The 56569-nt window shown below is 72.0% G+C and carries 52 protein-coding genes and 1 riboswitch (1 of these 53 cut by a window edge); of the genes, 30 read left to right on the top strand and 22 right to left on the bottom strand.

All coding sequences use genetic code 11. The annotated features are described in order from the left end of the window. The 3 genes from ACWDA7_RS22695 to ACWDA7_RS22685 all read right to left on the bottom strand — a co-directional run. Positions 1–25, bottom strand: the beginning of a protein-coding gene (locus ACWDA7_RS22695; protein WP_450606048.1) for a hypothetical protein. It extends 188 nt beyond the left edge of the window; only the first 25 of its 213 coding nucleotides appear in the window; the start codon lies at positions 23–25; its stop codon lies beyond the left edge, outside the window. Between the two features lie 275 nt (positions 26–300). Beyond that, complete coding sequence (locus ACWDA7_RS22690) at positions 301–417, bottom strand: SGM_5486 family transporter-associated protein (RefSeq protein ID WP_311698178.1); 117 nt, start codon at positions 415–417, stop codon at positions 301–303. 67 nt (positions 418–484) lie between these two features. After that, on the bottom strand, positions 485–1834 hold the full coding sequence (locus tag ACWDA7_RS22685; protein ID WP_450606050.1) for a CynX/NimT family MFS transporter: 1350 nt from the start codon (positions 1832–1834) through the stop codon (positions 485–487). A gap of 91 nt (positions 1835–1925) precedes the next feature. Between ACWDA7_RS22685 and ACWDA7_RS22680 the strand changes: the two genes are divergently transcribed. Next, positions 1926–2615, top strand: a complete 690-nt coding sequence (locus ACWDA7_RS22680; protein WP_450606047.1) for a FadR/GntR family transcriptional regulator — start codon at positions 1926–1928, stop codon at positions 2613–2615. A gap of 7 nt (positions 2616–2622) precedes the next feature. On the opposite strand, the gene ACWDA7_RS22675 is transcribed toward ACWDA7_RS22680, so the two are convergent. From ACWDA7_RS22675 to fabG, 3 genes are all read right to left on the bottom strand, one after another. Then, the gene (locus ACWDA7_RS22675) at positions 2623–2994 is read right to left on the bottom strand and encodes a hypothetical protein (protein WP_432926182.1); all 372 of its coding nucleotides are present in this window, start codon (positions 2992–2994) and stop codon (positions 2623–2625) included. Positions 2995–3203: 209 nt separating this feature from the next. Continuing rightward, the gene (fabI, locus tag ACWDA7_RS22670) at positions 3204–3971 is read right to left on the bottom strand and encodes an enoyl-ACP reductase FabI (protein WP_359398892.1); all 768 of its coding nucleotides are present in this window, start codon (positions 3969–3971) and stop codon (positions 3204–3206) included. Between the two features lie 5 nt (positions 3972–3976). Then, positions 3977–4681 (bottom strand): 3-oxoacyl-[acyl-carrier-protein] reductase, encoded by a 705-nt coding sequence (gene fabG / locus ACWDA7_RS22665; RefSeq protein ID WP_359398890.1) that lies wholly within the window; start codon positions 4679–4681, stop codon positions 3977–3979. A 267-nt stretch (positions 4682–4948) separates the two neighbouring features. Here fabG and ACWDA7_RS22660 point away from each other — a divergent pair, with 267 nt between their 5' ends. From ACWDA7_RS22660 to tyrS, 3 genes are read left to right on the top strand one after another with little or no spacing between them, the layout of a single operon-like run. Beyond that, entirely contained in the window at positions 4949–6472 is a 1524-nt protein-coding gene (locus ACWDA7_RS22660) for a TldD/PmbA family protein (RefSeq protein WP_450606046.1), read from the top strand. Continuing rightward, a complete protein-coding gene (locus ACWDA7_RS22655) occupies positions 6469–7863 on the top strand; it encodes a metallopeptidase TldD-related protein (protein ID WP_450606045.1) in 1395 nt (464 codons plus the stop codon). The genes ACWDA7_RS22660 and ACWDA7_RS22655 overlap by 4 nt, the downstream gene beginning before the upstream one ends. A gap of 57 nt (positions 7864–7920) precedes the next feature. Next, positions 7921–9189 (top strand): tyrosine--tRNA ligase, encoded by a 1269-nt coding sequence (gene tyrS / locus ACWDA7_RS22650; protein WP_450606044.1) that lies wholly within the window; start codon positions 7921–7923, stop codon positions 9187–9189. Between the two features lie 64 nt (positions 9190–9253). Here the strand turns inward: tyrS and ACWDA7_RS22645 are convergent, their stop codons facing one another. Further along, entirely contained in the window at positions 9254–9532 is a 279-nt protein-coding gene (locus ACWDA7_RS22645) for a GlsB/YeaQ/YmgE family stress response membrane protein (RefSeq protein WP_450606043.1), read from the bottom strand. Between the two features lie 241 nt (positions 9533–9773). On the opposite strand from ACWDA7_RS22645, the gene ACWDA7_RS22640 reads away from it, so the two are divergent. Both ACWDA7_RS22640 and ACWDA7_RS22635 read left to right on the top strand, forming a co-directional pair. Further along, complete coding sequence (locus tag ACWDA7_RS22640) at positions 9774–10205, top strand: DUF3099 domain-containing protein (protein ID WP_450606042.1); 432 nt, start codon at positions 9774–9776, stop codon at positions 10203–10205. A 238-nt stretch (positions 10206–10443) separates the two neighbouring features. Then, a complete protein-coding gene (locus tag ACWDA7_RS22635; RefSeq protein ID WP_450606041.1) occupies positions 10444–10656 on the top strand; it encodes a hypothetical protein in 213 nt (70 codons plus the stop codon). Position 10657: 1 nt separating this feature from the next. Here the strand turns inward: ACWDA7_RS22635 and moaA are convergent, their stop codons facing one another. From moaA to ACWDA7_RS22620, 3 genes are all read right to left on the bottom strand, one after another. Beyond that, positions 10658–11647 carry a GTP 3',8-cyclase MoaA gene (gene moaA / locus ACWDA7_RS22630; protein ID WP_450606040.1) on the bottom strand — a complete coding sequence of 330 codons (990 nt, stop codon included), beginning with the start codon at positions 11645–11647 and terminating at the stop codon, positions 10658–10660. Positions 11648–11794: 147 nt separating this feature from the next. Beyond that, positions 11795–13414 carry a solute symporter family protein gene (locus tag ACWDA7_RS22625; RefSeq protein ID WP_450606039.1) on the bottom strand — a complete coding sequence of 540 codons (1620 nt, stop codon included), beginning with the start codon at positions 13412–13414 and terminating at the stop codon, positions 11795–11797. Beyond that, positions 13411–13767, bottom strand: coding sequence for a DUF485 domain-containing protein (locus tag ACWDA7_RS22620; RefSeq protein ID WP_450606038.1), 357 nt, complete (start codon positions 13765–13767; stop codon positions 13411–13413). The genes ACWDA7_RS22625 and ACWDA7_RS22620 overlap by 4 nt, the downstream gene beginning before the upstream one ends. A gap of 289 nt (positions 13768–14056) precedes the next feature. Here ACWDA7_RS22620 and ACWDA7_RS22615 point away from each other — a divergent pair, with 289 nt between their 5' ends. The 3 genes from ACWDA7_RS22615 (at position 14057) to ACWDA7_RS22605 (ending at position 18662) form a co-directional block, all read left to right on the top strand. Then, positions 14057–15586, top strand: a complete 1530-nt coding sequence (locus ACWDA7_RS22615) for a S8 family serine peptidase (RefSeq protein WP_450606037.1) — start codon at positions 14057–14059, stop codon at positions 15584–15586. Between the two features lie 67 nt (positions 15587–15653). Continuing rightward, positions 15654–17174, top strand: coding sequence for a S8 family peptidase (locus tag ACWDA7_RS22610; RefSeq protein ID WP_450606036.1), 1521 nt, complete (start codon positions 15654–15656; stop codon positions 17172–17174). An 87-nt stretch (positions 17175–17261) separates the two neighbouring features. Then, on the top strand, positions 17262–18662 hold the full coding sequence (locus ACWDA7_RS22605) for a CoA transferase (protein WP_450606035.1): 1401 nt from the start codon (positions 17262–17264) through the stop codon (positions 18660–18662). A 539-nt stretch (positions 18663–19201) separates the two neighbouring features. Here ACWDA7_RS22605 and ACWDA7_RS22600 read toward each other — a convergent pair. From ACWDA7_RS22600 to ACWDA7_RS22590, 3 genes are all read right to left on the bottom strand, one after another. After that, on the bottom strand, positions 19202–20248 hold the full coding sequence (locus tag ACWDA7_RS22600; protein WP_450606034.1) for a zinc-dependent alcohol dehydrogenase family protein: 1047 nt from the start codon (positions 20246–20248) through the stop codon (positions 19202–19204). A 130-nt stretch (positions 20249–20378) separates the two neighbouring features. Then, a complete protein-coding gene (locus tag ACWDA7_RS22595) occupies positions 20379–21257 on the bottom strand; it encodes a sterol desaturase family protein (protein WP_450606033.1) in 879 nt (292 codons plus the stop codon). Positions 21258–21423: 166 nt separating this feature from the next. Continuing rightward, positions 21424–22134 (bottom strand): VIT1/CCC1 transporter family protein, encoded by a 711-nt coding sequence (locus ACWDA7_RS22590; protein WP_450606032.1) that lies wholly within the window; start codon positions 22132–22134, stop codon positions 21424–21426. A gap of 482 nt (positions 22135–22616) precedes the next feature. On the opposite strand from ACWDA7_RS22590, the gene ACWDA7_RS22585 reads away from it, so the two are divergent. The 4 genes from ACWDA7_RS22585 to ACWDA7_RS22570 all read left to right on the top strand — a co-directional run bounded on the left by ACWDA7_RS22585 (position 22617) and on the right by ACWDA7_RS22570 (position 25785). Then, a complete protein-coding gene (locus ACWDA7_RS22585; protein WP_450606031.1) occupies positions 22617–23627 on the top strand; it encodes a DEDDh family exonuclease in 1011 nt (336 codons plus the stop codon). 78 nt (positions 23628–23705) lie between these two features. Then, the gene (locus ACWDA7_RS22580) at positions 23706–23939 is read left to right on the top strand and encodes a hypothetical protein (protein WP_359398859.1); all 234 of its coding nucleotides are present in this window, start codon (positions 23706–23708) and stop codon (positions 23937–23939) included. A 47-nt stretch (positions 23940–23986) separates the two neighbouring features. After that, entirely contained in the window at positions 23987–24775 is a 789-nt protein-coding gene (locus tag ACWDA7_RS22575) for an SURF1 family cytochrome oxidase biogenesis protein (protein ID WP_450606030.1), read from the top strand. Between the two features lie 254 nt (positions 24776–25029). After that, complete coding sequence (locus ACWDA7_RS22570; protein WP_450606029.1) at positions 25030–25785, top strand: SDR family oxidoreductase; 756 nt, start codon at positions 25030–25032, stop codon at positions 25783–25785. A 38-nt stretch (positions 25786–25823) separates the two neighbouring features. Here ACWDA7_RS22570 and amaP read toward each other — a convergent pair whose 3' ends face one another. The 5 genes from amaP to ACWDA7_RS22545 all read right to left on the bottom strand — a co-directional run bounded on the left by amaP (position 25824) and on the right by ACWDA7_RS22545 (position 30545). Further along, complete coding sequence (gene amaP / locus ACWDA7_RS22565) at positions 25824–26393, bottom strand: alkaline shock response membrane anchor protein AmaP (protein ID WP_450606028.1); 570 nt, start codon at positions 26391–26393, stop codon at positions 25824–25826. Positions 26394–26408: 15 nt separating this feature from the next. Continuing rightward, complete coding sequence (locus ACWDA7_RS22560) at positions 26409–27074, bottom strand: DUF6286 domain-containing protein (RefSeq protein WP_450606027.1); 666 nt, start codon at positions 27072–27074, stop codon at positions 26409–26411. Positions 27075–27431: 357 nt separating this feature from the next. Then, the gene (locus tag ACWDA7_RS22555; protein ID WP_359398849.1) at positions 27432–28223 is read right to left on the bottom strand and encodes an enoyl-CoA hydratase/isomerase family protein; all 792 of its coding nucleotides are present in this window, start codon (positions 28221–28223) and stop codon (positions 27432–27434) included. Between the two features lie 132 nt (positions 28224–28355). Further along, entirely contained in the window at positions 28356–28577 is a 222-nt protein-coding gene (locus ACWDA7_RS22550) for a helix-turn-helix domain-containing protein (protein ID WP_009337982.1), read from the bottom strand. Between the two features lie 369 nt (positions 28578–28946). After that, positions 28947–30545: an ABC-F family ATP-binding cassette domain-containing protein gene (locus tag ACWDA7_RS22545; RefSeq protein ID WP_450606026.1), complete on the bottom strand. Its 1599-nt coding sequence runs from the start codon at positions 30543–30545 to the stop codon at positions 28947–28949. 419 nt (positions 30546–30964) lie between these two features. Here ACWDA7_RS22545 and ACWDA7_RS22540 point away from each other — a divergent pair, with 419 nt between their 5' ends. Continuing rightward, complete coding sequence (locus ACWDA7_RS22540; RefSeq protein WP_432926226.1) at positions 30965–31378, top strand: VOC family protein; 414 nt, start codon at positions 30965–30967, stop codon at positions 31376–31378. 7 nt (positions 31379–31385) lie between these two features. Here the strand turns inward: ACWDA7_RS22540 and ACWDA7_RS22535 are convergent, their stop codons facing one another. From ACWDA7_RS22535 to ACWDA7_RS22525, 3 genes are all read right to left on the bottom strand, one after another. Continuing rightward, a complete protein-coding gene (locus ACWDA7_RS22535; RefSeq protein WP_450606025.1) occupies positions 31386–32840 on the bottom strand; it encodes a hypothetical protein in 1455 nt (484 codons plus the stop codon). Positions 32841–33042: 202 nt separating this feature from the next. Beyond that, a complete protein-coding gene (locus tag ACWDA7_RS22530; RefSeq protein WP_450606024.1) occupies positions 33043–34167 on the bottom strand; it encodes an alpha/beta hydrolase family protein in 1125 nt (374 codons plus the stop codon). A 111-nt stretch (positions 34168–34278) separates the two neighbouring features. Further along, positions 34279–35004 (bottom strand): class II aldolase/adducin family protein, encoded by a 726-nt coding sequence (locus ACWDA7_RS22525; RefSeq protein WP_450606023.1) that lies wholly within the window; start codon positions 35002–35004, stop codon positions 34279–34281. A 230-nt stretch (positions 35005–35234) separates the two neighbouring features. Here ACWDA7_RS22525 and ACWDA7_RS22520 point away from each other — a divergent pair, with 230 nt between their 5' ends. The 10 genes from ACWDA7_RS22520 to cobI all read left to right on the top strand — a co-directional run bounded on the left by ACWDA7_RS22520 (position 35235) and on the right by cobI (position 49248). Further along, the gene (locus ACWDA7_RS22520) at positions 35235–36494 is read left to right on the top strand and encodes an anion permease (RefSeq protein WP_450606022.1); all 1260 of its coding nucleotides are present in this window, start codon (positions 35235–35237) and stop codon (positions 36492–36494) included. Positions 36495–36516: 22 nt separating this feature from the next. Continuing rightward, positions 36517–36732 carry a hypothetical protein gene (locus ACWDA7_RS22515; RefSeq protein ID WP_450606021.1) on the top strand — a complete coding sequence of 72 codons (216 nt, stop codon included), beginning with the start codon at positions 36517–36519 and terminating at the stop codon, positions 36730–36732. Between the two features lie 495 nt (positions 36733–37227). Next, entirely contained in the window at positions 37228–37647 is a 420-nt protein-coding gene (locus tag ACWDA7_RS22510; RefSeq protein WP_450606020.1) for a hypothetical protein, read from the top strand. 559 nt (positions 37648–38206) lie between these two features. Beyond that, positions 38207–38344, top strand: a riboswitch (cobalamin riboswitch). Between the two features lie 101 nt (positions 38345–38445). After that, positions 38446–39402, top strand: a complete 957-nt coding sequence (locus ACWDA7_RS22505; RefSeq protein WP_450606019.1) for a cobalamin biosynthesis protein — start codon at positions 38446–38448, stop codon at positions 39400–39402. Beyond that, entirely contained in the window at positions 39399–40907 is a 1509-nt protein-coding gene (locus ACWDA7_RS22500) for a cobyric acid synthase (protein WP_450606018.1), read from the top strand. The genes ACWDA7_RS22505 and ACWDA7_RS22500 overlap by 4 nt, the downstream gene beginning before the upstream one ends. Beyond that, positions 40904–44557: a cobaltochelatase subunit CobN gene (cobN, locus tag ACWDA7_RS22495; RefSeq protein ID WP_450606017.1), complete on the top strand. Its 3654-nt coding sequence runs from the start codon at positions 40904–40906 to the stop codon at positions 44555–44557. The genes ACWDA7_RS22500 and cobN overlap by 4 nt, the downstream gene beginning before the upstream one ends. Beyond that, on the top strand, positions 44554–46560 hold the full coding sequence (locus tag ACWDA7_RS22490) for a putative cobaltochelatase (protein WP_450606016.1): 2007 nt from the start codon (positions 44554–44556) through the stop codon (positions 46558–46560). Before cobN ends, ACWDA7_RS22490 begins: the two co-directional genes overlap by 4 nt. Next, on the top strand, positions 46560–47159 hold the full coding sequence (gene cobO, locus ACWDA7_RS22485; RefSeq protein ID WP_359398822.1) for a cob(I)yrinic acid a,c-diamide adenosyltransferase: 600 nt from the start codon (positions 46560–46562) through the stop codon (positions 47157–47159). The genes ACWDA7_RS22490 and cobO overlap by 1 nt, the downstream gene beginning before the upstream one ends. Further along, positions 47153–48502 (top strand): cobyrinate a,c-diamide synthase, encoded by a 1350-nt coding sequence (locus ACWDA7_RS22480; protein WP_450606015.1) that lies wholly within the window; start codon positions 47153–47155, stop codon positions 48500–48502. Before cobO ends, ACWDA7_RS22480 begins: the two co-directional genes overlap by 7 nt. Continuing rightward, positions 48499–49248 (top strand): precorrin-2 C(20)-methyltransferase, encoded by a 750-nt coding sequence (gene cobI, locus ACWDA7_RS22475; protein WP_450606014.1) that lies wholly within the window; start codon positions 48499–48501, stop codon positions 49246–49248. Before ACWDA7_RS22480 ends, cobI begins: the two co-directional genes overlap by 4 nt. 11 nt (positions 49249–49259) lie before the next feature. Here the strand turns inward: cobI and ACWDA7_RS22470 are convergent, their stop codons facing one another. Then, positions 49260–50105 (bottom strand): ZIP family metal transporter, encoded by an 846-nt coding sequence (locus ACWDA7_RS22470; protein ID WP_450606013.1) that lies wholly within the window; start codon positions 50103–50105, stop codon positions 49260–49262. Positions 50106–50207: 102 nt separating this feature from the next. Between ACWDA7_RS22470 and cobM the strand changes: the two genes are divergently transcribed. The 6 genes from cobM to cobC all read left to right on the top strand — a co-directional run. Next, entirely contained in the window at positions 50208–51026 is an 819-nt protein-coding gene (gene cobM, locus ACWDA7_RS22465) for a precorrin-4 C(11)-methyltransferase (RefSeq protein WP_450606012.1), read from the top strand. Further along, the gene (cbiE, locus tag ACWDA7_RS22460; protein ID WP_450606011.1) at positions 51023–52264 is read left to right on the top strand and encodes a precorrin-6y C5,15-methyltransferase (decarboxylating) subunit CbiE; all 1242 of its coding nucleotides are present in this window, start codon (positions 51023–51025) and stop codon (positions 52262–52264) included. The genes cobM and cbiE overlap by 4 nt, the downstream gene beginning before the upstream one ends. Continuing rightward, positions 52261–53955: a precorrin-3B C(17)-methyltransferase gene (gene cobJ, locus ACWDA7_RS22455; protein ID WP_450606010.1), complete on the top strand. Its 1695-nt coding sequence runs from the start codon at positions 52261–52263 to the stop codon at positions 53953–53955. Before cbiE ends, cobJ begins: the two co-directional genes overlap by 4 nt. After that, entirely contained in the window at positions 53952–54536 is a 585-nt protein-coding gene (locus tag ACWDA7_RS22450; protein WP_450606009.1) for a precorrin-8X methylmutase, read from the top strand. The genes cobJ and ACWDA7_RS22450 overlap by 4 nt, the downstream gene beginning before the upstream one ends. Then, positions 54533–55468, top strand: a complete 936-nt coding sequence (locus tag ACWDA7_RS22445) for a sirohydrochlorin chelatase (protein WP_450606008.1) — start codon at positions 54533–54535, stop codon at positions 55466–55468. Before ACWDA7_RS22450 ends, ACWDA7_RS22445 begins: the two co-directional genes overlap by 4 nt. Beyond that, on the top strand, positions 55458–56569 hold a 1112-nt coding region (gene cobC / locus ACWDA7_RS22440), incomplete at its 3' end, for an Rv2231c family pyridoxal phosphate-dependent protein CobC (RefSeq protein WP_450606007.1). The genes ACWDA7_RS22445 and cobC, both read left to right, overlap by 11 nt.

Genomic DNA, 56569 nt, shown 5'->3' with positions numbered 1-56569 from the left:
GCCGGGTGTGCGTATGGGCCGACATGCCTGCCTCCGCTGGTCCTCGAGGTGGTCCGCGGGCCGCCCCTCGCGGCCACACTTCGAAGGTAGGGAATGGCGGGCATCCAACCCATCCGGTGATCCACCCACTTGACCCTGACCCTGGCCCCCTAGGGGATGGTGGGGCCAGCCCCACCATCGACGCCGGGCGCCGATCTCACGGCCGCACCGGGCACGCGGCTGCTCGGCCGCACGGCAGGAGACAGCCGTCACGTGAGCGGGAGAAGGGAGAGTCAGGACCTCAGGGTGACCGGCGGTCCGTCACGGGGAGGCGATCGTCGCGATGATGGCGATGATCACGAAGATGGCGAAGAACGCGCCGAAGACGAGCAGCATCTTCTTCTGGCCGTTCTGCGGGTTCGGGTCGAGCACGGGCATGCCGCAAGTTTCGCACCCCTGCTTCGTCCGGCTTCGGGCGGGGTCCGCGACACCCCGGCGCGGCGTGCTACCCGCGGGCCGCCTCGTCCTCCACGGTCCGGTCGCGGCCCGCGAGGACGCCCATCACCGTCTGCGGCACCATCAGCGCGGCCATGAGCGCGAGCGGCGCGCCCCAGCCGCCGCTGTCCTGGTACAGCACGCCGACCAGCAGCGGTCCCGGGATCGACAGCAGATACCCGGTGCTCTGCGCGAACGCCGACAGCTTGACCACACCCGCGCCCGTCCGCGCCCGCATCCCCACCATGGTGAGTGCCAGTGGGAAGGCACAGTTGGCGATGCCGAGCAGCAGCGCCCAGGCCCACGCGCCGGCCGCGGGGGCCCAGTACAGACCCGCGTAGCCGCCGAGACCGCAGATACCGAGCGCGACCGCGATCGGGCCCTGGTGCGGCAGCCGGGTCGCCAGCCGGGGAATGACGAAGGCGAGCGGAACGCCCATGACCATCGTGACGGCCAGGAGCAGGCCGGCGGTACCGGCGGACACCCCCGCGTCACGGAAGATCTGCGCCATCCAGCCCATCGTGATGTAGGCGGCCGTGGCCTGGAGCCCGAAGAAGACGGCCAGCGCCCATGCGGTACGGCTCCTGGTGATCCGCAGCCTGTCGGGCTCTTCCGGGCTGGAGGCGGCGCGGGCGCCGTCCGCGGAACCGGCACCACGCGCGCGTGCGAAGGGGATCCACGGCAGGACGGCCGCCGCCGCCAGCGCCGCCCAGACGGCGAGTCCCGACTGCCAGTTCCCGCCGAGCGCGTCGGTCAGGGGCACCGTGACCGCCGCGGCCGCGGACGTGCCGAGGGCGAGCGCCATCGAGTACAGGCCCGTCATGGAGCCCACCCGGTGAGGGAACCAGCGCTTGACGATCACCGGCATCAGGACGTTGCTGACGGCGATGCCCATCAGGGCGAGCGCGCTCGCGGCCAGGAATCCGGCGGTGTTGCCCACGTAGGGGCGAATGACCAGACCGGCGGTAATGGCCACCATTCCGGCGCAGACCACGGCGCCCGGACCGAAACGGCGGGCGAGCCGCGGCGCCATGACTCCGAAGGCGGCGAAGCAGAGCGGCGGTACCGAGGTGAGTACCCCGGCGACGCTGCCGCTCATGCCGAGCCCGTCGCGGACCTCTGGCAAGAGGGCGCCCAGGCTGGTGATGGCCGGACGCAGGTTGAGGGCCGCGAGGACGATGCCGACGACGAGTACCCGCGTCGTCCACGCGCGGGTGGCGGACGTCTCGGTCCCGGTCGTGGTCTCCGTCACCGCCTTCGTCGCCGTTCCCGTTGTCGTCGTCGTTTCTGTGCGCACCCCGTCAAAACTGCCGATCGGTAGGGACTCGGTCCCGGTCTCCTCGCCTGTCATGCGGCCCATCATAGATTCATGGGATGATTGGCTGTCCACTCTCGCTGGGTTAAGCTCCGGATCATCCGGCCCTGACCCCAGGCCCGTACGAAGGACCCCCATGCCGCTGAGCCATCCGCGCCGATCCGCGCTGTCCGAACAGGTCATCGCCGAGCTGCGGAACCAGATCGCCTCGGGCGAGTGGCCGGTGGGCTCCCGGATCCCCACCGAACCCGAACTGGTCGAGCAGCTCGGGGTCGCCCGCAACACGGTCCGCGAGGCCGTCCGCGCGCTCGCGCACAACGGTCTGCTGGACATCCGCCAGGGGTCCGGCACCTATGTCGCGGCGACCAGCGAACTGGCCGGGGTGATGCACCGCCGGTTCGCCGGCGCCGATCCGGACCACGTCGCCGAACTGCGCTCGACCCTCGAGTCGGGCGCCGCCCGGCTGGCCGCCGAGCGGCGTACCGAGCGTGACATCAAGCAGCTCGACGGGCTTCTCCTGCGCCGCGAGGAGGCCTGGCGGTCCGGTGACGCGGAGGCGTTCGTGACCGTCGACGCCACCTTCCACATGGCGGTGGTGGCCGCTTCCCACAACGACGTGATGACGGCGATGTACGCGGACCTGGGCGAGGTCCTGCGGGACTGGCTGCGCGACGACGTCGGCGAGGAGCTGACACCGGAGTCGTACATGGACCACACGGGTCTGGTGGACGCCATCCGTGCGGGTGACGCGGCCGCGGCGGCCACGGCGGCGGCCGGTTATCCGGTGGTGTGCCGTCCGGGGCGCGGGAAGCCCGCCGGTCGCTGACCGCGGCTCACCTGGCGTGGTCCACCCACGCCGAGCGCACGTTCTGCCAGCACCGGCCGCTCAGCCGTACGGTCATCGCGGGCCCCGCGTCCACGGGCGCGGTGTCGGTGTCGATGTCCCACCACTGGTCGCATTCGATGTGCAGACTCACGTGGTCGGTGTCGGGATAGGCGTTGTGGCAGTCGGCGACGACCTCCGAGCCGGTGACGCGGACACGGCAGTCGGATCCGAAGGGCTGCGGATCCGGGGTCTTTCCGGCCTTTGCGCGCGCGTGCGCAGCGGCGTGCTTCCCGGGCGTCTGCGGCATGGCGTCGTACGGCAGGACCGTCAGCAGGGCGAGGGCGAGGAACGCCGGACCGAAGCGGCGGGACAAGCGCACAAGGGGAACCTCCTGGGCCGTTCGGCTGCGTGGCGGTGCGTACTCCCAGCCTGCGTGCTGCGCGGCCCGCGGGTCCCCGTCAGTTGCTCCGAACGGGCGACGCCCCGCCCCCGCGTTCGCGGGAGACGGGGCGTCGGCGCCGTGGGCCGAGAGGGATCACAACGGGTCCTGAGCACCCGCGCAGTCGCCTCAGCGGCGATCGCGGACCGTCAGGCGCCGATGGCGTGCAGACCGCCGTCCACGTGGACGATCTCGCCGGTGGTCTTCGGGAACCAGTCGCTGAGCAGGGCGACGACTCCGCGGCCGGCCGGCTCGGGGTCCGTGAGGTCCCACTCCAGCGGGGCACGGTTGTCCCAGACCGAGGCCAGCTCGGAGAAGCCCGGGATGGACTTGGCGGCCATGGATCCGATGGGGCCGGCGGAGATGAGGTTGCAACGGATGTTCTGCTTGCCCAGGTCGCGCGCCATGTAGCGGCTGGTGGCCTCCAGGGCGGCCTTGGCGGGGCCCATCCAGTCGTACTGCGGCCAGGCGTACTGCGCGTCGAAGGTGAGGCCGACGACCGAGCCGCCGTTCTGCATGAGCGGCAGGCAGGCCATGGTCAGCGACTTCAGGGAGAACGCCGAGACGTGCATGGCGGTGGCCACCGACTCGAAGGGCGTGTTGAGGAAGTTGCCGCCGAGCGCGTCCTGGGGCGCGAAGCCGATGGAGTGGACGACACCGTCGAGGCCGCCGAGCTCCTCGCCGACGATGTCGGCCAAGCGCCCGAGGTGCTCGGCGTTGGTGACGTCGAGCTCGATGACCTTGGTGGGCTTGGGGAGCTTCTTGGCGATGCGCTCGGTCAGCGTGGGCCGCGGGAAGGCGGTCAGGATGATCTCCGCACCCTGCTCCTGAGCCAGCTTCGCGGTGTGGAACGCGATGGAGGACTCCATCAGCACACCGGTGATCAGGACACGCTTGCCCTCGAGAATTCCGCTCATGGTGATCAGTGACCCATTCCCAGTCCGCCGTCAACGGGAATGACGGCTCCAGTGATGTACGAGGCGTCGTCGGAGGCGAGGAACCGCACCGTTGCGGCGATCTCCTCCGGCTTCGCGTACCGGCCGAGCGGTACCTGCGACGTGATGTTCTCGCGCTGCTCGTCGGTGAGCACCCGGGTCATGTCCGTGTCGACGAAACCGGGGGCGACGACATTGAAGGTGATGTTGCGCGAGCCCAGCTCACGGGCGAGTGAACGGGCGAATCCGACCAGAGCCGCCTTGGAGGCGGCGTAGTTCGCCTGCCCGGCCTGGCCGAGCAGCCCCACGACCGACGAGATCAGCACCACGCGACCCTTCCTGGCCCGCAGCATGCCGCGGTTGGCGCGCTTGACGACGCGGAAGGTGCCGGTGAGGTTGGTGTCGATGACCGAGGTGAAGTCCTCCTCGGACATGCGCATCAGAAGCTGGTCCTTCGTGACGCCGGCGTTGGCGACGAGGACCTCGACCGGGCCGTGGGTGGCCTCGATCTCCTTGTAAGCCTGCTCCACCTGCTCGGTGTCGGTGATGTCGCACTTGACGGCGAGGAAGCCGGCCGGCGGTTCACCCGAGCGGTATGTGATCGCGACCTTGTCGCCGGCGTCGGCGAACGCGCGGGCGATGGCGAGGCCGATGCCCCGGTTGCCTCCAGTGACGAGAACCGAGCGGCTCAACGGATCACCCTTTCGATAGCGGTCTGTAAACCCCTGCAAGCAGGTGCCTTCGCCGAAAACCTATCGGTCCGGCCCGCCGCGCGGACAATCGGGCACCGACAGTGGCTAACGGGACTCACTGTCGGATCCCTACAGAATTGACGGCCACGATCCACCCGGGGAGGGCCACCGGGGGCAAAGGCCGGCGTGGAACGCAAACGTGTGGTCCGGGCGCCCGCCCGCGCGACATGATCGGACCCGACAGGCCACGACAGCAGGGAGACCTCCGTGCCTCATTCCATCGACGAAGCCTTCACGGCACTGCCGCTGCGGGCCCTGGCCGACGCCGCCCTGGCACGAGCGCGGTCGCTCGGGGCCGAGCACGCGGACTTCCGGTTCGAACGGGTGCGCAGTGCCGCGTGGCGGCTGCGGGACGGCAAGCCCTCGGGGTCCTCGGACACGACCGACCTGGGGTACGCGGTACGGGTCGTGCACGGCGGGACCTGGGGGTTCGCCTCGGGTGTGGATCTGACACCGGACGCCGCCGCCAAGGTCGCGTCCCAGGCGGTGGCGATGGCGAAGCTGTCGGCGCAGGTGATCAAGGCCGCGGGTTCCGACGAGCGGGTCGAGTTGGCCGACGAGCCGGTGCACGCCGAGAAGACTTGGGTCTCGTCGTACGAGATCGACCCCTTCACCGTGCCCGACGAGGAGAAGACGGGGCTGCTCGCCGAGTGGAGCGCGCGGCTGCTGGCGGCCGAGGGGATCAACCACGTCGACGCCTCGCTGCTGACCGTCCACGAGAACAAGTTCTACGCCGACACCGTGGGAACCGTGACGACTCAGCAGCGCGTGCGGCTGCACCCGCAACTCACCGCGGTCTCCGTGGACGAGTCGACGGGCGAGTTCGACTCCATGCGCACCCTCGCGCCGCCGGTCGGCCGCGGCTGGGAGTACCTGACGGGAACCGGCTGGGACTGGGACGCGGAGCTGGCCGGCATGCCGGAGCTGCTCGCCGAGAAGATGCGCGCGCCGAGCGTCGAGTCGGGCAGGTACGACCTCGTGGTCGACCCGTCCAACCTGTGGCTGACCATTCACGAGTCCATCGGGCACGCCACCGAGCTGGACCGGGCCCTCGGGTACGAGGCCGCCTACGCGGGCACCTCCTTCGCCACCTTCGACCAGCTGGGCAAGCTCAAGTACGGCTCCGGGCTGATGAACGTCACCGGTGACCGCACCGCCGAGCACGGCCTCGCGACGATCGGGTACGACGACGAGGGCGTCGCGGGCCTGTCCTGGGACCTGGTCAAGGACGGGACGCTGGTCGGGTACCAGCTGGACCGGCGCATCGCCAGGCTGACCGGGTTCGAGCGGTCCAACGGGTGCGCCTACGCCGACTCGCCCTCGCACGTGCCGGTGCAGCGCATGGCCAACGTGTCGCTCCAGCCGGATCCCGCGGGGCTGTCCACCGAGGACCTGATCGGCGGTGTGGACCGCGGGATCTACGTCGTGGGCGACCGTTCCTGGTCCATCGACATGCAGCGGTACAACTTCCAGTTCACCGGTCAGCGCTTCTTCAAGATCGAGAACGGGCGGATCACCGGCCAGCTGCGGGATGTCGCCTACCAGGCGACCACCACCGACTTCTGGGGCTCGATGGCGGCCGTCGGCGGTCCGCAGACCTACGTCCTCGGCGGTGCCTTCAACTGCGGCAAGGCCCAGCCGGGCCAGGTCGCGGCGGTCTCGCACGGCTGCCCTTCGGCCCTCTTCATGGGCGTCAACATTCTGAACACCACGCAGGAGGCCGGCCGATGACCGCCCGTACGAACAAGCCGCACGAGATCGTCGAGCGTGCCCTCGACCTGTCCCGCGCGGACGGGTGTGTGGTCATCGCGGACGAGCACTCCACCGCCAATCTGCGGTGGGCAGGCAACGCACTGACCACGAACGGTGTCACGCGCGGGCGCACCCTCACCGTCGTCGCGACCGTCGACGGCAAGGAGGGCACGGCGTCCGGGGTCGTCTCCCGTTCCGCCGTCACCACGGACGAGCTGGAGTCGCTCGTACGGTCGGCCGAGGCCGCCGCCCGCGGCGCGGGGCCGGCCGAGGACGCGCAGCCGCTGGTCACGGGGGTGCCCCAGACGCCGGACTTCACCGACGCGCCCGCCGAGACCTCGTCGGCGATCTTCGCGGACTTCGCTCCGGCGCTCGGCGAGTCCTTCGCACGCGCGCGTGCGGGCGGCCGCGAGCTGTACGGGTTCGCCAACCACGAGGTCGTCTCGACCTATGTGGGTACGTCGACGGGGCTGCGGCTGCGGCACGATCAGCCGAGCGGCACGCTGGAGCTCAACGCCAAGTCGCCGGACCGGGCGCGCTCGGCCTGGGCGGGACATTCGACCCGGGACTTCAAGGACGTCGACCCGGCGGCGCTGGACGCGGAGCTCGCCCGGCGTCTGGCGTGGGCGGAGCGCCGGATCGAACTGCCGGCCGGCCGGTACGAGACGCTGCTGCCGCCGACCGCGGTGGCGGATCTGCTGATCTACCAGATGTGGTCGGCCGCGGCCCGGGACGCGGCCGAGGGCCGTACGGTGTTCAGCAGGCCCGGCGGCGGCACCCGCGTCGGCGAGAAGCTCTCCGAGCTGCCGCTCACCCTGCGCAGCGATCCGCACGAGCCCGGTCTCGAGACGTCGCCCTTCGTCATCGCGCATGCCTCGGGCGACGACGCGTCCGTGTTCGACAACGGCCTGCCGCTGAACGCCACCGAATGGATCAGCGCAGGCGAGCTCAGGCATCTGACGACGACCCGGCACAGCGCGGGACTGACCGGTCTTCCGCTCGCGCCGTCGATCGGGAACCTGATCCTGGACGGTGGCGCCGACCGGTCCCTCGAGGAGATGGTCGCCGGCACCGAGCGCGGGCTGCTGCTGACCTGCCTGTGGTACATCCGGGAGGTCGACCCGGCGACCCTGCTGCTCACCGGCCTCACCCGGGACGGCGTCTACCTGGTCGAGAACGGCGAGGTCACCGGCGAGGTCAACAACTTCCGCTTCAACGAGTCACCGGTGGATCTGCTGGGCCGGGCGGCGGAGGCCGGGCGCACGGAAAAGACGCTGCCGAGGGAATGGAGCGACTGGTTCACTAGGGCTGCGATGCCCGCCCTGAGGGTGCCGGACTTCAATATGAGCTCCGTCAGTCAGGGCGTATAACCTCGTAGCCGGTGGTCGTTCGACTGCCCCAGGATCATCCAAGGAGATACGAGAACCGTGACGGACATCGTCGACGAGCTGAAGTGGCGCGAGCTCATCGCCCTCTCCACGGACGAGGACGCACTGCGCAAGGCGTTCGCGGACGGTCCTGTCACGTTCTATTGCGGCTTCGACCCGACCGCGCCCAGCCTGCACCTCGGCAACCTCGTGCAGATCCTGACGATGCGCCGGATCCAGCAGGCGGGCAACCGCCCGCTGGGCCTGGTCGGGGGTGCCACGGGGCTGATCGGCGACCCGAAGCCGACCGCGGAGCGCACGCTGAACGACCCCGAGGTGGTGGCCGGCTGGGTGGCGCGGCTGCGCGGCCAGATCGAGAAGTTCCTGGACTTCGAGGGCCCGCACGCCGCGACGATGGTCAACAACCTGGACTGGACCGAGGGCCTGTCGGCCATCGACTTCCTGCGGGACATCGGCAAGCACTTCCGGGTCAACAAGATGATCTCCAAGGAGGCCGTTTCCCGGCGGCTGCACTCGGACGCGGGTATCAGCTACACCGAGTTCAGCTACCAGATCCTGCAGGGCATGGACTTCCTGGAGCTCTACCGGAGGTACGGCTGCACGCTGCAGACCGGGGGCAGCGACCAGTGGGGCAATCTCACGGCGGGCGCGGACCTGATCCACAAGGTGGAGCCGCACGTCGCGGTGCACGCACTGGCGACGCCGCTGATCACCAAGGCGGACGGCACCAAGTTCGGCAAGACGGAGTCCGGCACGGTCTGGCTCGACCCGGAACTGACCACGCCGTACGCCTTCTACCAGTTCTGGCTGAACGCCGACGACCGGGACGTCTCGAAGTTCCTGCGCATCTTCAGCTTCAGGTCCCGCGAGGAGATCGAGGAGCTGGAGAGGCAGACCGAGGAACGACCGCAGGCCCGCGCCGCCCAGCGTGCGCTGGCCGAGGAGCTGACGACGCTGGTGCACGGCGCCGACCAGACGACCGCCGTGGTCGCCGCGTCGAAGGCCCTCTTCGGCCAGGGCGAGCTGGCCGAGCTGGACGACAGGACGCTGACCGCGGCCCTCGCCGAGGTGCCGCACATCCAGGTCGCCGAGCCGGGCCCGGTCGTGGACCTCTTCGCGGAGGTCGGTCTGGTGGCCAGCAAGTCCGCCGCGCGGCGCACGGTCAAGGAGGGCGGCGCGTACGTCAACAACGTCAAGGTGACCGCCGAGGACGCGGTCCCGGCGACGGACGACCTGCTGCACGGCCGCTGGCTGGTGCTGCGTCGCGGCAAGAAGAACCTGGCCGCGGTCGAGATCACCGGCGCCTGACCCACGCCCGTACGCCTCGAGAAGGGGGCGGTCGCTCCGGCGGCCGTCCCCTTTATCCGTGCCGTCATGCCCGCTCTCTGCGCCTGCCCTTCATCGACGTGTACACCATCTCGCCCAGGAAGACGAGGACGACCGCGGCGGCGAGCTGCAGACCATGGCGGCCCCAGTCGATACCCCGGGTCTCCGCGATACCGATGGAACGAGCGATCGCGTTGCCGATGATGCCGCCGATCAGGCCCATCAGAGTGGTCAGCCAGAGCGGGCTGTGCTGTTTGCCCGGCAGGATGAGCTTGGCCAGCAGGCCCAGCACGAATCCGACGATGATCGCCCACAACCAGCCCATGGCTGCCTCCTCGTGCGGTGCGTGAGCAGTACGCCCAGTTTCGGGCTGTCCGCCATACGGCGCATGTCGGGTACGCCCGTACGCGGTAGACCGCAGCACCTTCGCGCAGACAGACCCTGCCCCGGTCTCGAAGGCGGCGGATGCGCGGCGTAACGTTATGGGTGTTCGGGCCCGGCTTCTGACAGGGCGCGGGCGCGGTACGGGCTGGGGAGTGTCCGAGGCAGGCGGGTGGTGGAATGTGATGCGGAAGCTGAACAGCGGCGGTCACGCCGAGGTGTTCCGGATCACGGGTGCCCGGCAGGGTCTCGCGGCGGACGTACGCGGCCGGCAGCGCCGCTATGTCATCTCGATGGGCATCCGCACGGTCTCGGTGATCCTCGCGGCCACGCTGTGGAACGTCTCCCGGCCGGTCGCCGTGGTCGCGCTCGTCCTGGGGGCCGTCCTCCCCTATGTCGCGGTCGTCATCGCCAACGCGGGGCGGGAGAACGCTCCGTCACTCCCGTCGACGTTCGTCAGTGCCCCGATGCGCCCCATGATCGCTTCGCAGCAGGAGCAGGGCGCCTCACGCCCGGGCGAAGCCACCCATGACAAGGGCGCCGCGGAATCCATCCCGGAAGACCTCCAGACCGAATCCGCGGCGGGCGTCCGGAGCGAAACACGCGAAAGAACCTGATCACGGGCCCTCGCCAGGCGCTGAATCGCACCCCGCGCCAAGCTCAGGAAAAGCTCAGATCAATCATGTTGTTCCGGTGCCGGGCAATGGGTTACCCGTGACATACTGCGTACGCGCTCCGCATCCCCCGTCGGAGCGACAGACCGACGCCGGGCAGCTCCCCCCGTGGCTGCTCGGCGTCGCCTTTGATGAGCACGTTAGGGTCGTGGATGTGATGGCCCCTGACCCTGAATCGCCCATGTGTTCCGCCAAGGGCTGCCGTGCGGACGCCCTGTGGGTGCTCGCCTGGAACAACCCGAAACTGCACACGCCCGAGCGGCGCAAGACGTGGCTGGCGTGCGAGGAGCACCGCGAGTATCTGTCGAAGTTCCTGAGCGTGCGGGGGTTCTTGAAGGACGTGGTGAAGCTGGAGGACTGGGAGTCCCCCGGCACCGGCGCACCGACGGACTGAGTCAACCGCCGATCGCCGACATCGGCCGCTCGGGCTGCAGGAACGACGGGTCGTCGAGCCCGGAACCGGCCTTCTTCCCCCACATCGCGAGCCGCCAGATCCGGGCGATCTCCTCGTCAGGGGCACCGGAGCGCAGCGCCCCGCGCAGATCGGTCTCCTCGGTGGCGAACAGGCACGTCCGTATCTGGCCGTCGGCGGTCAGCCGCGTACGGTCGCAGGCCGCGCAGAAGGGCCGGGTCACCGAGGCGATCACGCCGACGCGGTGCGGGCCGCCGTCCACGATCCAGCGCTCGGCCGGGGCGGAGCCACGTTCCCCGGCGCTCTCGGGGGTCAGCTCGAAGCGGGTGCGCAGCGAGGCCAGGATGTCCCCCGCGGTGACCATGCCCTCGCGCTTCCACCCGTGCTGGGCGTCCAGGGGCATCTGCTCGATGAAGCGAAGCTCGTAGTCGTGCTCGACGGCCCAGGCCAGCAGGTCGGGGGCCTCGTCGTCATTGAGGCCCGGCATCAGCACGGAATTGACCTTGACGGGCGCCAGCCCCTCCGCGCGGGCGGCCATGAGTCCCTCGATGACGTCCTTGTGGCGGTCCCGGCGGGTCAGCGCCTTGAAGACATCCGGCCGCAGGGTGTCCAGCGACACGTTCACCCGGTCGAGGCCCGCCGCCTTCAGAGCCGCCGCCGTCCGCTTGAGACCGATGCCGTTGGTGGTGAGGGACATCTGCGGGCGGGGACTCAGCGCGGCGGCCCGCTCGACGATGCCGACCAGCCCCGGGCGGAGCAGCGGCTCGCCGCCCGTGAAGCGGACCTCCTCGATCCCGAGGGAGGTGACCGCGATGTCGATCAGGCGGACGATCTCGTCATCGGTCAGCAGATCGGGCTTGGCCAGCCACTGCAGGCCCTCCTCGGGCATGCAGTACGTGCATCGCAGATTGCACCGGTCGGTCAGCGAGACCCTCAGGTCGGTGGCCACCCGGCCATAGGTGTCGATGAGCACGTGGGCCCCCTCCCTCGTCGCGGATCACACATTTCCCGTTCACTGCGAGCCTACGTGACCGCACCGACACAGACTTCCGAACGAACCCACCAGGCACACGGCGGCCGCGTCGTAGGGATCTACGACGCGGCAGCCGGCGTGGGTCCGTCAGTGCGCCCCGGTGCCGGTCAGCGACCGGACCTCCAGCTCCGCGTACTTTCCGGCGTCCGGTTCCTCCTTCGACAGGAGCGTGCCGAGCCAGCCCAGCAGGAAGCCGACCGGGATGGAGATGATCCCCGGGTTCTCCAGCGGGAACCAGTGGAAGTCGACGTCCGGGAACATCGACGTCTCCTTGCCGGAGACCACCGGCGAGAACAGCACCAGGCCGACGGCCGTGACCAGGCCGCCGTAGATCGACCACAGTGCGCCGCTGGTGGTGAACCGCTTCCAGAACAGGCTGTAGAGGATCGTCGGCAGGTTGGCGGAGGCGGCGACCGCGAAGGCGAGGGCGACCAGGCCCGCCACGTTCAGGTCACGGGCGAGGGCGCCCAGGGCGATGGACACGGCGCCGATGCCGACCGTCGCCCAGCGAGCCGCCCTCACCTCCTGCTGCTCGCTCGCCTGGCCCCGCTTGATGACGTTCGCGTAGATGTCGTGCGCGAACGACGAGGAGGAGGCCAAGGTCAGGCCGGCGACCACCGCGAGGATCGTGGCGAAGGCGACGGCCGAGATGGAGGCCAGCAGGATCGCGCCCCAGTTGGAGTCGACGCCTCCCAGATGCAGGGCGAGCAGGGGCGCTGCCGTGTTGCCCGCCTTGTTGGAGGCGATGATCTCGTCCGGCTTGATCAGCGCGGCGGCGCCGAAGCCGAGCGCGAGGGTCATCAGGTAGAAGGCGCCGATGAGGCCGATGGCCCAGTTCACGGACTTCCGGGCGGCCTTGGCGGTCGGCACCGTGTAGAAGCGGATCAGGATGTGCGGCAGGCCTGCGGTGCCGAGGACCAGGGCGATGCCCAGGGAGATGAAGTCCAGCTTGGTCGTGCTGCTGGCGCCGTACTTCAGGCCGGGCTCCAGGAAGGCCGAGCCCTTGCCACTGTTCGCCGCGGCCTTGCCGAGCAGGTCCGAGAGGTTGAAGTTGAACTTGAGGAGCACCAGGAAGGTCAGCAGCAGGGCGCCCACGATCAGCAGGACCGCCTTGACCATCTGCACCCAGGTGGTGCCCTTCATGCCGCCGATGGTCACGTACACGATCATCAGGACGCCGACGAGGGCGACGATGCCGATCTTGCCGCCGTCGCTGGTGATGCCGAGCAGCAGAGAGACCAGGACGCCCGCGCCCGCCATCTGCGCGAGCAGGTAGAAGATTGACACGACGATCGTGGAGGTTCCGGCCGCCGTGCGCACCGGGCGCTGGCGCATGCGGTACGCCAGCACGTCGCCCATGGTGAAGCGGCCGGAGTTGCGCAGTGGCTCGGCGACCAGGAGAAGGGCCACCAGCCAGGCGACCAGGAAGCCGATGGAGTACAGGAAGCCGTCGTAGCCGGCGAGGGCGATCGCGCCCGCGATGCCGAGGAAGGACGCCGCGGACATGTAGTCGCCGGAGACGGCGAGGCCGTTCTGGAAGGCGGTGAACTGGCGGCCGCCCGCGTAGAAGTCGACGGCGTTCCTGGTCTGGCGGCCCGCCCAGACGGTGATGACGAGGGTCGCGAGGACGAACACCGCGAACAGGGTGATGATCAGCGACCGGTGCTCGCTCGCCTCACCGGCGGCCAGGACGAGTTGGGGGTTCATGCGTCGCCCTCCATCCGGGACTTGATGGCTTCGGCCTTGGGGTCGAGCTGCGCGGCCGCGTGCCGGGAGTACCACCACGCGATGAGGAACGTGGTGAGGAACTGGGCGAGGCCGAGCACCAGGGCGACGTTGACGTTGCCGAAGAGCTTGGTGCCCATGAAGTCGCCCGCGTAGTTCGACAGCAGGACGTAGACCAGGTACCAGGTGATGAACGCCACGGTCAGCGGGAAGGCGAACGACCGGTGGGAGCGGCGCAGTTCACCGAATTCGGCGCTCTCCTGGACCGCTGTGAACTCCTCGGTGGACGGCAGGCTGCGTGCTGCCCTCGAGGGGGGAGGTGCGTCGGTAGCCACGGAGTCTCCTCGCGTTGCGGGTGCGGTGACGGCGGTGGTCGGTCGGCGGCGAGTGTCGGTCGCCGATGGTCCGACAGGGGGCCTCGATGGTCCTCGTGCTCCCTGCACAAGGTCACGGCGCGGCGCGTGCACCGGTTCAACTCGCTTTAATTCTTTTTTACGTCGTCGTCCGAAGTCATTGCTGATCAGTCGGAGCGGCAGATAGCTTCGCCCTGCACCACCCGTCATGCACCTGCCGGACACCACCCGTGTTCCGGCTCGTTCAGTTTCCGGATGATGTGGAGATCCCATGGCTCATCTGCGTTCCAGACGCCGGCTCGCTCTCGCTGTGCCGGTCGTGCTGTCGCTCACCGCCTCCCTGGGCTTCCTGCCGGGTGCCGCGTCGGCGGCCCCGCGTAGCGCCACCACCGCTCAGAGCGCCGAGGGAACGGAACTCGCCTACGTCGTCAACACCCGGACGGACCGTCACACCATCTCCTCCGTGCAACACGCGATAGCCGCGGCCGGCGGCTCGATCGTGGTGACGTACGACAAGATCGGTGTGATCGTCGTCCACTCCGCGAACCCGGACTTCGCCAAGGTCCTGCGTACCGTTCGCGGCGTGCAGTCCGCAGGCGCGACCAGGACGGCGCCGCTGACGGCGGCGGGCACGACGGACGAGGGCGCCGCGCAGTACCTGACGAAGGCGCAGGCGGCGAAGCTCGGGACCGCCTCGGCCGCCGCCGGTGAGAGCGAGCCCCTCGAGGCCGACCAGTGGGACCTGCGCGCGATAGGCGCCGACAAGGCGGCGAAGATCAACCCCGGCAGCCGCAAGGTCACGGTCGCCGTCATCGACACGGGCGTCGACGACACCCACCCGGACCTCGCCCCGAACTTCTCCGCCTCGCAGTCCGCGAACTGCGTCGGCGGCAAGGCGGACACCTCGTACGGCGCCTGGCGCCCGGCGAACCCCGACCACTACCACGGCACGCACGTCGCCGGTGAGATCGCGGCCGCCCGCAACGGCATCGGCGTCGCCGGTGTCGCCCCGAACGTCAAGGTCGCCGGCATCAAGGTGGCCGACCCGGTCACCGAGCTCTTCTACCCCGAGAGCGTCGTCTGCGCGTTCGTGTTCGCCGCCGACCACGGCGTCGAGGTCACGAACAACAGCTACTACGTGGACCCGTGGCTCTACAACTGCATGGACGACCCCGACCAGCGGGCCATCGTCGACGCGGTCAACCGGGCCCAGCTGTACGCCCAGCGCAAGGGCACCCTCAATGTGGCCTCGGCGGGCAACTCCAACGACGACCTCGACTCGCACGCCCTCGTCGACGCGTCCAGCCCCGACGACTCGACCGCGGTGACCCGCACGGTCGACCCGCACGAGTGCTTCGACGTGCCGACCCAGCTCCCGGGCGTCGTCACGGTCAGCGCGACGGGGGTCACGAACGCCAAGTCGTACTACTCCAGTTACGGCGACGGCGTGATCGACGTCGCGGCCCCGGGCGGCGACAAGTTCAAGATCCCGGACACGCCGTCGAAGAACGGCCGCATCCTCTCCACGATGCCGAACAACCAGTACGGCTTCCTGCAGGGCACCTCGATGGCGTCACCGCATGTCGCGGGCGTGGCCGCCCTGCTGAAGTCCGCCCACCCGTGGGCGACCCCGGCCCAGCTCCAGGCGCTGCTCAAGGCGCAGGCGGACAACCCGGGCTGCCCGACCGACCCCTACGACGGCGACGGCAACGGCGTCGTGGACGCGACCTGCGTCGGCGGCAAACGCGTGAACGGGTTCTACGGCTTCGGGATCGTCAACGCCCTGCGTGCCGTCAAGTAGCCCTCCACCAACACCGAACCCCCGCACGGCTTGCGACAACCGGTACAGCGAACGAACTGGAGACTCCATGACAGCGCTGCGCAAGCGCTCCCGCCGCCTCGTCGCTCTTCCCCTCGGGATGGCGATGGCGACCGCCCTGGCCTTCCTGCCCAACGTCACCGCGTCCGCCGCGGAGACGGCCCCGAAGGCGTCGACGGCGGACGCCACCTCGCTCAGCTACGTCGTCAACGTCCGGCCCGGACACGGCACCTCGGCGCGTGTGAAGCGGGCCATCGCCGACGCGGGCGGCACGGTCGTGGTCGCCTACGACGAGATCGGCGTGATCGTCGTCCACTCGTCGAACCCCGACTTCGCCAAGACCCTGCGTACGGTTCCCGGGGTGCAGTCGGCGGGCGCCACCCGCAACGCGCCCCTGCCCGCCCAGTCGACGACCGACGTGGGCACGCCCAAGGCGCTCACCGCCGAGGAGGTCGCGAGCGCGCAGGCGACCGACGGGCAGGACCCGCTGGAGCCCTTGCAGTGGGACCTGCCGGCCATCAAGGCGGACAAGGCGCACGAGAAGACGCTCGGCAGCCGCAATGTCACGGTGGCCGTCATCGACACCGGCGTGGACGACACGCACCCCGACATCGCACCGAACTTCGACCGCGACGCGTCCGTCAACTGCGTCACGGGCAAGCCGGACACCACCGACGGGGCCTGGCGGCCGACCGCCGCGGAGAGCCCGCACGGCACGCACGTCGCGGGCGAGATCGCGGGCGCCAAGAACGGCGTCGGCATCACCGGTGTCGCGCCGGGGGTCAAGGTCGCCGGCATCAAGGTGGCGACGACGGCGGGCTACTTCTACACCGAGGCCGTCGTCTGCGGATTCGTCTGGGCGGCCGAGCACCACGTCGACGTCACCAACAACAGCTATTACACCGACCCCTGGTACTTCAACTGCGCCGACGACCCGGACCAGAAGGCGCTCGTCGACGCCATCACCCGGGCCTCGCGGTACGCGGAGCACAAGGGCACGGTCAACGTCGCGGCCGCGGGCAACGAGAGCTACGACCTCGACGCGGACTCCATCACCGACCCGGTCTCCCCCAACGACGGCACGCCGAGCGACCGGGTGATCGACCCGCACAAGTGCTTCGACGTCCCGACCCAGCTGCCCGGTGTGGTGACGGTCGCCGCGACAGGCGCGAAGGGCATCAAGTCGTCCTTCTCCAACTACGGCCTCGGTGTCATAGACGTGGCCGCTCCCGGCGGGGACTCCACCGCCTACCAGACCCCCGCCCCGCCGGCCACCAGCGGTCTGATCCTCGGCCCGCTGCCCGGCGGCAAGTGGGGCTACATGGCGGGCACGTCCATGGCGACCCCACATGTCGTCGGGGTGGCCGCCCTCATCAAGTCGACGCATCCGCACGCGTCCGCCGAGCTGGTGAAGGCCATGCTGTACGCCGAGGCCGACGCGACGCCGTGCACGGACCCGTACGACATCAACAAGGACGGCAAGATCGACGCGGTGTGCAAGGGCTCGAAGAACCACAACGGGTTCTACGGGTGGGGCACCGTGAACGCGCTGAACGCCGTCACGAAGTAGCCGTGCCGGCATAGGACCGCACACGTCGGGAGGGCCCGCCAGGGCCCTCCCGACGTGTTGATCCAATACACCCTGCATAGTGCCCTCATGACGGATTTCGACGTGGCGTGGGCGGCACTGGGCGGGGATCCTGCTCTGGCAGGGAGGATCTCGACCGTCGTACGGGAGGGGGCGCTGCCCTCGCGGCTGCCCGTACGGGAGATGGCGCGGGCCTGCGTCGGGGTGTGCTCGCTGGCCGCCGCCGAGTGGGGCGCGCGGCGGGCCGGACTGTCGGCGGTGCCCGGCGTCCAGGTCGACGACGGGGCCGTGGCCACGGCTTTCCACAGCGAGCGGCATCTGCGGCTGGACGGCCGGGAGCCCGTCAACTTCGCCCCGCTGTCCCGTTTCTGGCGCACCGCGGACGGATGGGTGCGCACGCATGCGAACTATCCCCATCACCGGGAGCGGCTGCTGGTGACGCTCGGACTGGCGGCGGACGCGTCCGTGGAGACGGTGGCCGCGGCATTCTCCGAGCGGTCGGCCGTCGAGGTGGAGGCGAGCGTGTACGCGGCCGGCGGACTGGCGATCGCACTGCGCACGCCTCAGGAGTGGGCGGCGCACGAACAGGGGCACGCGGTCGCCGCGCACCCGCTGGTGGGCCGTGAGCGGCTCGACGAGGCGCCCCTACGACCGCTCGTGCCGCTCTCCGGTGAGCCGCTGCTGCCGGCCGCGGGCCTCCGGGTGCTGGACCTCACCCGGGTCATCGCCGGACCGGTGGCCACCCGCACACTGGCGCTGCTCGGCGCGGACGTGCTGCGCATCGACAGCCCGCAGCTGCACGAACTCCCGGACCAGCACGCCGACATGGACATCGGCAAGCGGTCCGCCGTGCTCGACCTGGCGGCGCCCGCCGACCGTCGGAGCTTTCAGGAACTGCTCGCGCAGGCGGACGTGGTCGTCACCGGCTACCGGCCCGGCGCGCTCGAGCGGTTCGGGCTAGCCCCCGGGCACCTGGCCGAGCGGCGCCCGGGCCTGGTGGTGGCGCAGTTGTCGGCGTGGGGCGCGTACGGGCCGTGGGGCGGGCGACGCGGCTTCGACAGCCTGGTGCAGGTCGCCACCGGGATCGCGGTGACCGAGGGGTCCGCCGAACGTCCTGGCACGCTGCCCGCACAGGCCCTCGACCACGGTACGGGGTATCTGCTGGCCGCAGCGGTCCTGAGGTCCCTCACCGACCAGTCGGAGGAGGGCGGCAGCCGCGCCGTGCGGCTCGCGCTCGCACGGACGGCGGCCTGGCTGACGGACGAGACCACCGGGGACGCGGGGCACGCCGGGCACGGCGGAACGGTGTACGAGGACCCCGGCCCCTGGCTTGCGGAGACCGGCAGCGTACTGGGCAGACTCCGATACGCCCGCCCACCGGTCCGCTTCACGGACGGCCCCACGGACTGGACCCGCCCACCGGGCCGGTGGGGCCAGGATCCCGCACGGTGGAGTGCCTCTACCGCCTGAGTCGGGTGAGTCAGGAGGCCGTCCCCACGTCCTGTTTGCCCGCCGCGCTACCACGGGTGGGCGGGCCGCCACGACGCGTGCCCTACCCGGCGGGGCGCCCCGCCGCACAGCCGCTACTGGCCGCGGACGGGCTGCCCCACGTCCCAAGCCACCGCGGTGCAAGCCCTACGCGCCGGGGCGCGCTGCGCTGGTGCCGTGGCCGCGGGCGGGCTGCCGCTGGACTACTCCAGCGCGCGCCCTACGCGCCCGGGCGCCCCGCCGTGCGAAATGCGGCAGCCGCACGACCTGCCCGCCGCACCGCCGCCACTGGCCGCAGTTCGGCCTGCCCCAGGCCCCGGGCCACCGCGGCACGGGCCCTACGCGCCCGGGCGCCGCGCCGGTGCGGCGGCCGTCCTGCTTCTCGCCGCGCTGGTGCCGTGCGCGCTCGCCCCGGCCGCACCGGTGCGGATGCAGCCCGCTGCCGACCCGGGAGCCCTGGTTCCGCCGCGCCGGGCCGGAGCCGCTACGGATCGTCGGTGCCGGCCGGGCGCGGGGCCTGATCAGGCGCCGGTGACGAGTACCTTGAGGGCGGTGCGCTCGTCCATCGCCTTGTAACCCTCCGGGACGCCCTCCAGGCCGACCGTCCGGTCGAAGACCGGCGAGGGGTCGATGGTGCCGTCGAGGACGTCGGGCAGCAGCTCGGGGATGTACGCGCGGACGGGGGCCACGCCGCCGCGCAGGGCTATGTTCCGGTCGAACATGACGCTCAGGTCCACGCCGGTGCCGCTGCCGTGCGGGACGCCCACGAAGCCGATGGCACCGCCGTCACGGGTGATGTTCACCGCGGTCCGCATGGACTGCTCGGTGCCGACGGCCTCGACGACGGCGTGCGCCCCCTGGCCGCGGGTGAGCTCGCGGACGGCCTCCACGGCCGCTTCCCCGCGCTCGGCGACGACGTCCGTGGCTCCGAAGCGGCGCGCGATGTCGGTCCGGACCTCGTGGCGGCCGAGCGCGACGATCCGCTCGGCGCCGAGGCGCTTGGCGGCCAGCACGGCGCACAGTCCGACGGCCCCGTCGCCGACCACGGCGACCGTGGTGCCCGGACGGACTCCCGCCCCGAGGGCGGCGTGGTGCCCGGTGCCCAGGACGTCGGAGAGCGTCAGCAGCGCGGACAGCAGACGGTCGTCGGAGGCGGCCTCCTTGGGCAGCCGGACGAGGGTGGCGTCGGCGAAGGGCACACGCACCGCCTCGCCCTGTCCGCCGTCGGAGCCGACCGAGCCCCAGAAGCCACCGTGCTCGCAGGAGGTGGTGAGGCCCTCACGGCAGTAGTCGCAGGCGCCGTCGGACCACATGAAGGGCGCCACGACCAGGTCGCCACGCTGGATGCCGGTCACCTCGGAGCCGGTCTCCTCGACCGTGCCGAGGAACTCGTGACCGATGCGCTGCCCGGGCTTCCGGGACGCCTCACCGCGGTACGCCCACAGGTCGCTGCCGCAGATGCAGGCCCGCAGCACCCGGACGACCGCATCGGTGGGCCGCTGCACCACGGCGTCGGGCACGTCCTCCACGCGCATGTCGTAGGGGGCGTGGATGGTGGTGGCGCGCATGTCGAGGGTCCTTCTCGTGCGATCGGTACTGTGCGGGTGCGCTCAGGGGGTGGTCGAGCGCACTTCACCGTACGTCGCCGTCGGCGCCCCTCGTCGTCGAGGGTGCCCACGGCGGTCTCACCCGGCGGGCTCACCCGGCGGGCTCCCCCGCGACCGGCACTGCCGTGCCGGCGGGCGCCGCCGCCGGCTGCCAGCCCGGACCGCGGAAGACCCGCCCGGCTCGCTCGCGCCAGCTGCTCGCCGCCCTGATGTCCTGGGCGATGGCCACGTACTCGTGCGTGGCGACCTTCAGCGGGTTGTACGTGTCGATGTTCTTGGTCAGTCCGTAGACGGGCCGGTCGGTCTCCGGGACGAAGGAGTGGAACAGCCGGTCCCAGACGATGAGGATGCCGCCGAAGTTGCGGTCCAGGTAACCGCCTTGGGACGCGTGGTGGACCCGGTGGTGCGAGGGCGTGTTGAAGACGAACTCGTACCAGCGGGGCATCCTGTCGATGCGCTCGGTGTGGATCCAGAACTGGTAGACCAGGTTCACGGAGGAGCAGAACGCCAGCGCGGCCGGGTGGACGCCGACGGCGACCAGGGGCACGTAGAAGGGCCACACGGTGAGCGACGTCCAGGGCTGGCGCAGCGCGGTGGAGAGGTTGAACTTCCGGCTGGAGTGGTGGACGACATGGCACGCCCACAGGATCCGGATCACATGGTGCCCGCGGTGGGACCAGTAGTAGAAGAAGTCCTGCGCGAGCAGCATGAGCAGGACGGTCCACCACAGGACGGGGATGCGCAGGGGAGTCAGCGCGTAGACGGCGCTGTAGATCAGGACGATCGGGATCTTCCACAGCAGGTCGAAGAAGAGGCTGCCGAACCCCATGCCGATGCTGGTCGCGGCGTCCTTGGCGTCGTATCCCGCGGCGTCCTCGTCGGGATGGAACCGGTAGCTCACCATCTCGACCACGGTGAGCAGCACGAAGGCGGGTATCGACAACAGCACGGCATCGGGCAGATTCGGCATGGATGCACGGTAGAGCCGCCGGTCGGCCGGGGCCAGAGGTCGTTACCGACAAGTATGGCCGGGCGTGTGCGGTCGCCCGCCGGTGAACCGGCCTACGAGCGGGCAGGACCGGACGACGGGCGGAGCGCTTCCCGGAGGAACGTCTCCGGTCCCCCGCTTCGTGGCCTCACGCCCCGACCGCCCCCAGCAACGTCCCGGCGACATAGGTGACCCCCATCGCCAGCGCCCCGCCCGCCATGTTCCGCGCCACGGCCTGCACCGGCCTCGCCGCTCCCAGCCGGGCGCTGGTCCAGCCGGTGACGAACAAGGCAGCCAGGACCGACACCACTGTCACCGGCACCCTCAAGGTCGCGGGCGGCAGGACGATCGCCAGCAGCGGCAGCAGCGCTCCCACCGTGAACGCCAGGAAGCTCGCCCACGCCGCGTGCCAGGGGTTGGTGAGCTCGTCGGGGTCGATGCCGAGCTCCACGCGGGCGTGGGCGCGCAGCGCGTCCCGTGCCGTCAGCTGGGCGGCCGCCTCGCGGGCGACCTCCCGGGACAGACCCCGGTCCTCCAGCAACTCGGTCAGCTCCTCGAGTTCGGCTTCCGGCTGTTCCCGCAGTTCCCGCCGCTCCAGTGCCAACGCGGCCTTCTCGGAGTCCCGCTGGGCCGACACCGACACGTACTCGCCCGCCGCCATGGACATCGACCCGGCCAGCAGCCCCGCCAGCCCTGCCGTCAGGAGGGTGGAGCGTGCGGTCGTCGCACCCGCCACGCCCACGACGAGGCCCGCCGTCGAGACGATCCCGTCGTTCGCACCGAGGACGGCGGCCCGCAGCCAGTTCAGCCGGGAGCCCAGCGCGCCTGCGTGGGCTTCGTCGTGCGTGGGTTCCATCACATCGGGAGGATGGCACCCCGAACGCCCCCGCCGCAGCACCGACTCGGCCCGCCGGTGCCCCGGCGGCACCGAGATCGTCGCGTCCGCCCGAGGTGCCGGTAGCGCGGCCCTCGCCGTCCGCTCCTCGTCGCGACGGTCCGCGAGCGCGGTCTGACGGGACGAATATTCCTGCCTGCTCAACAGGTGCGTGGGACGACGGGCGGCTGTTCGTCACATCCGTACGGGCGTTGGTCCGGTACCCGGGCACCCCGTGCCCCACGCGAGGGGCGCCTGCGGTTTCCGACACCCTGGCAGATTCCCTTCCTGAAAGTCCCACAGGGGAACAACCCGGACATCGGCTGGCGTCCCCGCCCTCGGGCGGGATGTGAACTCACGTGCAGACCCGAGGGGTTGTGCTCCCCCCGCGCGAGCGGGGCGTGAACCGGCCGTCCGGGTGCGGGCCAGCGCGGGACTGTCGGTCGCGGCCCGTATCCTCAATGACCATGCTCGAAGACCCTACGACCGCAGCGTCTCCGGCCTCTTGGCCCGCCGCCTATCCGGAGGGGTACGCGGTCGTCGACGTGGAGACCACCGGCCTCGCCCGGGACGACCGGATCATTTCGGCGGCCGTCTACCGGCTGGACGCGCGTGGCGAGGTCGAGGACCACTGGTACACGCTGGTCAACCCGGAGCGCGATCCGGGCCCCGTATGGATCCACGGGCTGACGAGCAATCTGCTCGAAGGCGCGCCGCTCTTCGGCGACATCGCCGAGGAGTTCGCGGGCCGGCTCGCGGGTCGGGTCCTCGTCGCGCACAACGCGGTCTTCGACTGGTCGATGATCGCCCGGGAGTACGCGCGCGCGGAGCGCGAGGCACCGGTCCGTCAGCGGCTGTGCACCATCGCGCTCTCCAAGGAGCTGGGCCTGCCGCTGGCCAACCACAAACTGCAGACGCTGGCGGCGCACTTCGGTGTCGTCCAGCAGCGGGCGCACCACGCGCTGGACGACGCCCGCGTACTGGCCGAGGCATTCCGGCCCAGCCTGCACGCCGCCGCACGCGGGGGCGTGCGGCTGCCGCTGCTGGAATGCCGCCCGCTGACCGAGTGGTCCGCCTCCACCACCATCGGCCGGCAGGCCTCCGGCGGCTACCGGCCGGTCACCTGGCGGCCCTCCCGCAGGCGCCCCGCCTGCCCCTACCCCAACCCGGGCCGTTACGAAGAGGGCAAACCGCTCAAGCAGGGCATGCGGGTGGCGTTCTCCGGCGACACGTCCGTCGACCGCGAGCTGCTCGAGGACCGGGCCGTCGAGGCGGGGCTGCACGTGGCGACGAGTCTGTCCCGGCTCACCAGCCTGCTCGTGACCAACGACCCCGACTCGGGCACCTCCAAGACGGTCAAGGCGCTCCAGTACGGAACTCCGGTGGTGGACGAGGCGGCCTTCGGTCAACTGCTGCGGGATGTCGAGCCCGCGGATACGCGGGCGAAGGCGGCCGCCGCCGCGCCGGAGGGCCGCTGACGGACGTACGGGTGATTGCCGTGCGACTCGCCCCGCGCTCGCTCGCCCGCGCGACGGCGAGAGCCCAACCTGTGGCGCATGGCGAGATGTGAAGTGTGCGGCAACGACTACGGAATGACCTTCGAGGTGCATGCGCAGGGCGAGGTGCACGTCTTCGACTGCTTCTCCTGTGCCATCCACCGCATGGCACCGATCTGTGAACACTGTCGTGTTCAGATCATCGGTCAGGGGGTCGAAGCGGACGGCCACTGGTACTGCGGAGCCCACTGCGCCCGGGCGGAGGGGAGGGTGGGGATCGTCGACCGGGTCTGAGACACCCCGGTGACGGCACCCCACGTTCCGAGATGTACGGTCGTGGGGTGTACCGCTTCCTGTTGTCCCGGCAATGGGTGATCCTCACCCTTGTCGCTCTCGCGCTCATCCCGACGATGATCGAGCTGGGCTTCTGGCAGCTGCACCGCCACGAGCACAAGGTGGCGCTGAACAAGGTGATCGCCGACTCGCTGGCGGCGATGCCGGTACCGGCCGAGTCGCTCACCTCGCCCGGGGCGACCGTCGCCCACAAGGACCTGTACCGCCGGGTCACGGCCAAGGGCACCTTCGACACCGCGCACGAGGTCGTCGTACGCCGTCGTACCAGCTCCTCCGGCGAGGTCGGTTACCACGTCCTGACCCCCTTCCTCCTGGACGACGGCAAGGTCCTGCTGGTCAACCGGGGCTGGATCCCGGCGGACGGCCCGCAGACCGCGTTCCCCAAGATCCCGGCGCCTGCTCCGGGCGAGATCACCGTCACGGGCCGGCTGATGCCGGACGAGACGACCGCGGAGAGCGGGATCAAGAACGTGCGGGGTCTGCCCGACCGCCAGGTCATGCTGATCAACAACACCCAGCAGGCCCAGAGCCTCGGCAAGCAGGTCCTCGGCGGCTACATCGAAATGACCGCGCCCGCCCCCAAGGGCGGGAGCCCCGAGCTGATCCCCGCCCCCGAGCACAGCGACATCGGGCCGCACATGGCCTACGCCGTCCAGTGGTGGCTGTTCTCGGCGGGCGTGCCCTTCGGCTGGTTCGTCCTGGCCCGCCGGGAGGCCCGTGAACGCGCCGAGGCGGCCGAGGAGCCGAGCGAGGAACCGGCGCCGGCCGCGGTCTGACCGGCCACCTTTCGACGGCACTCGGGCGCCGGGCGGACCGATCCGTACGGGACGCACGGAACCGCTGCGGCGAGGAATGTGCGAGACCGGGAAAACCGGGCAGACGCAGAACGTGCGGGGCGGACGCAGGCGTCAGGGCTGGGCGGTGCGTCCGCCTCGCGGCCGAGTACACGGCGGAACCTCCCCGGGCCTGCGGCGATCTCCGCATGGGGACCGCACTCGCCCTCGAAGAGGCGAGACGGCAGGATAGGGCCATGGATCTTGGACTGAAGGACCGTGTGTACGTCGTCACCGGCGGCACCCGCGGGCTGGGCAACGCCACCGCGCGGGAGCTCGTCTCCGACGGGGCGAAAGTGGTTCTCACGGGCCGCGACGAGAAGCGGGTCGCGGAAGCCGCGGCCGAACTGGGGGCCAACGCGGTGGGCGTGGCCGCCGACAACGCCGACGCCGGGGCGCCGGACCGCCTGATCGCCGCGGCCCGCGAGCACTTCGGCGGCTTCGACGGCATCCTGATCAGCGTCGGCGGACCGGCTGCCGGCTATGTCGCCGACAACACGGACGAGCAGTGGACGACTGCCTTCGAGTCGGTGTTCCTGGGCGCGGTGCGACTGGCCCGTGCGGCCGCCGCGGAGCTGGCAGAGGGCGGCGTCATCGGTTTCGTGCTGTCCGGGTCCGTGTACGAGCCGATCCCGGGCCTGACCATCTCCAACGGTCTGCGTCCGGGGCTCGCGGGCTTCGCCAAGTCCATCTCCGACGAGCTGGGCCCTCACGGCATCCGCGTCGTCGGCCTGCTCCCGGCCCGCATCGACACGGACCGGGTGCGCGAACTGGACGCGCTCTCCGCCGATCCGCAGGCCACACGCGTGGCCAACGAGTCCCGCATCCCGCTGCGCCGCTACGGCACCGCGCAGGAGTTCGGCCGCACGGCCGCGTTCCTGCTGTCCCCCGCGGCGTCGTATCTGACGGGCATCATGGTTCCGGTGGACGGCGGGGCCCTGCACGGCTTCTGAACCACGGGCACACCCCGGCGGCCCGTGGCCGCCGGGTGTCAGCTCACCCGCTGGGCCCGGCGCCTGACCCCGGACAGCCGCACCTCGGCGGGCAGCGCCGCGAGTCCGGCGGAGTCGCGGGCGCGGGCCAGCGCACCGGTGGTCAGGCGGTGCAGCACATCCCCGGGGTCCGCGTGGGGCGCCAGCAGCAGCCGTACCCGCGCCTCGGGTGCGCTGCGTCGTCCGGTCAGCACCACGTGCGCCCGTTCGACGCCGTCCAACTGCCCTGCCTCACCGGCGAGTACGCTCTCCAAGGCCCGCCCGCGCAGCAGGGCGCCCTCGCCGTCGCCGGTGTCGACGAGCACTTCCATGAGCCGGTGCCGGCGCAGCACCGCCCACAGCCACACCAGGGCGAGCAGAACGGCCACGGCGAGCACGGCGATGACAGTCGGCCACCACCAGCCCTGGTCACGCCACCGGGTGCGCTCGGCGTCGCTCAGCAGGACGTCGTGCGGGCCCTGGTGGATCCACCAGGAGGGCGGCCGCACACCGAGGCCGACGGCGAGCACGGAACCACCGAGGACGACCAGGACCACGCCGACCAATCCGATCAGTACACGGTTGACCATCCGCAGCACCGCGCCTCACCCCTTCCGTCCGGCCCGCCGCACGTGCACCGACAACGCGGGCGGTCTGCGGAGCCCGAGACTACGGACCGTGTCGGTGAGCGTCCTGTCCAAGTCGGCGCGTACGTCGTCCAGTTCCCGGGAGCGAGCCACCGCCCGCACATCCGCCCTGTCGCGTCCCAGGCGGACGCGTACCGACTGCACTCCGGAGACCTCCATGGCCCGCTCGCGCAGCACCCGCGCGGCGGCGTGCCGGTGCAGTCCGGCCCTCACGTCGGTGTGCGCCGGGTCCATCGTCAGTACACCGCGCAGTCCCGGCGCCACGGCGAGCACCAGCAGCACGACGCCGAGGGCCGCCACCACGCCCCCGCCGACCAGTACCCAGGTGCTGTCGAGGGGCTGCTCGGCCAGCCGGTGGGCGAGGGTCCGGCGCCAGGGCATGGCCGACCGGTGGGCTCTGACGGCGACCACGTCGTACAGGAAGAGGCCCCCGCCGATCAGGAGGAGCAGCGCGACGACGCACGCGGGACCCCGGCGCACCGACCAGAAGCGGCTCCCTCCGCGGCCCGCGCCGTCCACCGGTTCGTACGCCGCAGCGGACGCGGACTGCCCGAGCCGGCTGTCCGCGGTCTTCTCCATGACCGGGAGCCTCTGGGTGCTCCCGGTGCCCTGGGACTCGCTCATTGCGTCCTCCCGTGTGCCGGGACGGGATGCGGCCGCTCCACCCGGACGGCGACCTCATGCACCTCCATCCCCGCCAGAGCGCCTACCCGCTCGGAGCCCTGCCGACGCACCGCACGGCGCCGGCCGCCCCTGTCGTGGGCGTGGCCGAGTTCGACGCCGCCGCCGAAGCGGGCCGTGCGGGGTGGACGACGAGGGTGGCACGTGGCGGCACGGCGCCGGGCGACGGGGGCCGAGTGCCACCTGCGAACCGCCTGCGCGGCGATCTTCGTGGAGACGCGGTCGGCCGACCGGGTGGCGCCGTGCTCGGCCTGAGCAACGACGCCGGGACGCCCGGGTCAACGGGCCCGCAGCCCGTCCCTAGTCGCCGATCCCGGCCAGGTCCCGCAGCCGGCGGGCCTGCGCGGCCCGCTCCGCGGCGCGCTGCTCCTCGTACGTCCGCTCGGGGGCGCCGCGCAGCAGCGTCTTGGTCTCGATCACCGCATCCCGGGGCGCGGCGAGCAGTGCGGACGCCAGGTCCCGCACGGTGTCGTCGAGCTGCTCACGCGGCACGGCGAGGTTCGCGAGCCCGGTGTTCACGGCCTCCTCGGCCAGGACGAAGCGGCCCGTCACACAGATCTCCAGGGCCCGGGCATAGCCGACGAGGCCCACCAGCGGACGGGTGCCGGTGAGGTCGGGTACGAGGCCGAGGCTCGTCTCGCGCATGGCGAACTGCACGTCGTCCGCGACGACGCGCAGGTCACAGGCAAGGGCGAGCTGGAACCCCGCGCCGATCGCGTGGCCCTGAACCGCGGCGATGGACACGATGTCGTTGCGCCGCCACCAGGTGAACCCTTCCTGGAACTCGGCAATGGCCGCGTCCAGCTCCGCGTCGCTGCCGCGCGCGAGATCCACGAAGGTCGGTTCGCCTTCGATCCCCTCGGGCGTGAACATCTGCCGGTCGAGCCCCGCCGAGAACGACTTGCCCTCGGCGCGCAGCACGACCACACGCACGGAACCGGGCAACGCACGCCCGGCCTCCGCCAACGCCCGCCACAGAGCGGGGCTCTGGGCATTGAGCTTGGCCGGGTTGACCAGCGTCACCGTGGCGATCGCCTCGTCGACGGCGAGCTGTACGCCGTCCTTGTCGAGTACCGGTTTGAGTGAAGCCATGGGGCGCCTCCGATGGGTACGGTCAGGAGCGGGTGCCGTCCCGCGGCATCCACAAGTGACTGCACAGTAACCACCCGGCCGATCACCTGACCGACCGGGTGGCCACCACCGAAGCCGATGGGCCGCCCGGCGTCAGGCCGACGTGGCCTTCTTGCCCCGCGTCGCCCCGCCACGCCCACGAAGCGTGACGCCCGACTCGCTGAGCATCCGGTGCACAAAGCCATACGAGCGGCCGGTCTCCTCGGCCAGCGCCCGGATGCTCGCACCGGAGTCGTACTTCTTCTTTAGGTCTGCCGCGAGCTTGTCGCGCGCGGCGCCGGTCACCCGGCTGCCCTTCTTCAGAGTCTCGGCCACCCGTGCCTCCTCATGGGAAGTGCGCTCTGGTCCCCTCATGATCACCCCTCGGGAGCGCGATGGCCACCCATTCGGCAAGGTCCGTGCGACACGGTTTTGACGACAGGAACGCATCCCCACGAGTGGAATCCACGGTTCCGCCCGATGGTGTCCGTGCGCCCGAACGGGTTTTTCCGGGAACCACCAGGTCAGCGGCACACACCGGTCGAACCCGTGCGGTGAAAGGGCTCGGCGGCAAAATCGGTGTAGGACACACCTCGGTACGAGGAGATCTCACACAGATGATGGATCACGGATCGGCCGAATGATCCATACGCCGTGGATCAACCATTCGATCAAGCGGCTCTGACCGCCCCGAGCACGGAAGGGTCAGGCCAGCGCGACGAGGTCCGCGTAGTCCGAGCCCCACAGGTCCTCGACGCCGTCGGGCAGCAGGATGATCCGCTCCGGCTGGAGCGCCTCGACCGCGCCCTCGTCGTGGGTGACGAGGACGACCGCGCCCTTGTAGGTGCGCAGCGCGCCGAGGATCTCCTCGCGGCTGGCCGGGTCGAGGTTGTTCGTCGGCTCGTCCAGGAGCAGCACGTTCGCCGAGGACACCACCAGGGTGGCGAGGGCGAGACGGGTCTTCTCGCCGCCGGAGAGGACCCCGGCCGGCTTGTCGACGTCGTCGCCGGAGAACAGGAACGAGCCGAGCACCTTGCGGACCTCGACGAGGTCCAGGTCGGGGGCGGCGGAGCGCATGTTCTCCAGGACCGTGCGGTCCGGGTCGAGGGTCTCGTGCTCCTGGGCGTAGTAGCCGAGCTTGAGGCCGTGACCGGGCACGACGGCACCCGTGTCCGGCTGCTCCACACCGCCGAGCAGACGGAGCAGGGTGGTCTTGCCGGCGCCGTTGAGGCCGAGGATGACGACCCGGGAGCCCTTGTCGATGGCCAGGTCGACGTCGGTGAAGATCTCCAGCGAGCCGTACGACTTCGACAGGCCCTCGGCCATCAACGGGGTCTTGCCGCAGGGCGCGGGCTCCGGGAAACGGAGCTTGGCGACCTTGTCGGACTGGCGGGCGGCCTCCAGTCCGGCCAGCAGCTTGTCCGCACGGCGGGCCATGTTCTGCGCGGCGACCGTCTTGGTGGCCTTGGCGCGCATCTTGTCCGCCTGCGCGTTCAGCGCGGCGGCCTTCTTCTCGGCGTTCTGCCGCTCGCGCTTGCGGCGCTTCTCGTCGGCCTCGCGCTGCTGCTGGTAGAGCTTCCAGCCCATGTTGTAGATGTCGATCGCGCCGCGGTTGGCGTCCAGGTAGAACACCTTGTTGACGACCGTGTCGACCAGGTCCACGTCGTGCGAGATGACGATGAAGCCGCCGCGGTAGGTCTTGAGGTAGTCGCGCAGCCAGACGATCGAGTCGGCGTCCAGGTGGTTGGTCGGCTCGTCGAGCAGCAGGGTGTCCGCGTCGGAGAACAGGATGCGGGCCAGCTCGATACGCCGGCGCTGACCGCCGGAGAGCGTGTGCAGGGGCTGGCCCAGCACACGGTCGGGCAGGTTGAGCGCGGCGGCGATGGTGGCGGCCTCGGCCTCGGCGGCGTACCCGCCCTTGGTGAGGAACTCGGTCTCCTGGCGCTCGTACTGCTTGAGGGCCTTCTCGCGGGTCGAGCCCTTGCCCGTGGCGATGCGCTGTTCGTTGTCGCGCATCTTGCGGATCAGCACGTCCAGGCCGCGCGCGGAGAGGATGCGGTCCCGGGCCAGCACATCCAGGTCGCCCGTGCGCGGGTCCTGGGGGAGGTAGCCGACCTCGCCGGAGCGGGCGACGGTGCCCGCGGCGGGGATGCCCTCGCCCGCGAGGACCTTGGTGAGTGTGGTCTTGCCTGCTCCGTTGCGGCCGACGAGGCCGATGCGGTCGCCCTTGGCGACGCGGAAAGTGGCGTTCTCGATGAGGATGCGGGCACCGGCGCGCAGCTCGATACCGGAGGCGGAGATCACGGACAGACTCCAGAGCGGGTGAGGACGGGACGGACGGCTGAGGGCGTTCCCGCCGTCTAATGCGCAAGGAGAATGGCCATGGGCCCAGTCTAACGGGGTCGTGCAAGCGCTTTTCAGGTGTGGGGACGTTCGGGACTGTGATGCTCGTTGCCCTGTCCGCCGCGCCTCCACGCACGTTCGGCGCGCACGGTAGGCGCGACGCCGCGCAGAAGGCTGCGACGCGCCCGGTGTGTCCCCTGTTCGTGCCATGAGCCCGGTGCAGGGCTCCTGGGAGGGTACGAGGATGGCGTCACGGGACGGCGTTGCGCGCCCGGCGGGGGCCGTACCGGCCGGGTCCGGGGCCGTTGTCAGTGGCCGGTGCCAGACTGACCGGCAGGCCACGGTTCCGGCCGACCGGACGAACGGAGGGAGTGATCGGGATGGCGGGTATGGACGGCAGGCGTCCGAGCATCTACCCGACGCTGCTGTATGCGGACGCCAAGGCGGCGATCAGGCAGCTGACGGAGGCCTTCGGCTTCACGGAGCTGTCGGTGTACGAGGGGGAGGACGGCTCGGTGCTGCACGCGGAGCTGGTCCAGGGCAACGGAGCGGTGATGCTCGGCTCGAAGGGCCGGGGCGGCACCTTCGACCAGGCGATGAAGGGCGCGGGCCCGGGCGGGGTCTACATCGTCGTGGACGACGTCGACGCACACCACCAGCGTGCCGTGGAGCACGGCGCGGAGATCCTCATGCCGCCGACCGACCAGGACTACGGCTCGCGGGACTACATGGCGCGGGACGCCGAGGGCAACATCTGGAGCTTCGGCACCTACGCCCCCGAGATCCCGGCCTGACCCGCGGTCAGCTGCCTCCCGTGTGGACCTGGAACGCGGCCCGGCGCACGGCCTTGGCAAGCGCCGGGTCCGGGTGGGCGGCGGCGAGCGCGACCAGGACCTGCACGGTGCGGGGATGCCCGACGGCACGCACCTCGTCGAGCAGCGCGGGAACGGTGGGCTGCACGGCGGATTCCAAGTGGCGGACGAGCAGGGGGGCTTCGCCGTGGTCGGCGACGGCCGCGGCGGTGTCGACCCAGAGCCAGGTGGACTCCTGGCGGGTGAGCACCTCGTGGGCTTCCTCGGGGTCGACGCCCTCCTGCTCGGCGAGCCAGAGCAGGGCGTAGGGGCGCAGCGGGGTCTCGTCCGAGGCGGCGCGCACCTCGGGTTCGGCCGGCGCCCCGACCACGCGCAGCGCCTCGAAGGCCAGGCCGCGCAGCAGGGCGTCCTCGCCGCGGGCGGCGTCCAGGAGCTCGGTGACGGCGCTGCCGACCGTGCGCGCCGCGAGCCAGGCCCGGTACTCCGCGCGGGCCGCGTTCGGGCGCAGCTGTGCGCACCCGCGGAGCATGTCCTCGGCGTTCTGCTCGATGTTCCCGGCCGGGCTCTGCGCGGCGACGCAGATCTGCTCCAGCTTCACCCAGACCGCCCAGCTGCCGAGGGGGGTGAGGGTGGCCTGCCCGTCGGCGCAGGTGAGGGCGCCGACGTAGGCGAGCGCGTCGAGGGCCCAGTCGAGCAGAGGCGCGAGCTCGGCGCCCTCCGCCGGGTCGTGGACCGGCGCCCCGACGGATCCGGAATCAGCAGACGCGGCGTGCAGCACCTGCGGATAGGGGTCGTGGGCGGCGGACGGGGCGTACCGCACCTCGCACCGTTCCGTGCGCAGTTCGGTGACCCGCTGCCGAAGCAGGTCGAGCAGCTGCTCGACCGGGACGGGGCCCGCGGACAGCTGCAGGAAGGAGAGCACCTGGGGCATGGCCGAGACGGCCTCGGCGACGGCGGCGTGCTCCCGGTCGGCGGGTTCGGGACAGGCGAGCGACCAGGCGTCGAACAGGGCGACCCAGCCGCGCAGCACCGCGGAGTCGTCGCGGTTCCAGGCACGCAGCCGCCAGCCGGGCCGGGCGCTGTCGCCGTGCACCTCGACGAGTCCGGCCAGCCGGGCGGTGTCCCAGTCGGCCCGTACCTGAGCGGCGCTCAGACCGAGGTCGGCGGCAGCCCGTTGCGCGGTGGCGTCGGAGAGGGTGCCCGTGCCGTCGGGGGCGGCGCCGTCGCGGCCCGGGCCGAGCGCCGAGTCGGCCCAGCGGGCGACACGGGCCGAGTCGGCCAGCCGGGTACGGGCCATCCTGGCCAGTTCCGCGGGCGGGGGTGTCCCCTCGGGCGGACGGGGTGCGGGGCGCGAGCGGTGCGGGGTCACCGCTCGGGGAGCAGCTGCAAGCGGCCGCGGACGGACGAGTCGGAGCCTGGAGTCGCGCGGGGTACGGGACGTCACAGGTGCAGTCTTGCGGTTGACGGTCCGAAAACCCAAACGGAATGTCACAGCGGGCGACGAGGCAGGCCGACGCACAGGGCCTCGCGAGGGGGTGCATACGGAGAAAGCGCCTTCCAAAGGGTCCAAGCGGAAGGCAGGGCGCCAGCTCGGTACGGCGGAGGGGGTTTCCGGGGTGTGCGGCAGCACGGCCCTCGGGGCAGCGTCACATGAGCGGGGTCAGAAAACGCCGCATGGCCTCCTCATAGGCTCCGGGGTCCACGTTCCACATGGCACCGTGCGATGCGTTGCGCACGGTCTGCAGGGTGACCAGGTCGCCGCGGCGCTCGGCGAGACGGCGTGAGGGCCCCCATGGGGCGACCGTGTCGCCGGGGCCGTGGAAGATCAGAACCGGCACCTGCAGCTGGTCCGGGTCAGCGGGCTGGAGGCGGTCGCCGTGCAGACCGGTGCGGCCCTGTGCGGCACGGACGGCCAGCGGCAGCAGCGCTCCGGGGGTGCGGCGGGCGGCGGCGAGGGCGCGCAGCGTGGCCTCCCAGCTGAGCACCGGCGAGTCCAGGATGAGCCCGGATATCCGCTCGCGCAGCGGGCACTGCGCTGCGGCGCGCAGCGCCATCGTGGCCCCGGTGGACCAACCGTGCAGGACGACGCGCTCGGCGCCGGAGCGCACGGCGTAGCGGATGGCGGCGTCCACGTCGCGCCACTCGCTCTCGCCGAGGTGGTTCAGGCCGTCGGGCGGGCGGGGGGCGCCGAGATCCCCGCGGTAGGTGATGTCGAGGACGGGAAAGTGGTGACGGTTGAGGAAGCCCATGACGTTCATGGGGTGTTCCCGGGTGGCGCCGAGCCCGTGCACGGTGATCACCCAGGTTTCGCGGGCACCGGGCACGAACCAGGCGGGAAGGGTCCCGAGTTCGCCGGGCACGTCCACGTCGGCGTGGTCGAGGCCGAGTGCGGTGCCCGGGTTGCCGATGTGCAGATTCGGGGTGAGCCACGCCTTGTCACCGGGTTCGAGCGTGCCGTGGGTGACGCGCTCCAGGCGGCGTACGACGGTGTCGGCCGAGCGGGGCGCGGTGTCGATGACCGGGCCGACGACCGCGTGCGAGCCGTTGCCGGCGAGGCCGTAGGTGCCGGGGCGCTGGGAGGCCAGATCGCGGGTGAGAGCGATCCGCCCGGCCGCCAGAGAGTGCACGGTGAGACGGGGTTCCGTGGGCAGTGGCCGGCCCGGGGGCGCCTTGAGGGCGGCGTCGCTGGCCAGGCGGCCCGCGGCGACACCGGCCGCGCCGGCTGCTATGGCTACCGTGACGGCTGCGGCCGCCGCTTTGACAGTGCGCACCCATCCAGTCTCCCGGTGGAGGCCGCCCCCGGCCAGCGGGCGACACCACCGCGTTCGCCGAGGGCGCGCCCGATGCGGCGACCGTTCGAAGAAGGTTCCGGCCGGCTTCCTCTACTCCCCGCGCTGGCCGTAGCCCCGCAGCCGCTCCCCCACCTCGGCCACCTGCTCCCGGGTGAGCAGTGCCGGCGACAGGCCCGGCACCGACGAGGCCGTCAGCCACACACGGCACATCCACTCCAGCTGGGCCGTGCGGTCGTGGGCCTCGGTCAGGGACGACCCGTAGGCGATCGTGCCGTGGTTCTGCAGGAGGCACGCGCTGCGTTGCGCGAGGGCGCGGAGCATGTTCTCGGCCAGTTCCGGGGTGCCGTAGGTCGCGTAGGGGGCTACCCGGACCGGACCACCGAGGGCTGCGGCCATGTAGTGGATCAGCGGCAGTTCCCGTACCAGGGTGGAGACGGCCGTCGCGTGCACGGCGTGCGTGTGGACGACGGCGCGTGCGTCGGTCGTGCGGTAGACCGCCAGATGCATCGGCAGCTCGCTCGTCGGCCGCAGCGGGCCGAGCACCTGCCGGCCGTCGAGGCCGACGCCGACCACGTCATCGGGCGTCAGCCGCTCGTACGGCACTCCCGTCGGTGTGACCAGGACGACGTCGCCGACCCGTACGGAGACATTGCCGGACGTGCCGACGACCAGGCCCTCGGCCACGGTCCGGACGGCGGTCGCGACGAGTTCCTCCCAGGCCCCGGCCACCTCGTCCGCGGTGCCGGGAGCGCCCTGCCCGGGTCGTCCCGCCGCGTCCTCCCGGGCGTCCCGCGCGTCGCGTCCTTGCTCAGCCATGGCGCGATCCTGCCAGGCGGAGAACCGGGCCGCCTGTGACCTCGCGCACTGGGGCGCGCGACGGACCGCCGTCCCGTGAACTGCACGAGAGCCCGGTGTCCCGCGCGCCCGAGGTGTACCGAGAACGACACATCGGTCGATACACCCCCAAGACTCCTTCAGTTCATCTTCCATTCACTTAGGTTGCCTACGGTTCACGTGCCACTGACCTCCCACAGAAGCCTGGGTAAATGGAACACATCACGCTCCTCATTGGAATCGTGATCGTCACCGCTCTCGTGTTCGACTTCACGAACGGTTTCCACGACACAGCCAACGCGATGGCGACGACCATCTCGACCGGCGCCCTGAGGCCCAAGACGGCGGTGGCGATGTCCGCCGTGCTGAACCTCGTCGGCGCCTTCCTCTCCGTCGAGGTCGCCAAGACGATCTCCAGCGGCATCATCAACGAGCAGGGCATACGCGTCGAAGTGATCTTCGCGGCCCTGGTGGGCGCCATCCTCTGGAACCTGCTGACCTGGCTGCTGGGCCTGCCCTCCAGTTCCTCCCACGCTCTCTTCGGAGGTCTGATCGGCGCCGCCGTCTCCTCGGCCGGCTGGTCCGCCGTGAACGGCTCGACGGTCGTCACCAAGGTCCTGATCCCCGCGGTCGCGGCACCGATCGTGGCGGGCCTCGCCGCCCTGCTCGCCACGCGCCTGTCGTACGTCATCGGCAGCCGCGCCGACGGCAAGGCGACCGCGAAGGGCTACCGCGCCGGATCGATCGCCTCGGCGGGCCTGGTCTCCCTGGCACACGGCACGAACGACGCCCAGAAGACGATGGGCATCATCACCCTGGCGCTCGTCACCGGCGGCGTCATCGCCCCCGGATCGAACCCTCCCACCTGGGTCATCGTCTCGGCCGGCCTGGCCATCGCGCTCGGCACCTACCTCGGCGGCTGGCGCATCATCCGCACCCTGGGCAAGGGACTGACCGACCTGGCTCCGCAGCAGGGCTTCGCCGCCCAGACCAGCGCGGCGACCGCGATCCTCGCCTCCTCGCACCTCGGCTTCTCCCTCTCCACCACCCAGGTCTGCTCCGGTGCCGTCATGGGTGCGGGCCTCGGCCGCAAGGGCGGCGTGGTCCGCTGGTCCACCGCGACCCGGATGTTCGTCGCCTGGTGTCTGACGCTCCCGGCCGCAGGACTGGTCGGCGCGGGTGCCGAGCTCCTCACCAAGCAGGGCACGTGGGGCACCGTCCTCACCGGTGTGCTGCTGGTCGCGGGCGCCGGCGTCATCTGGACCCTGTCCCGCCGCAAGCCGGTCACGATCGACAACGTCAACGACGTCGAGACGGAGCCCGCGGGCGTCGTCACCACGGCGATCGCCGCGGTGATCCCGCCACCGGCCGGCCCGGTCGCCACGGCCGACGCAGGCACCGGCCTGACGGCCACCATCCCGGCCCAGAACTCCGGCTCCTCGGTGGAGTCGACCCGCACCGCATCGGTATAAGACGGCATAAGGAAGCACCCTCATGAACATCGACTGGGCGGCTCTCGGCACCGTCTTCGGCGTCAGCCTCGTGGTCACCGTGGCCCTCGTGGGCCTGTTCACCCTCGGCGTGGTGAGCCTCACGAAGAAGGAATCGGCCCGGGGCGGCGCTGCCGCCATGGCAGCCACCGGCGCGTACGCCTGCTTCGCCGCGTGTGTGGCCGCGGTGGGATACGGGATCTTTCTGATCGTCTCCTGACTCCGCGCGACTCATCGGCCCTTCGGCCACCGGCGACGAACCCTCGCAGTGATAGTCACTGCGAGGGTTCGAACTCGGTTGTGGACATACGCCGGTTCGCCACGTTCCGGGCCGCATCGCGACCACGCCGAAAAGACAGGCGCCGGACAGCGACCGGTCTGGTCGCGCACACCCAACTCACCTAATCTGATCGGGGAGTTGATGCTCGACTCAGGCCACCCGACCGGCCGCGGACGACATGTGGCAGGGAGCGGCACGGCCGGGGACACGCGCCGGCCGCGGCAACACCTCGAGGCGACCTCCCTGCCCCTGCGGCGGCCCCGCGCCCACTGCCGTTCACGGCCGGCGCGCACCTCGGCACCGGCCTGCGTCGCATCGGGGTGCAGAGCAGGCTGCCGCTGGGCCGGCACCGTGAGATGGCGCTTCACCCTGAGTCCCGACGACAACCGAAGCCCGGGAGGGGACGGCCCGGGCGGACAACGGGGAGGGAGACCGATGGGGGTCCTCGGGTTCCTTGAGTGGTACAGGCGGCTACGCGCGCTCCGCCTCACGGCGGAGCCCGTCGAGGAAACGGAGAACTCCGGGGGCGAGCAGCGGATGTGGTCGCCGGTGACCCGACTGCTGCTGGGCACGGCCCACGGCAGCGTGCTGCTGTTCGGCATCGCCGTGTCGGCACGGGTGGCGGCCGGCCTCGGGTGGGGCACCCCGACACCCCTGGCCACGACAGTGCTGGGAACCCTCGGCGCGACGGCCGTCACCGCTCTTGCGGCAAGCGCGGGCCGCACCCTGCGCGTCCGCCCGGCAGTGCCCCGGCCCTCGGACGCCGACGGATCCGCCCCGGAGGCCAACGGGTCCGCGAGCCACGGGGACGAACCGCCGCCGCGGCCCGGTCGAGAACGCGGAGACGCTCCGTGACCGGGGTGATCCCCCACCACAGGCCTGCGCCGGCCGCCGCGACGATCGTCACCACCACCCAGACCAGCGCCCGTGCCATGGATCCCGGCACAAGCAGTGCGGCGAGCGCGCCGGCGGCCACCGCGAACACCCCTGTGGTCATGGAGAAAAGCGCCAGAGGGACCGCCGCCGACAGGGTGGCCCGCGGAGCGCGGGGGCCTTCCGCGCGCGGCGGTATTTCCTCGGCTCTGTCCCCCATGCGAGCCCCTCCCGTCCTCTGGACGGACCTTCAGAAACCGTCCGCTGTCGGGTCCTCGAATCCAGTCAGCGAACCACACCCCGTCTTACGCCGAAAGGCGAGCACCGGGCCGGTGCGCCGTTTCGAGCCACGCGCCGGCGAGTGCGTCCCCTCGGTGGGGTCCTCCACACGGTCGTTGCTCCCGTCCGCCGCGTAGCCGTTCCCCTCGTGCGTCACAGGCGTCGGCGCCGCGCGGAAAGCACCGATCCGAGCGGCTGACGACATGTCAGCTGTGTGGGGCTCGGCACACCACTGCTTCGCAGGTCAAGAGCCAGTTGACGGGTGTTCCGGGGTCGTGGTGGACTGCCGGGGCCAACACGGCGGCAAGAGAGGAAGCCGGTGCGAATCCGGCGCGGTCCCGCCACTGTCACCGGGGAACAACCCCCGGGAGCCAGGAACTCTCACCGCCGATCTCGTCGAACCAGGGCGTGGACACCCTGAGTGAGGACATATCGCCATGCGTGGCTGCCGTTTCAGGCTCGACAACCGGCCCCTGCCCGACCCCACGGTCGGCTGAACCGATGGGTGCCGATCGCGTCTTCGCGTACGGCGCCACCGCCGGCCTCCTCGGTGACCACCTGATCGGCGATCCACGCCGCGGGCATCCGGTCGCCGCGTTCGGGCGGGCCGCGGGTGCCGTGGAGCGGTTGCTGTGGCGGGACCACCGCGGGTGGGGCGCACTGCACACCGCCGTCTGCGTCGGCGGTGCGGTCTCGCTCGCCGCGCTCACCGCCTCCGCCGTCCGGCCTTCGCGCGCCGCCTCCGTCGCCCTGACCGCCGCGGCCACTTGGGCCGTCGTCGGGGGGACTTCGCTCGCCCGGGAGGCCCGGAGCGTCGGGCGTGCCCTGGAGGCGGGGGACGTGGAGGGCGCCCGCACTCGGCTGCCCCACCTGTGTGGGCGTGACCCGCAGGCGCTCGACCCCGCCGGGATCGCGCGTGCCGTGGTCGAGTCCGTCGCCGAGAACACCTCGGACGCCGTGGTGGGCGCGCTGGTGTGGGGGGCCGTGGGCGGGGTGCCGGGGCTCGTGGGCTTCCGGGCCGTCAACACCCTCGACGCCATGGTCGGTCACAAATCGCCCCGTTACCGGCGCTACGGGTGGGCCTCGGCGCGCCTCGACGACCTCGTTGGGTGGCCCGGGGCACGCCTGACCGCCGCCCTCGCGGCCGCCTCGGGTCCCCGACCGCGGGCAGCCGTGCACGCCTGGCGCACGGACGCAGCCCAGCACCCGAGCCCCAACGCCGGGCCCGTGGAGGCCTCGTTCGCGGGGGCGCTCGGGGTGCGGCTGGGCGGGACCCTCTCGTACGGGGGACGCGTCGAGCACCGGCCGGTGCTGAACGGCGCGGGGCGCGCGGTCCAGGCCGGCGACATCGAACGCGCCGTACGGCTCTCCCGGCGCGTGACCCTGCTCGCGCTCGGCGCCACCGTCGCCGGACGGTTGCTCACCCGGACGATGCTCACGAAGGGACGTACGTCATGAACGGCGGTCTCCTCGTCGCCGGCACCACCTCCGACGCCGGCAAGAGCGTCGTCACCGCGGGGATCTGCCGCTGGCTGGCCCGGCAGGGCGTCAAGGTCGCGCCCTTCAAGGCGCAGAACATGTCGCTCAACTCCTTCGTCACGCGCGAGGGCGCGGAGATCGGACGGGCGCAGGCGATGCAGGCGCAGGCGTGCCGCATCGAGCCGAGCGCGCTGATGAACCCGGTCCTGCTCAAGCCCGGGGGCGAGCAGAGCAGTCAGGTGGTGCTGCTGGGGAAGCCGGTCGGCGAGCTCAGCGCCCGCGGGTATCACGGCGGCCGGCAGCAGCGGCTCCTCGGCACCGTCCTCGACTGTCTCGCCCAGTTGCGGGGCACGTATGACGCGGTGATCTGTGAGGGAGCGGGCAGTCCGGCCGAGATCAATCTGCGGCGGACCGACATCGTGAACATGGGGATCGCGCGAGGCGCGCGGCTGCCCGTTCTGGTCGTGGGCGACATCGACCGCGGCGGTGTCTTCGCCTCCTTCTTCGGCACCGTGGCCCTGCTCTCGCGTGAGGACCAGGAACTCGTCGCCGGATTCATGGTGAACAAGTTCCGGGGCGACGTCTCCCTGCTGGAGCCGGGCCTGGACATGCTGCACGGGCTCACCGGGCGGCACACCTACGGCGTGCTGCCGTACCGGCACGGGCTCGGCATCGACGAGGAGGACGGCCTGCGGGTGTCGTTGCGCGGCACCGTCCGCGAGTCCACGGTCGCCCCGCCGCACGGCGAGGACGTGCTGCGGGTCGCCGTCTGCGCGATCCCGCTCATGTCCAACTTCACCGACGTGGACGCGCTGGCCGCCGAACCGGGCGTCGTCGTGCGGTTCGTGGACCGGCCGGAGGAACTGGCGGACGCGGACCTGGCGGTGGTCCCGGGCACGCGCGGGACCGTACGGGCACTGGAGTGGCTGCGCGAGCGGGGCCTCGCCGACGCGCTGGTCCGCAGGGCCGCCGAACGGCGCCCGATCCTGGGCATCTGCGGCGGCTTCCAGATCCTCGGCGAGCACATCGAGGACGACGTCGAGAGCCGCCTGGGGCAGGTGGACGGGCTCGGGGTGCTGCCCGTGCGGGTGCGGTTCGCCCGCGAGAAGACCCTGACCCGGCCGGCCGGCGAGGCGCTCGGTGAGCGCGTCGAGGGCTACGAGATCCACCACGGCGTCGCCGACGTGACGGGCGGTGAGCCCTTCCTGGACGGCTGCCGGGTCGGCCAGAGCTGGGGCACGCACTGGCACGGCTCCCTGGAGTCGGACGGTTTCCGGCGGGCGTTCCTGCGCGAGGTGGCGGCCGCCGCGGGCCGCCGGTTCGTACCGGCCGCCGACACGTCTTTCGCCGCGCTGCGCGAGGAGCAGCTCGACCGGCTCGGCGACCTGATCGAACAGCACGCGGACACGGACGCGCTGTGGCGGCTCATCGAGTCGGGCGCGCCGCAAGGACTGCCTTTCATTCCACCGGGAGCGCCCGCATGAGCACAGTGTTGTTGTTGTCGACCGCCGACACCGATCTGCTGGCGGCCCGTGCCTCCGGCGCGCCCTACCGGATCGGCAACCCGGCCCGGGTGGATGCCGCGGAGGAGCTTCCGGGTCTGATCGAGGGTGCGGACCTCGCCGTCGTACGGCTGCTGGGCGGCAAGCGCGCCTGGGAGGACGGTCTCGCCACACTCAAGGCCTCGGGCATCCCGACCGTGCTGCTCGGCGGAGAGGCCGTGCCGGACGCGGAGTTGATGGCCGAGTCGTCCGTGCCCGCCGGCGTGGTCGCCGAGGCCCTGACGTACCTGGTCGAGGGCGGCCCCGCCAACCTCACGGAGCTGGCCCGCTTCCTGTCCGACACCGTGCTGCTGACCGGTGAGGGTTTCACCGAGCCGCAGAAGATGCCCGAGTACGGCGTCCACGGGGAGCGCGTGTACGCCGAGGGCCGTCCCACGGTGGGCGTGCTCTTCTACCGCGCCCATGAACTCAGCGGGAACACCGCCTTCGTGGACACCCTCTGCGACGCGATCGAGAACCGCGGCGCCAACGCCCTCCCGGTGTACTGCGGTTCGCTGCGCGGCGCCGATGCGGGCCTGTACGAGCTGCTGTCGAAGACGGACGCGCTCGTGGCCACCGTGCTCGCCGCGGGCGGTACGCACGCCTCTCAGGCGTCGGCGGGCGGCGACGAGGAGGCCTGGGACATCGGGGCACTGGCCGACCTGGACGTTCCCGTGCTGCAGGGCCTGTGCCTGACCTCCTCGCGCGCCGCGTGGGACGCGTCCGACGCCGCCCTCTCCCCCATGGACGCGGCGATGCAGGTGGCGATCCCGGAGTTCGACGGCCGCCTCGTCACGGTCCCCTTCTCCTTCAAGGAGAACGGTCCGGACGATGTGCCAGTGTATGCCGCCGACCCGGAGCGCGCCGCGCGCGTCGCCGGAATCGCCGTACGGCACGCCCGGCTGAAGCACAAGCCGAACGCCGAGAAGAAACTCGCGCTCGTCTTCACCGCCTACCCGACCAAGCACTCGCGGGTCGGCAACGCGGTCGGCCTGGACACGCCCGCGTCGGCCGTACGCGTGCTGGACGCGCTCCGGGACGCCGGATACGGCCTCACCGAGTACCCGGCGGGCGGCGACGAGCTGATCCACCGGCTCATCGAAGCCGGCGGACACGACGTGGAATGGCTGACCGAGGACCAGCTGGCCGCCGCACCCGCTCGGGTGCCGCTCGCCGACTACCGGGCGTGGTTCGACCGGCTCGACCCCGGACTGCGGGAGGCGATGCTCCAGGCGTGGGGCGAGCCGCCGGGTTCGCTGTACGTCGACGGCGACGACATCGTCCTCGCCTCCCTCCGGTTCGGGAACGTCGTGGTGATGATCCAGCCGCCGCGCGGCTTCGGCGAGAACCCGATCGCGATCTACCACGACCCCGACATGCCGCCGTCGCACCACTACATGGCGGCGTACAGGTGGCTGGAGAACTCGTTCGGCGCCGACGCGATCGTCCACATGGGCAAGCACGGCACCATGGAGTGGCTGCCGGGCAAGGGCCTGGGCCTCTCGCGCGGGTGCGCGCCGGACGCCGTCCTCGGCGAGCTGCCGCTGATCTACCCGTTCATCGTCAACGACCCCGGCGAGGGCACCCAGGCCAAGCGCCGCGGCCACGCCACGGTCGTCGACCACCTCGTACCGCCGATGGCCCGCGCCGACACCTACGGCGACCTGGCCAAGCTGGAGCAGCTGCTCGATGAGTACGCGCTCGTCTCCGACCTGGACCCGGCCAAGGCGCCCGCCGTACGCGCCCAGATCTGGACCCTGGTCAAGGCCGCTGAGCTGCACCACGACCTGCACGTGGACGAGCAGCCGGAGGACGGCGCCTTCGACGAGTTCGTCATGCACATCGACGGCTATCTCTGCGAGATCAAGGATGTGCAGATCCGCGACGGTCTGCACATTCTGGGCGGCGGGCCGGTCGGCGAGCCCCGGGTGAACCTCGTGCTCGCCGTGCTGCGCGCCTCGCAGGTGTGGGGCGGCCAGGCGAACGCCCTGCCGGGGCTGCGGGCCTCGCTCGCCGCTCATTTCGGCCTGGTGGAGAAGGAGTTGCTGGCCGAGCCCGGCGCGCCGGTGAAGGTGCCGGTGGAGCTGACCGACCTGGTCGAGGGCCCGTCCCGTACCGCCGCCGACGCGATCGACCTGCTGGAGCAGCTGTGCCGGCGGATCGCGGAGGGCATGGAGGAGCGCGGCTGGGCGGCAGGCGCGAGCGCGGCTCTGGTCCGGGAGGTGCTCGGCGGCGAACTCCCCGACGCCGTCGCCGTGCTGGACTTCGCCTGCACCGAGGTGGTGCCGCGGCTCGCCCGCACCACCGACGAGATCGGCCACATCCTCAGGGCGCTGAACGGCGGTTATGTGCCGGCGGGCCCGTCCGGCTCCCCCACTCGGGGGCTGGTCAACGTCCTGCCGACCGGCCGCAACTTCTACTCCGTCGATCCCAAGGCGATTCCCTCACGGCTGAGCTGGGAGGTCGGCCAGTCGCTCGCCGACTCCCTCGTCGACCGCTATCTGCAGGACACCGGCGAGTACCCGAAGTCCGTCGGGCTGACGGTCTGGGGCACGTCCGCCATGCGCACCCAGGGCGACGACATCGCCGAGATCCTGGCTCTCCTCGGCTGCCGCCCGGTCTGGGACGACGCCTCCCGCCGGGTGACCGGTTTCGAGGTGGTCCCGCTCGAGGAGCTGGGCCGGCCGCGCATCGACGTCACGGTCCGTATCTCGGGCTTCTTCCGGGACGCGTTCCCGCACGTCGTCGGGCTCATCGACGACGCCGTACGCGCCGTCGCCGAACTGGACGAGCCCGCCGAGCGGAACTTCGTCCGGGCCCATGCCGACGAGGACACCGCCGTCCACGGCGACCGGCGGCGCGCGACCGCCCGTGTCTTCGGCTCCAAGCCGGGCGCGTACGGCGCCGGTCTGCTGCCGCTGATCGACGCGCGCAACTGGCGCTCGGACGCCGACCTCGCCGAGGTGTACGCGGTGTGGGGCGGCTACGCGTACGGCCGCGGGCTCGACGGGCGGGCGGCGCGCGGGGACATGGAGACGGCGTTCCGGCGGATCGCCGTCGCGGCCAAGAACGTCGACACCCGTGAGCACGACCTGGTGGACGCCGACGACTACTTCCAGTACCACGGCGGCATGGTCGCCATGGTGCGGCATCTGACGGGGCAGAGCCCCGAGGCGTACGTCGGCGACAGCGCCGTGCCGGACCAGGTCAAGACCCGCACCCTCGGCGAGGAGACGCACCGGGTCTTCCGTGCCCGCGTGGTCAACCCGCGCTGGATGGCCGCCATGCGACGGCACGGCTACAAGGGCGCCTTCGAGATGGCGGCGACCGTGGACTACCTGTTCGGCTACGACGCGACGGCCGGGGTCGTCGACGACTGGATGTACGAGAAGCTCAGCGCGGAGTACGTCTTCGACGCCGAGAACCGGGACTTCATGAAGAAGTCCAACCCCTGGGCGCTGCGGGGCATCACCGAGCGCCTGCTGGAGGCCGCCGACCGCGGCCTGTGGGCGGAGCCGGACGCGGACACGCTGGAGCGGCTGCGCGCCACCTACCTGGCGCTCGAGGGCGACCTGGAGGGCGACGACAAGTGAGTACCCCGTTTCCGTTCACGGCCGTCGTCGGCCAGGACGATCTACGGCTCGCACTGCTGCTGAACGCCGTGTCACCGGCGGTCGGCGGTGTGCTGGTGCGCGGTGAGAAGGGCACCGCCAAGTCCACGGCGGTACGCGCCCTTTCGGCGCTGCTGCCGGCGGTGGACGTGGTCGCCGGGTGCCGTTTCTCCTGCGCTCCCGCGGCGCCGGACCCGGACTGCCCGGACGGTCCGCACGAGGCCGGCACCAGTACCCAGCGGCCCGCGCGCATGGTGGAGCTGCCGGTCGGCGCCTCCGAGGACCGGCTCGTGGGCGCCCTCGACATCGAGCGGGCGCTGGCCGAGGGCGTGAAGGCCTTCGAGCCGGGTCTGCTGGCCGACGCGCACCGCGGGATCCTGTACGTCGACGAGGTCAACCTCCTCCACGACCACCTGGTCGACCTGCTGCTCGACGCCGCCGCGATGGGTGCCTCGTACGTTGAGCGCGAGGGCGTCTCCGTCCGGCACGCCGCCCGCTTCCTGCTCGTCGGCACCATGAACCCGGAGGAGGGCGAGCTGCGGCCGCAGCTGCTCGACCGGTTCGGGCTGACCGTCGAGGTGGCGGCCTCGCGGGAACCGGAACAGCGGGTGGAGGTCGTCCGGCGGCGCCTGGCGTACGACGACGACCCCGCCGGCTTCACCGCCCGCTGGGCTCAGGAGGAGACCGCCGTACGGGCGCGGATCGTGGCGGCGCGTGAGCTGCTGCCGTCGGTGCGGCTCGGCGACGGGGCGCTCAGGCAGATCGCCGCGACCTGCGCCGCCTTCGAGGTGGACGGTATGCGGGCCGACATCGTGATGGCGCGTACCGCCACCGCGCTGGCCGCATGGGCCGGGCGGACCGACGTGCTCGCCGAGGACGTACGGCAGGCCGCTCTGCTCGCGCTGCCGCACCGGCGGCGGCGGAACCCGTTCGACGCGCCGGGGCTGGACGAGAACAAACTGGACGAGACCCTGGAGCAGTTCGGCGGCCCGGACGACGATCCGGATCCCGGCCCGGACGGGCCCGACGGGGGCGGGCAGCCACCGCAGGCCGACGGCGGCCCGCAGGACGGTGACACGGGCGCCCGGCCCGACACCGGGGACGGCGACGGCGACGCGCAGCCGCAGGCCTCCGGCGCCGGCGAGCAGGCTCCCGTGTCTGCCGCCGAGCCCTTCCGTACGAAGGTGCTGAGCGTGCCCGGCATCGGCGACGGTGCCGCCGGGCGGCGCTCGCGGGCGCGGACCGAACACGGGCGGACGACCGGGGCCCGGCGGCCCCGGGGAACCCTCACCAAGCTGCACCTGGCGGCGACCGTGCAGGCCGCCGCGCCCCATCAGCGGGCGCGCGGCAGGTCGGGGCCGGGCCTCGTGGTGCGGCGGGACGACCTGCGGCAGGCGACGCGCGAGGGCCGTGAGGGCAACCTCGTGCTGTTCGTGGTCGACGCCTCCGGGTCCATGGCCGCGCGGCAGCGGATGAGCGCCGTGAAGGGCGCCGTGCTGTCGCTGCTCCTGGACGCCTACCAGCGACGGGACAAGGTGGGGCTGGTGACCTTCCGGGGCAAGGACGCCGAGGTCGCGTTGCCGCCGACCTCATCGGTGGACACGGCGGCGACGCGGCTCCAGTCGCTGCCGACGGGCGGACGCACGCCCCTCGCGGCCGGACTGCTCAAGGCGCACGAGGTGCTGCGGGTGGAGCGGCTGCGGGATCCGGCGCGGCGGGCGCTCGTCGTGGTCGTGACCGACGGACGGGCCACCGGCGGCCCCGAGCCGGTCGCACTGGCGGGACGTGCGGCACGGCTGTTCGCGGCCGGGCAGGTGGCGTCCGTGGTCGTGGACTGCGAGTCGGGTCCGGTGCGGCTCGGGCTGGCCGGGCAGCTCGCGGGTGAGCTGGGCGGTGCGGCCGTCACGCTGGACGAGCTGCGGGCCGACTCGATCGCCGGTCTGGTCAGGGACGTGCAGGGGACTTCTTCGAGGAGGGCCGCGTAATGCCGCAGGGACAGCCGAGTGTGGTGCCGGACGACGGGCTGACGACCCGGCAGCGGCGCAACCGGCCGCTGGTCGTCGTCCACACGGGCATCGGCAAGGGCAAGTCGACCGCCGCGTTCGGTCTCGCGCTGCGCGCCTGGAACCAGGGGTGGCCGATCGGGGTGTTCCAGTTCGTCAAGTCGGCCAAGTGGAAGGTCGGCGAGGAGAACGCGCTGCGCGTGCTCGGCGCCTCCGGGCAGGGCGGGACCGTCGACTGGCACAAGATGGGCGAGGGCTGGTCGTGGGTCCAGCGGGATGCCCAGATGGACAACGAGGAGAAGGCCCGGGAGGGCTGGGAGCAGGTCAAGCGGGACCTGGCGGCCGAGACGTACACGCTCTACGTGCTGGACGAGTTCGCATACCCGATGCACTGGGGGTGGGTGGACACGGACGAGGTCGTGGAGGTGCTGCGGAACCGGCCCGGAACCCAGCATGTGGTGATCACCGGGCGGAACGCGCCCGAGAAGCTGGTGGACTTCGCGGATCTCGTGACCGACATGTCCAAGGTCAAGCACCCCATGGACGCGGGGCAGAAGGGCCAGAAGGGCATCGAGTGGTGAGGTCCGTCCCCCGGCTGGTCATTGCCGCGCCGGCGTCCGGCAGCGGCAAGACCACCGTCGCCACGGGGCTGATGGCCGCGTTCGCCGCGCGGGGGCTCGCCGTGTCCCCGCACAAGGTCGGGCCGGACTACATCGACCCCGGGTACCACGCGCTCGCGACCGAGCAGGTGGGGCGCAATCTGGACGCTTACCTGTGCGGGCCGGAGCTGATCGCTCCGCTGTTTCTGCACGGGGCGCGGGGGTGCGATCTCGCCGTCGTCGAGGGCGTGATGGGGCTCTACGACGGGGCCGCGGGCGAGGGGGAACTGGCCTCCACGGCGCAGGTGGCCAAGCTGCTCGGCGCACCGGTCGTGCTGGTGGTCGACGCGTCGTCGCAGTCACGGTCGGTGGCGGCCCTGGTGCACGGCTTCGCGTCCTGGGACCCGCAGGTGCGGATCGGGGGCGTGATCCTGAACAAGGTGGCCTCGGACCGTCATGAGGAACTGCTGCGCGACGCCTTGGAGTCGGCCGGGGTGCCGGTGCTGGGGGTGCTGCGGCGGGTTCCCCAGGTGGACACGCCGTCGCGTCACCTGGGGCTGGTGCCGGTCGCCGAGCGCCGGGCGGAGGCGATGGAGGCCGTCACCGCCATGGCCGCGCAGGTGCGCGACGGGTGCGATCTTCAGGCGCTGCTGGGGCTGGCGCGGAGTGCGGGGGCGTTGCCCGGCGAGGCCTGGGAGCCCCCGGTCGCCCCGGCGGGTGCTCGCGAGGTGGTCGCCGTCGCCGGCGGCCCCGCCTTCACCTTCTCCTACGCCGAGAACGCCGAACTGCTGGCCGCCGCCGGAGCCGAAGTCGTCACCTTCGACCCCCTGCACGACGAGCAACTGCCCGACGGCACGCGCGGCTTGGTCATCGGCGGCGGTTTCCCGGAGGTGTACGCGTCCGAGCTCTCGGCCAACGAACGACTCCGTAAGGCGGTCGCCGGACTCGCACTGAGCGGGGCTCCCGTCGCCGCCGAGTGTGCCGGGCTGCTGTACCTGTGCCGGGAGCTGGACGGGCAGCCGATGTGCGGGGTTCTCGACGCGAACGCCCGGATGAGCGAACGGCTCACTCTCGGCTATCGGGACGCCGTGGCGGTGAGCGACAGTGTCCTCGCCGCGGCCGGGACCCGGATACGGGGGCACGAGTTCCACCGGTCCGTGGTCGAGCCCGGCGCGGGGGCGGCTCCCGCGTGGGGGGTGCGCGCCCGTCGGCCGCGTGTCGAGGGTTTCGTACAACAAGGTGTGCACGCCAGTTATCTGCACACGCACTGGGCCGCCGAGCCCGGTGTCGCCCGTCGGTTCGTGGAGAGGTGCCGGACGTCATGAGCAGCAGGCTGATCGGAGTCGGGGTGGGCCCCGGCGACCCCGAGCTGGTGACCGTCAAGGGCGTCAACGCGCTGCGCGCCGCCGATGTCGTCGTCGTGCCCGTCATGGCCGGACCCGAGGGGAAGGACGGCGGGGAGCGGGGGCGCGCCGAGGCGACGGTGCTGCACTACGTGCCCGAGGAGAAGGTCGTGCGTGTGGTGTTCGCGCTCAACGAGCGCAGCGACCGCGCCCGGCGGGAGGCGGCCTGGGACGCGGCAGGCGAAGGTGTGGCCCGGCTCCTCGAGCGCTGCTCCGCCGTCGCCTTCGCCACCATTGGCGACCCCAACGTGTACTCGACGTTCACCTACCTCGCCCAGACCATCCAGGAGCTCCTGCCGGGCACCGTCGTCGAGACCGTTCCCGGCATCACCGCCATGCAGGACCTCGCGGCGCGGTCGGGGGCCGTGCTGACCGAGGGCACCGAGCCGCTCACGCTGGTGCCGGTGACCGCCGGGTCCACCGTGCTCAAGGACGCGCTCGGCGGGCCCGGCACGGTCGTCGCCTACAAGTTCGGGCGGCAGGCGCACGAGGTCGCCGAGGCGCTGCGGGAGACCGGGCGGCTCGAGGGCGCGGTGTGGGGATCCGGGCTCGGGCTGTCCGAGGAGTCCATCCGGCCGGCCGCCGATCTCGACGGCGGTCCGCTGCCCTACCTGTCCACCCTCATCGCGCCGGCCCGGCGCGACGGGACCCGTGGCGGCAAACTGTGACCGGCGGTGGATCAGTGGGCGAGGCCCACCACCAGCCAGATGAACGCCGCGCCCGCGATCGTGCACAGCAGGGTCGAGCGGGCGGGGTGGACGTGGTGCGCCTCCGGGAGGATCTCGGCGGCGGCGAGGTAGAGCAGCGCTCCGCCGAAGAGACCGAGATAGCCACCGAGGGCTCGCTCGGGAATCGTGAAGGCCAGCGTGCAGGCGGCGCCGACGACGGGTGCCGCCGCGTCCGCGACGAGCATCGCGATGGCCTTGCGGCGCGCGTTCCCGTACAGGCTCGTGAGCGTGTACGTGTTGAAGCCGTCCGCGAAGTCGTGCGCGACGACCGCGACCGCGACCGCCGCTCCCATGCCGCTGCCCACCTGGAACGCGGCACCGATCGCCATGCCGTCCATGGCACTGTGCCCGACCATCGCCGCGGCCGCCGTCAGGCCCACCTCGGGCGCCCGGTCGTCGCGGCGCGGCGGGGGCGCGCCGGTGTTGAGCGGTGGGACACCTGGGGGCCCGAAGGACTGAGCGTGGTCGGCCGCATGACACCGGCTGACGGGCTCCGGAGGCGGAGCCAGGGAAACCAGCTCGTCCGCACCGTGCGCGGCGCGGCGCGCGGCCAGCAGGCGCTCCACCAGGTGGGCCAGCAGGAAACCGGCCACGAAGAGCAGCAGGGCGGCGGGGACGCCGAACACCTCGCCGCCCGCGGCACGCAGGGCCTCCGGCAGCAGATCCAGGCCGACCACGCCGAGCATCAGCCCGCCGGCCAGGCCGAGGACGAGATGGCGGCGGTCGGTCACCCGCTGTGCCGTCCAGCCGCCTGCCAGCGTCATCAGGAACGCGCCGAGCGCGACGAAGACCGCCATATGACCTTGCTATCCGATCGATCCGGGTGCACACGAGACCGGCGGCCCTGTGCGCACCGGTGCCTCGTACTGCTCGAACTTTTCGCTGGAGGAAAGAATTCCATGGCCGATGCCATCACCGGAAAGGTGACCTTCGTCGGTGCCGGCCCCGGCGCCGCCGACCTGCTGACGTTCCGCGCCGCGCGCGCCATCGCCGAGGCCGACATCGTGATCTGGGCGGCCAGCCTGGTGCAGGCGGAGGTCCTCGAGCACGCCCGCGAGGGGGCCGAGATCCTCGACTCGGCGACCATGTCCCTGGAGGACGTCGTCGCGGTGTACGAGCGGGCCCATGCGCAGGGCCTGCGGGTCGCCCGCATCCACTCCGGAGATCCGGCCCTGTGGGGCGGCACCCAGGAACAGCTCGACCGGTGTGCGGGGATGGGGATCGAGACGGAAGTGGTACCCGGAGTCTCGTCCTTCTCGGCCGTCGCAGCGCTCGCGCAGCGGGAGCTGACGATCCCCGAGGTCGCGCAGTCCGTCGTCCTGACCCGGCTCGGCGGCGGCAAGACGCCGATGCCGCCCGGTGAGGAGGTGCGCGAGTTCGCCCGGCACGGCACCACCATGGCGATCTTCCTGTCGGCGGCGCGCAGCGGCCAGCTCGTGCGCGAGCTGCTGGAGGGCGGCTACCCGACCAGCACCCCGGTCGTGGTGGCCCACCAGGCGACCTGGCCCGAGGAGCTGGTCGTGAAGTGCACGATCGGCACGCTGGAGGAGACCGTCAAGGAGCACAAGCTCTGGAAGCACACGCTGTTCCTGGTGGGCCCGGCGCTCGACGCGCACGGCACCCGCTCGCACCTGTACCACCCGGGCCACTTCCACGGCTACCGCAAGGCCGACCCCGAGGCCCGCAGAGCCCTGCGCACGCGGGGTGCGAGCACGTGATCACCGTTGTCGGTACCGGCACGGGCGAGCCGCTTCCCGCCGGGGCGACGGCCGGCGCGGACCTCGTGGTCGGCGGACGGCGCCATCTGGAGGCCGCCCGGCTGCCGCAGGAGACCGAGCGGATCGTCCTCGGGCCGCTGGCTCCCGCGCTCGAGACGGTCGAGCGGTATCTCGACAAGGGGCGGCGGGTCATGGTGCTCGCTTCGGGCGATCCGGGGTTCTTCGGGATCGTCAGGGTGCTCGCCGAACGGTTCGGGCCTGAGCGGCTCGACGTGCGGCCGGGCGTGTCCTCGGTGGCGGCCGCGTTCGCGCGGATCGGGTTGCCGTGGGACGACGCGGTGGTGGTGAGCGCGCACGGGCGCGAGCTGCGTACGGCGGTGAACGTGTGCCGGGCGCGTCCGAAGGTCGCCGTGCTGACCGGGCCCGGCGCCGGTCCCGCCGAACTGGGGGCCGCGCTGGCCCGTGCCCGCACCGAGCGCGTCCTCGTGGTGGCCGGCGCACTCGGTGACCCGCGGAGCGAACAGGTGGAGCGGGTGACGCCGGAGCAGGCGGCGACGCGCGACTGGGGCACGGCGGTGAACGTGGTGCTGTGTCTCGACGCGTCGCGAGCGCCGGGACCGGTGCGCACGGTCGCCGGGGCGCCGTCCGGCCCGTCCGGGTGGGCCCTGGAGGAGGACGCGTTCGCGCACCGCGACTCGATGATCACCAAGTTCGAGGTGCGCGCCCTGGCGCTGGCCCGGCTGGGGCCCCGGCTCGGCGATCTGGTCTGGGACATCGGCGCGGGCTCCGGGTCGGTCGCCGTCGAGTGCGCCCGGCTCGGTGCGGCCGTGAGCGCCGTCGAGAAGACGCACGACGGGGTGGAGCGCATCCGCGCCAACGCCGCGGCGCACGGGGTGGACGTGCACGTCGTGCACGGGGCGGCGCCGGCCGCACTGGACGCTCTCGCCGATCCCGACGCGGTGTTCGTGGGCGGCGGCGGACGAGAGCTGCCCGCCGTCGTGACCGCGTGCGCGGCCCGCGCGCGGCGGACCGTGGTGGTCGCCATGGCCGCCCTTGACCGCGTACCGGCGGCGCGCGGGGCGCTCGTCGCGGCCGGGTTCTCCTGCGACGGCGTGCTGCTGCAGTCGTCGCGGCTCGCGCCGCTGCCGGGCGAGGTGACCCGGCTCGCGGCGGCCAACCCCGTTTTTCTGCTGTGGGGCAAGCGGCCTCCGGCGCGTAGCGAAGGAGTTGCTCTGTGATCGGCCTCATTTCCGCCACCGCGGCGGGCGCGGCTGCCCGGGACCGGCTGGCCGCGGCGTGGCCGGACCGCACGAGGGTGTACGACGGGCCCGTCGGCGAGGCCGTGCGGGCCGCCTTCGCGGAGTGCGAGCAGCTCGTGTGCTTCCTGGCCACGGGCGCCGTGGTACGGCTTGTCGCCCCGCTGCTGGGTGACAAGAGGTCCGACCCGGGGGTGGTGTGCGTCGACGAGGGCGGCCGTTTCGCGGTGTCGCTCGTGGGCGGCCATGCCGGAGGGGCCAACGAACTGGCCGGTGAGGTCGCCTCGTTGCTGGACGCCCGGCCCGTGGTGACGACCGCTACGGACTCCGTGGGTCTGAAGGGCCTGGACACGCTCGGCTTGCCTGCGGAGGGGGACGTCGCGGGGGTGTCGCGGGCGCTTCTGGACGGGGAGCCGGTCGCGTTGGATGCGGAGGTGGCCTGGCCGCTGCCGCCGCTGCGCGCCACCGCCGAGGGCCCGTACACGATCCGCGTCACGGACCGTACCGTCGAGCCGGCCGAGCGGGAGGTCGTCCTGCGGCCGCCCACCCTCGTCGTCGGCGTCGGCGCCTCCAAGGGCGCGCCCGCAGCCGAGGTCCTCGAGCTGATCGAGAGCACGCTGCGGGACGCGGGGCTCTGCGCGAAGTCGCTCGCCGAGCTCGCGACCGTCGACGCCAAAGCGGACGAGGCGGGGATCATCGAGGCCGCGGAGCGCCTCGGGGTGCCCGTGGTGACTTACTCCGCCGAGGAGTTGGCGAAGGTCGACGTGCCCAACCCCTCCGCCGCCCCGCTCGCCGCCGTCGGCACACCGTCCGTCGCGGAGGCCGCCGCGCTGGTACGGGGAGGCGAACTCCTCGTACCCAAGCGGAAGTCGGCCGCGAGTCCGGCGATGACCACCTGCGCCGTGGTACGCCGGCCGGCGCGCGGACGGCTCGCGGTCGTCGGGCTCGGGCCCGGCGCCCGGGACCTGCTGACGCCGCGCGCGAAGACGGAGTTGCGGCGCGCGTCGGTACTGGTCGGCCTCGACCAGTACGTCGACCAGATCCGTGATCTGCTGCCACCGGGCACCCGGATCCTGGAGTCGGGGCTCGGCGCGGAGGAGGAACGGGCGCGCACCGCGGTCGCCGAGGCACACAAGGGGCATGCCGTCGCGCTGATCGGCAGTGGGGACGCCGGTGTGTACGCGATGGCGTCGCCCGCGCTGGCCGAGGCGTCCGACGACATCGAGGTGGTCGGGGTGCCCGGTGTGACGGCCGCCCTCGCGGCAGGCGCGATCCTCGGCGCCCCGCTGGGCCACGACCATGTGTCGATCAGCCTCTCCGACCTGCACACCCCGTGGGAGGTGATCGAGCGACGGGTGCGGGCGGCGGCCGAGGCGGACCTCGTCGTGACCTTCTACAACCCGCGCAGCCGGGGCCGGGACTGGCAGCTGCCGAAGGCGCTCGCGATCCTCTCCGGGCACCGGGCACCGGCGACACCGGTCGGTGTCGTACGGAACGCGTCACGAAAGGACGAGTCCAGCCGTCTGACGACACTGGCCTCGCTGGACCCGGCGACCGTCGACATGATGACCGTCGTGACCGTGGGCAACACCGCGACCCGTGAGATCGCGGGGCGCATGGTGACGCCGCGCGGCTACCGCTGGCAGGACGACCGGCAGGAGGACGCCCAGTGAACCATGTGGTCCACCCGATCGAGCAGGAGTCCTTCCGGCGGCTGCGCACCCGGCTGGACACCTCGCACTTCCCTCCGCTGACCCGGGCCGTGGTGGAGCGGGTCATCCACTCCGCCGCCGACCTCGACTACGCGGACGATCTCGTCATGACCGAAGGCGAGCTCGCGACGGCGCACGCCGCGCTGCACGACGGAGCGCCGGTGGTCGTGGACGTCGAGATGGTCGCCGCCGGCATCACCCGGCGCCCGACGGTCTGCCGCCTCAAGGATGCCAAGTCCGGTCCGGGCCTGACGCGTTCGGCGCACGCGATCCGCCTCGCGTACGAGGACGTCGGCCCCGGGGCGCTCTGGGTGATCGGCTGCGCCCCGACCGCCCTGGAGGAGCTGCTGAAGCTGGACGCCTCGCCCGCGCTGGTGATCGGCCTTCCCGTCGGTTTCGTCGGCGCGGCCGAGTCCAAGGCGGCGCTGCGCGAGAGCGGACTGCCCGCCGTGAGCAACGTGTCCGAGAAGGGCGGTTCGGCGGTCGCCGCCGCCGCGCTCAACGCCCTGCTGTACCACCCCACTTCGAAGGAGACCCCGTGACCACCCCGCCGCCCGCCCTGCTCATCGCCGGCCACGGCACCCGGGACGAGGCCGGAGCCGAGGCGTTCCGCGACTTCGTGCGGGAGCTGGGGCGCCGCCACCCCGGGCTGCCCGTCGCGGGCGGCTTCATCGAGCTGTCGGCACCGCCGCTGGGCGAGGCGGTGACCGAGCTGGTGGAGCGGGGGGTACGGCGTTTCGCCGCCGTGCCGCTGATGCTGGTGTCCGCCGGTCACGCCAAGGGGGACATCCCCGCGGCGCTGACCCGGGAGAAGGAGCGCCACCCGGGGATCTCCTACACGTACGGACGTCCGCTGGGCCCGCATCCGGCGCTGCTGTCGGTACTGGAGCGGCGCCTGGACGAGGCACTCGGAGGCACCGGTCGCACGCCCGCCGACCGGGCCGATGTGACGGTGCTGCTGGTCGGCCGCGGCTCGACGGACCCGGACGCCAACGCCGAGGTGTACAAGGCGGCGCGGCTGCTGTGGGAGGGGCGCGGGTACGCGGGTGTCGAGACGGCGTTCGTCTCGCTGGCGGCGCCGGACGTGCCGAGCGGCCTGGACCGGTGCGCGCGGCTGGGCGCACGGCGGATCGTCGTCCTGCCCTACTTCCTGTTCACCGGCGTCCTGCCGGACCGGGTGCGGCAGCAGACCCAGGGCTGGGCCGCGGCGCACCCGGAGGTCGATGTGCGGTCGGCGGACGTCCTCGGTCCGGAGCCGGAGCTGCTCGACCTGGTGATGGAGCGGTACGAGGAGGCCCTGAAGGGCGATCTGCGGATGAACTGCGACTCGTGCGTGTACCGGATCGCGCTGCCGGGCTTCGAGGACAAGGTGGGTCTGCCGCAGCAGCCCCACTTCCACCCGGACGACGACGGCCACCACGAGCATGGACATCACCACCACCACGGTGGGCACACACACTCACATGCGCACTGAACACGACGGGCGGCAGCACGACCTGCGGCACCACGGGGACGCCGAGGTGCGTGACGGCGGTGCTTCGCTGACCGATCTCGCGGTGAACGTGCGCGCCGACACGCCCCCGGCATGGCTGCGCGAGGTGATCGCGGGGTCGCTGGGCGGACTCGCGGCCTATCCCGACGGGCGGGCCGCACGGGCTGCGGTGGCGGCGCGGCACGGACTGCCGGCCGAGCACGTCCTGCTCACGGCGGGCGCGGCCGAGGCCTTCGTGCTGCTGGCACGCGCCCTGAAGACGCGTCACCCGGTCGTGGTCCACCCGCAGTTCACGGAGCCCGAGGCGGCGCTGCGGGATGCCGGGCACGCGGTGGACCGGGTCCTGCTGCGGCAACGGGACGGCTTCCGGCTGGATGCGGCGCTGGTTCCGCAGGACGCGGACCTGGTGGTGCTCGGCAACCCGACGAACCCGACGTCGGTGCTGCACCCGGCCGCCGCGATCACCGAACTCGCGCGGCCCGGGCGGACCTTGGTGGTCGACGAGGCGTTCATGGACACGGTGCCGGGGGAACGGGAGGCGCTGGCGGGCCGGACCGATGTGCCCGGGCTCGTGGTCCTGCGCAGCCTCACCAAGACCTGGGGGCTTGCGGGCCTGCGCATCGGCTACGTCCTGGCGGCGCCGGAGACGATCGCCGAGTTGGAGCGGGCGCAACCCCTGTGGCCGGTGTCAACGCCCGCGCTCGTGGCGGCCGAGGCCTGTGTGTCGCCGAGGGCAGTGGCGGAGGCCGCGCATGCGGCGCACCGGGGTGCGGCGGACCGGGCACATCTGGTGGCGGGGCTGCGGGAGTTCGCCCCGGACGGGCTGTATGTGGCGGAACCTGCCGAGGCACCTTTCGTGCTGATCCGTCTGGAGCGGGCGGCCACGGTGCGCCGGCATCTGCGCGATCTCGGTTTCGCGGTGCGCCGCGGGGACACGTTCCCGGGCCTCGACGAGGAGTGGCTGCGGCTCGCCGTACGGGACCGGGTCACGCCTTCACCGTGCCCGACGAGGAGAAGACGGGGCTGCTCGCCGAGTGGAGCGCGCGGCTGCTGGCGGCCGAGGGGATCAACCACGTCGACGCC

This window comes from Streptomyces sp. NPDC001156, assembly GCF_053598275.1.
The sequence above is the reverse complement of the archived record's forward strand: the minus strand, read 5'-3'. Positions and strand labels throughout refer to the sequence as shown.

Excerpts from the sequence above, each read along its gene's own strand:
- ACWDA7_RS22690 (WP_311698178.1), bottom strand. The coding sequence starts at position 417 with ATGCCCGTGCTCGACCCGAACCCGCAGAACGGCCAGAAGAAGATGCTG.
- ACWDA7_RS22615 (WP_450606037.1), top strand. The coding sequence starts at position 14,057 with ATGGCTCATCTGCGTTCCAGACGCCGGCTCGCTCTCGCTGTGCCGGTC.
- ACWDA7_RS22635 (WP_450606041.1), top strand. The coding sequence starts at position 10,444 with ATGTGTTCCGCCAAGGGCTGCCGTGCGGACGCCCTGTGGGTGCTCGCC.
- cobI (WP_450606014.1), top strand. The coding sequence starts at position 48,499 with ATGAGCAGCAGGCTGATCGGAGTCGGGGTGGGCCCCGGCGACCCCGAG.
- ACWDA7_RS22555 (WP_359398849.1), bottom strand. The coding sequence starts at position 28,223 with ATGGCTTCACTCAAACCGGTACTCGACAAGGACGGCGTACAGCTCGCC.
- amaP (WP_450606028.1), bottom strand. The coding sequence starts at position 26,393 with ATGGTCAACCGTGTACTGATCGGATTGGTCGGCGTGGTCCTGGTCGTC.
- ACWDA7_RS22600 (WP_450606034.1), bottom strand. The coding sequence starts at position 20,248 with ATGCGCGCCACCACCATCCACGCCCCCTACGACATGCGCGTGGAGGAC.
- cobN (WP_450606017.1), top strand. The coding sequence starts at position 40,904 with ATGAGCACAGTGTTGTTGTTGTCGACCGCCGACACCGATCTGCTGGCG.
- ACWDA7_RS22560 (WP_450606027.1), bottom strand. The coding sequence starts at position 27,074 with ATGAGCGAGTCCCAGGGCACCGGGAGCACCCAGAGGCTCCCGGTCATG.
- cobM (WP_450606012.1), top strand. The coding sequence starts at position 50,208 with ATGGCCGATGCCATCACCGGAAAGGTGACCTTCGTCGGTGCCGGCCCC.
- ACWDA7_RS22515 (WP_450606021.1), top strand. The coding sequence starts at position 36,517 with ATGAACATCGACTGGGCGGCTCTCGGCACCGTCTTCGGCGTCAGCCTC.
- ACWDA7_RS22595 (WP_450606033.1), bottom strand. The coding sequence starts at position 21,257 with ATGCCGAATCTGCCCGATGCCGTGCTGTTGTCGATACCCGCCTTCGTG.
- ACWDA7_RS22540 (WP_432926226.1), top strand. The coding sequence starts at position 30,965 with ATGGCGGGTATGGACGGCAGGCGTCCGAGCATCTACCCGACGCTGCTG.
- ACWDA7_RS22645 (WP_450606043.1), bottom strand. The coding sequence starts at position 9,532 with ATGGGCTGGTTGTGGGCGATCATCGTCGGATTCGTGCTGGGCCTGCTG.
- ACWDA7_RS22625 (WP_450606039.1), bottom strand. The coding sequence starts at position 13,414 with ATGAACCCCCAACTCGTCCTGGCCGCCGGTGAGGCGAGCGAGCACCGG.
- ACWDA7_RS22680 (WP_450606047.1), top strand. The coding sequence starts at position 1,926 with ATGCCGCTGAGCCATCCGCGCCGATCCGCGCTGTCCGAACAGGTCATC.
- cobO (WP_359398822.1), top strand. The coding sequence starts at position 46,560 with ATGCCGCAGGGACAGCCGAGTGTGGTGCCGGACGACGGGCTGACGACC.
- ACWDA7_RS22570 (WP_450606029.1), top strand. The coding sequence starts at position 25,030 with ATGGATCTTGGACTGAAGGACCGTGTGTACGTCGTCACCGGCGGCACC.
- ACWDA7_RS22500 (WP_450606018.1), top strand. The coding sequence starts at position 39,399 with ATGAACGGCGGTCTCCTCGTCGCCGGCACCACCTCCGACGCCGGCAAG.
- ACWDA7_RS22525 (WP_450606023.1), bottom strand. The coding sequence starts at position 35,004 with ATGGCTGAGCAAGGACGCGACGCGCGGGACGCCCGGGAGGACGCGGCG.
- ACWDA7_RS22470 (WP_450606013.1), bottom strand. The coding sequence starts at position 50,105 with ATGGCGGTCTTCGTCGCGCTCGGCGCGTTCCTGATGACGCTGGCAGGC.
- ACWDA7_RS22655 (WP_450606045.1), top strand. The coding sequence starts at position 6,469 with ATGACCGCCCGTACGAACAAGCCGCACGAGATCGTCGAGCGTGCCCTC.
- ACWDA7_RS22610 (WP_450606036.1), top strand. The coding sequence starts at position 15,654 with ATGACAGCGCTGCGCAAGCGCTCCCGCCGCCTCGTCGCTCTTCCCCTC.
- ACWDA7_RS22685 (WP_450606050.1), bottom strand. The coding sequence starts at position 1,834 with ATGGGCCGCATGACAGGCGAGGAGACCGGGACCGAGTCCCTACCGATC.
- ACWDA7_RS22640 (WP_450606042.1), top strand. The coding sequence starts at position 9,774 with ATGCGGAAGCTGAACAGCGGCGGTCACGCCGAGGTGTTCCGGATCACG.
- ACWDA7_RS22505 (WP_450606019.1), top strand. The coding sequence starts at position 38,446 with ATGGGTGCCGATCGCGTCTTCGCGTACGGCGCCACCGCCGGCCTCCTC.
- ACWDA7_RS22585 (WP_450606031.1), top strand. The coding sequence starts at position 22,617 with ATGCTCGAAGACCCTACGACCGCAGCGTCTCCGGCCTCTTGGCCCGCC.
- ACWDA7_RS22605 (WP_450606035.1), top strand. The coding sequence starts at position 17,262 with ATGACGGATTTCGACGTGGCGTGGGCGGCACTGGGCGGGGATCCTGCT.
- ACWDA7_RS22520 (WP_450606022.1), top strand. The coding sequence starts at position 35,235 with ATGGAACACATCACGCTCCTCATTGGAATCGTGATCGTCACCGCTCTC.
- fabI (WP_359398892.1), bottom strand. The coding sequence starts at position 3,971 with ATGAGCGGAATTCTCGAGGGCAAGCGTGTCCTGATCACCGGTGTGCTG.
- ACWDA7_RS22580 (WP_359398859.1), top strand. The coding sequence starts at position 23,706 with ATGGCGAGATGTGAAGTGTGCGGCAACGACTACGGAATGACCTTCGAG.
- ACWDA7_RS22510 (WP_450606020.1), top strand. The coding sequence starts at position 37,228 with ATGGGGGTCCTCGGGTTCCTTGAGTGGTACAGGCGGCTACGCGCGCTC.